The sequence below is a fragment of the Cryobacterium sp. TMT3-29-2 genome (assembly GCF_004564305.1).
GTDB lineage: Bacteria > Actinomycetota > Actinomycetes > Actinomycetales > Microbacteriaceae > Cryobacterium > Cryobacterium sinapicolor.
In genome coordinates, this window is record NZ_SOGK01000072.1 from 1 (window position 1) to 53,769 (window position 53,769).

Annotated in this window: 66 protein-coding genes (1 of these 66 only partly in view); 10 read left to right on the plus strand and 56 right to left on the minus strand. The window is 67.0% G+C overall.

The features are described from left to right. Positions 1 to 140: 140 nt before the first annotated feature. A complete protein-coding gene (locus tag E3O67_RS08320) occupies positions 141 to 1,157 on the minus strand; it encodes a glycerophosphodiester phosphodiesterase family protein (protein ID WP_134428180.1) in 1,017 nt (338 codons plus the stop codon). 38 nt (positions 1,158 to 1,195) lie between these two features. Between E3O67_RS08320 and E3O67_RS08325 the strand changes: the two genes are divergently transcribed. Together E3O67_RS08325 and E3O67_RS08330 are read left to right on the plus strand one after the other, a co-directional pair. Continuing rightward, entirely contained in the window at positions 1,196 to 1,735 is a 540-nt protein-coding gene (locus E3O67_RS08325; RefSeq protein ID WP_134428178.1) for a hypothetical protein, read from the plus strand. A 73-nt stretch (positions 1,736 to 1,808) separates the two neighbouring features. Further along, positions 1,809 to 2,615, plus strand: a complete 807-nt coding sequence (locus E3O67_RS08330) for a Bax inhibitor-1/YccA family protein (RefSeq protein ID WP_135102451.1) — start codon at positions 1,809 to 1,811, stop codon at positions 2,613 to 2,615. A 155-nt stretch (positions 2,616 to 2,770) separates the two neighbouring features. Here E3O67_RS08330 and guaA read toward each other — a convergent pair whose 3' ends face one another. From guaA to E3O67_RS08365, 7 genes are all read right to left on the minus strand, one after another. Then, positions 2,771 to 4,363 carry a glutamine-hydrolyzing GMP synthase gene (gene guaA / locus E3O67_RS08335; RefSeq protein WP_370260383.1) on the minus strand — a complete coding sequence of 531 codons (1,593 nt, stop codon included), beginning with the start codon at positions 4,361 to 4,363 and terminating at the stop codon, positions 2,771 to 2,773. After that, on the minus strand, positions 4,360 to 4,806 hold the full coding sequence (locus E3O67_RS08340) for a DUF3817 domain-containing protein (protein WP_134428174.1): 447 nt from the start codon (positions 4,804 to 4,806) through the stop codon (positions 4,360 to 4,362). Before E3O67_RS08340 ends, guaA begins: the two co-directional genes overlap by 4 nt. Positions 4,807 to 4,815: 9 nt before the next feature. Continuing rightward, on the minus strand, positions 4,816 to 5,601 hold the full coding sequence (locus tag E3O67_RS08345) for an SURF1 family protein (protein ID WP_134428172.1): 786 nt from the start codon (positions 5,599 to 5,601) through the stop codon (positions 4,816 to 4,818). Next, positions 5,598 to 7,130, minus strand: a complete 1,533-nt coding sequence (locus tag E3O67_RS08350; protein WP_134428170.1) for a cation:proton antiporter — start codon at positions 7,128 to 7,130, stop codon at positions 5,598 to 5,600. The genes E3O67_RS08345 and E3O67_RS08350 overlap by 4 nt, the downstream gene beginning before the upstream one ends. Before the next feature lie 3 nt (positions 7,131 to 7,133). Beyond that, the gene (locus E3O67_RS08355) at positions 7,134 to 7,661 is read right to left on the minus strand and encodes a cation:proton antiporter regulatory subunit (protein WP_134428168.1); all 528 of its coding nucleotides are present in this window, start codon (positions 7,659 to 7,661) and stop codon (positions 7,134 to 7,136) included. 269 nt (positions 7,662 to 7,930) lie between these two features. Continuing rightward, positions 7,931 to 9,661, minus strand: a complete 1,731-nt coding sequence (locus tag E3O67_RS08360; protein WP_134428166.1) for a glycerol-3-phosphate dehydrogenase/oxidase — start codon at positions 9,659 to 9,661, stop codon at positions 7,931 to 7,933. 72 nt (positions 9,662 to 9,733) lie between these two features. Beyond that, positions 9,734 to 10,852 (minus strand): GuaB3 family IMP dehydrogenase-related protein, encoded by a 1,119-nt coding sequence (locus E3O67_RS08365; protein WP_134428164.1) that lies wholly within the window; start codon positions 10,850 to 10,852, stop codon positions 9,734 to 9,736. Positions 10,853 to 10,915: 63 nt separating this feature from the next. Here E3O67_RS08365 and E3O67_RS08370 point away from each other — a divergent pair, with 63 nt between their 5' ends. Beyond that, the gene (locus tag E3O67_RS08370) at positions 10,916 to 12,058 is read left to right on the plus strand and encodes a MalY/PatB family protein (protein ID WP_135102452.1); all 1,143 of its coding nucleotides are present in this window, start codon (positions 10,916 to 10,918) and stop codon (positions 12,056 to 12,058) included. On the opposite strand, the gene guaB is transcribed toward E3O67_RS08370, so the two are convergent. Beyond that, positions 12,055 to 13,557, minus strand: coding sequence for an IMP dehydrogenase (guaB, locus tag E3O67_RS08375; RefSeq protein WP_135102453.1), 1,503 nt, complete (start codon positions 13,555 to 13,557; stop codon positions 12,055 to 12,057). The genes E3O67_RS08370 and guaB overlap by 4 nt on opposite strands. A 278-nt stretch (positions 13,558 to 13,835) precedes the next feature. Here guaB and E3O67_RS08380 point away from each other — a divergent pair, with 278 nt between their 5' ends. From E3O67_RS08380 to E3O67_RS08395, 4 genes are read left to right on the plus strand one after another with little or no spacing between them, the layout of a single operon-like run. Continuing rightward, entirely contained in the window at positions 13,836 to 15,113 is a 1,278-nt protein-coding gene (locus E3O67_RS08380; RefSeq protein WP_134428158.1) for a branched-chain amino acid ABC transporter permease, read from the plus strand. A gap of 14 nt (positions 15,114 to 15,127) precedes the next feature. Beyond that, positions 15,128 to 16,108, plus strand: coding sequence for a branched-chain amino acid ABC transporter permease (locus E3O67_RS08385; protein ID WP_134428370.1), 981 nt, complete (start codon positions 15,128 to 15,130; stop codon positions 16,106 to 16,108). After that, positions 16,098 to 17,012 (plus strand): ABC transporter ATP-binding protein, encoded by a 915-nt coding sequence (locus tag E3O67_RS08390; protein WP_134428156.1) that lies wholly within the window; start codon positions 16,098 to 16,100, stop codon positions 17,010 to 17,012. Before E3O67_RS08385 ends, E3O67_RS08390 begins: the two co-directional genes overlap by 11 nt. Further along, the gene (locus tag E3O67_RS08395) at positions 17,009 to 17,779 is read left to right on the plus strand and encodes an ABC transporter ATP-binding protein (RefSeq protein ID WP_134428154.1); all 771 of its coding nucleotides are present in this window, start codon (positions 17,009 to 17,011) and stop codon (positions 17,777 to 17,779) included. Before E3O67_RS08390 ends, E3O67_RS08395 begins: the two co-directional genes overlap by 4 nt. Before the next feature lie 389 nt (positions 17,780 to 18,168). Here E3O67_RS08395 and E3O67_RS08400 read toward each other — a convergent pair whose 3' ends face one another. The 4 genes from E3O67_RS08400 to groES all read right to left on the minus strand — a co-directional run bounded on the left by E3O67_RS08400 (position 18,169) and on the right by groES (position 21,701). Continuing rightward, positions 18,169 to 19,464 carry an ABC transporter substrate-binding protein gene (locus E3O67_RS08400; protein WP_134427505.1) on the minus strand — a complete coding sequence of 432 codons (1,296 nt, stop codon included), beginning with the start codon at positions 19,462 to 19,464 and terminating at the stop codon, positions 18,169 to 18,171. A gap of 125 nt (positions 19,465 to 19,589) precedes the next feature. Continuing rightward, on the minus strand, positions 19,590 to 20,318 hold the full coding sequence (locus E3O67_RS08405; protein WP_135102454.1) for an ABC transporter substrate-binding protein: 729 nt from the start codon (positions 20,316 to 20,318) through the stop codon (positions 19,590 to 19,592). A 46-nt stretch (positions 20,319 to 20,364) separates the two neighbouring features. Further along, positions 20,365 to 21,333, minus strand: a complete 969-nt coding sequence (gene rarD / locus E3O67_RS08410) for an EamA family transporter RarD (protein WP_135102455.1) — start codon at positions 21,331 to 21,333, stop codon at positions 20,365 to 20,367. A gap of 71 nt (positions 21,334 to 21,404) precedes the next feature. Then, entirely contained in the window at positions 21,405 to 21,701 is a 297-nt protein-coding gene (gene groES / locus E3O67_RS08415; RefSeq protein ID WP_066597535.1) for a co-chaperone GroES, read from the minus strand. A 127-nt stretch (positions 21,702 to 21,828) separates the two neighbouring features. Here groES and E3O67_RS08420 point away from each other — a divergent pair, with 127 nt between their 5' ends. Beyond that, the gene (locus E3O67_RS08420) at positions 21,829 to 23,028 is read left to right on the plus strand and encodes a class I SAM-dependent methyltransferase (RefSeq protein WP_134427496.1); all 1,200 of its coding nucleotides are present in this window, start codon (positions 21,829 to 21,831) and stop codon (positions 23,026 to 23,028) included. A gap of 50 nt (positions 23,029 to 23,078) precedes the next feature. Here E3O67_RS08420 and E3O67_RS08425 read toward each other — a convergent pair whose 3' ends face one another. The 10 genes from E3O67_RS08425 to glmS all read right to left on the minus strand — a co-directional run bounded on the left by E3O67_RS08425 (position 23,079) and on the right by glmS (position 31,301). After that, positions 23,079 to 23,489: a hypothetical protein gene (locus E3O67_RS08425; protein WP_134427493.1), complete on the minus strand. Its 411-nt coding sequence runs from the start codon at positions 23,487 to 23,489 to the stop codon at positions 23,079 to 23,081. A 19-nt stretch (positions 23,490 to 23,508) separates the two neighbouring features. Further along, a complete protein-coding gene (locus E3O67_RS08430) occupies positions 23,509 to 23,754 on the minus strand; it encodes a hypothetical protein (protein ID WP_135102456.1) in 246 nt (81 codons plus the stop codon). A 544-nt stretch (positions 23,755 to 24,298) separates the two neighbouring features. Further along, a complete protein-coding gene (locus E3O67_RS08435) occupies positions 24,299 to 24,685 on the minus strand; it encodes a DUF4190 domain-containing protein (protein ID WP_134427487.1) in 387 nt (128 codons plus the stop codon). Positions 24,686 to 24,860: 175 nt separating this feature from the next. Further along, the gene (gene tsaD, locus E3O67_RS08440) at positions 24,861 to 25,973 is read right to left on the minus strand and encodes a tRNA (adenosine(37)-N6)-threonylcarbamoyltransferase complex transferase subunit TsaD (protein WP_134427484.1); all 1,113 of its coding nucleotides are present in this window, start codon (positions 25,971 to 25,973) and stop codon (positions 24,861 to 24,863) included. After that, positions 25,970 to 26,482, minus strand: a complete 513-nt coding sequence (gene rimI / locus E3O67_RS08445) for a ribosomal protein S18-alanine N-acetyltransferase (protein WP_135102457.1) — start codon at positions 26,480 to 26,482, stop codon at positions 25,970 to 25,972. Before rimI ends, tsaD begins: the two co-directional genes overlap by 4 nt. Beyond that, positions 26,482 to 27,114, minus strand: a complete 633-nt coding sequence (gene tsaB / locus E3O67_RS08450) for a tRNA (adenosine(37)-N6)-threonylcarbamoyltransferase complex dimerization subunit type 1 TsaB (protein ID WP_134427478.1) — start codon at positions 27,112 to 27,114, stop codon at positions 26,482 to 26,484. The genes rimI and tsaB overlap by 1 nt, the downstream gene beginning before the upstream one ends. A gap of 133 nt (positions 27,115 to 27,247) precedes the next feature. Then, complete coding sequence (gene tsaE, locus E3O67_RS08455) at positions 27,248 to 27,769, minus strand: tRNA (adenosine(37)-N6)-threonylcarbamoyltransferase complex ATPase subunit type 1 TsaE (protein ID WP_134427475.1); 522 nt, start codon at positions 27,767 to 27,769, stop codon at positions 27,248 to 27,250. Continuing rightward, entirely contained in the window at positions 27,769 to 29,049 is a 1,281-nt protein-coding gene (gene alr / locus E3O67_RS08460; protein WP_134427472.1) for an alanine racemase, read from the minus strand. Before alr ends, tsaE begins: the two co-directional genes overlap by 1 nt. Beyond that, complete coding sequence (locus E3O67_RS08465; RefSeq protein ID WP_134427469.1) at positions 29,046 to 29,402, minus strand: holo-ACP synthase; 357 nt, start codon at positions 29,400 to 29,402, stop codon at positions 29,046 to 29,048. Before E3O67_RS08465 ends, alr begins: the two co-directional genes overlap by 4 nt. Positions 29,403 to 29,450: 48 nt before the next feature. Next, positions 29,451 to 31,301, minus strand: coding sequence for a glutamine--fructose-6-phosphate transaminase (isomerizing) (gene glmS, locus E3O67_RS08470; protein ID WP_135102458.1), 1,851 nt, complete (start codon positions 31,299 to 31,301; stop codon positions 29,451 to 29,453). 33 nt (positions 31,302 to 31,334) lie between these two features. Between glmS and coaA the strand changes: the two genes are divergently transcribed. Further along, positions 31,335 to 32,291, plus strand: coding sequence for a type I pantothenate kinase (gene coaA / locus E3O67_RS08475; RefSeq protein ID WP_134427463.1), 957 nt, complete (start codon positions 31,335 to 31,337; stop codon positions 32,289 to 32,291). A gap of 101 nt (positions 32,292 to 32,392) precedes the next feature. Here coaA and glmM read toward each other — a convergent pair whose 3' ends face one another. The 4 genes from glmM to E3O67_RS08495 all read right to left on the minus strand — a co-directional run bounded on the left by glmM (position 32,393) and on the right by E3O67_RS08495 (position 35,762). Then, entirely contained in the window at positions 32,393 to 33,754 is a 1,362-nt protein-coding gene (glmM, locus tag E3O67_RS08480; RefSeq protein ID WP_134427460.1) for a phosphoglucosamine mutase, read from the minus strand. 22 nt (positions 33,755 to 33,776) lie between these two features. Next, positions 33,777 to 34,262: a 30S ribosomal protein S9 gene (rpsI, locus tag E3O67_RS08485; RefSeq protein ID WP_134427457.1), complete on the minus strand. Its 486-nt coding sequence runs from the start codon at positions 34,260 to 34,262 to the stop codon at positions 33,777 to 33,779. Positions 34,263 to 34,311: 49 nt separating this feature from the next. Continuing rightward, positions 34,312 to 34,758 carry a 50S ribosomal protein L13 gene (gene rplM / locus E3O67_RS08490; protein ID WP_134363342.1) on the minus strand — a complete coding sequence of 149 codons (447 nt, stop codon included), beginning with the start codon at positions 34,756 to 34,758 and terminating at the stop codon, positions 34,312 to 34,314. A gap of 170 nt (positions 34,759 to 34,928) precedes the next feature. After that, the gene (locus tag E3O67_RS08495) at positions 34,929 to 35,762 is read right to left on the minus strand and encodes a tRNA pseudouridine(38-40) synthase TruA (protein ID WP_135102470.1); all 834 of its coding nucleotides are present in this window, start codon (positions 35,760 to 35,762) and stop codon (positions 34,929 to 34,931) included. A 189-nt stretch (positions 35,763 to 35,951) separates the two neighbouring features. On the opposite strand from E3O67_RS08495, the gene E3O67_RS08500 reads away from it, so the two are divergent. Then, positions 35,952 to 37,856: an acyltransferase family protein gene (locus E3O67_RS08500; protein ID WP_135102459.1), complete on the plus strand. Its 1,905-nt coding sequence runs from the start codon at positions 35,952 to 35,954 to the stop codon at positions 37,854 to 37,856. Positions 37,857 to 37,866: 10 nt separating this feature from the next. Here E3O67_RS08500 and E3O67_RS08505 read toward each other — a convergent pair whose 3' ends face one another. From E3O67_RS08505 to rplW, 29 genes are all read right to left on the minus strand, one after another. Then, the gene (locus E3O67_RS08505) at positions 37,867 to 38,877 is read right to left on the minus strand and encodes a GNAT family N-acetyltransferase (RefSeq protein WP_167726542.1); all 1,011 of its coding nucleotides are present in this window, start codon (positions 38,875 to 38,877) and stop codon (positions 37,867 to 37,869) included. Positions 38,878 to 39,053: 176 nt separating this feature from the next. Continuing rightward, a complete protein-coding gene (rplQ, locus tag E3O67_RS08510; RefSeq protein WP_134427448.1) occupies positions 39,054 to 39,572 on the minus strand; it encodes a 50S ribosomal protein L17 in 519 nt (172 codons plus the stop codon). A gap of 46 nt (positions 39,573 to 39,618) precedes the next feature. Then, on the minus strand, positions 39,619 to 40,608 hold the full coding sequence (locus tag E3O67_RS08515; protein ID WP_134365630.1) for a DNA-directed RNA polymerase subunit alpha: 990 nt from the start codon (positions 40,606 to 40,608) through the stop codon (positions 39,619 to 39,621). Positions 40,609 to 40,792: 184 nt separating this feature from the next. Continuing rightward, on the minus strand, positions 40,793 to 41,191 hold the full coding sequence (gene rpsK / locus E3O67_RS08520; RefSeq protein ID WP_055821293.1) for a 30S ribosomal protein S11: 399 nt from the start codon (positions 41,189 to 41,191) through the stop codon (positions 40,793 to 40,795). Positions 41,192 to 41,236: 45 nt separating this feature from the next. Further along, on the minus strand, positions 41,237 to 41,611 hold the full coding sequence (rpsM, locus tag E3O67_RS08525) for a 30S ribosomal protein S13 (protein ID WP_104100946.1): 375 nt from the start codon (positions 41,609 to 41,611) through the stop codon (positions 41,237 to 41,239). A gap of 151 nt (positions 41,612 to 41,762) precedes the next feature. Beyond that, entirely contained in the window at positions 41,763 to 41,876 is a 114-nt protein-coding gene (gene rpmJ, locus E3O67_RS08530) for a 50S ribosomal protein L36 (RefSeq protein ID WP_035834639.1), read from the minus strand. A gap of 66 nt (positions 41,877 to 41,942) precedes the next feature. Further along, the gene (infA, locus tag E3O67_RS08535) at positions 41,943 to 42,164 is read right to left on the minus strand and encodes a translation initiation factor IF-1 (RefSeq protein ID WP_022883252.1); all 222 of its coding nucleotides are present in this window, start codon (positions 42,162 to 42,164) and stop codon (positions 41,943 to 41,945) included. 95 nt (positions 42,165 to 42,259) lie between these two features. After that, positions 42,260 to 42,748 (minus strand): PTS sugar transporter subunit IIA, encoded by a 489-nt coding sequence (locus E3O67_RS08540; RefSeq protein ID WP_134427446.1) that lies wholly within the window; start codon positions 42,746 to 42,748, stop codon positions 42,260 to 42,262. Between the two features lie 4 nt (positions 42,749 to 42,752). Beyond that, on the minus strand, positions 42,753 to 43,082 hold the full coding sequence (locus tag E3O67_RS08545) for a PTS sugar transporter subunit IIB (protein ID WP_134427443.1): 330 nt from the start codon (positions 43,080 to 43,082) through the stop codon (positions 42,753 to 42,755). A 119-nt stretch (positions 43,083 to 43,201) separates the two neighbouring features. Continuing rightward, positions 43,202 to 44,032 (minus strand): type I methionyl aminopeptidase, encoded by an 831-nt coding sequence (gene map, locus E3O67_RS08550; protein ID WP_135102461.1) that lies wholly within the window; start codon positions 44,030 to 44,032, stop codon positions 43,202 to 43,204. A gap of 55 nt (positions 44,033 to 44,087) precedes the next feature. Next, positions 44,088 to 44,702, minus strand: coding sequence for an adenylate kinase (locus E3O67_RS08555; protein ID WP_174776812.1), 615 nt, complete (start codon positions 44,700 to 44,702; stop codon positions 44,088 to 44,090). Continuing rightward, entirely contained in the window at positions 44,699 to 46,021 is a 1,323-nt protein-coding gene (gene secY / locus E3O67_RS08560; RefSeq protein WP_135102471.1) for a preprotein translocase subunit SecY, read from the minus strand. The genes E3O67_RS08555 and secY overlap by 4 nt, the downstream gene beginning before the upstream one ends. A 98-nt stretch (positions 46,022 to 46,119) precedes the next feature. After that, positions 46,120 to 46,677, minus strand: coding sequence for a 50S ribosomal protein L15 (gene rplO, locus E3O67_RS08565; RefSeq protein ID WP_135102462.1), 558 nt, complete (start codon positions 46,675 to 46,677; stop codon positions 46,120 to 46,122). Continuing rightward, positions 46,677 to 46,859, minus strand: coding sequence for a 50S ribosomal protein L30 (gene rpmD / locus E3O67_RS08570; protein ID WP_174235710.1), 183 nt, complete (start codon positions 46,857 to 46,859; stop codon positions 46,677 to 46,679). Before rpmD ends, rplO begins: the two co-directional genes overlap by 1 nt. Next, a complete protein-coding gene (gene rpsE, locus E3O67_RS08575; protein WP_104101028.1) occupies positions 46,859 to 47,530 on the minus strand; it encodes a 30S ribosomal protein S5 in 672 nt (223 codons plus the stop codon). Before rpsE ends, rpmD begins: the two co-directional genes overlap by 1 nt. Before the next feature lie 35 nt (positions 47,531 to 47,565). Beyond that, entirely contained in the window at positions 47,566 to 47,937 is a 372-nt protein-coding gene (rplR, locus tag E3O67_RS08580; protein ID WP_134363329.1) for a 50S ribosomal protein L18, read from the minus strand. Between the two features lie 2 nt (positions 47,938 to 47,939). Beyond that, positions 47,940 to 48,476 carry a 50S ribosomal protein L6 gene (rplF, locus tag E3O67_RS08585; protein WP_104100956.1) on the minus strand — a complete coding sequence of 179 codons (537 nt, stop codon included), beginning with the start codon at positions 48,474 to 48,476 and terminating at the stop codon, positions 47,940 to 47,942. A gap of 6 nt (positions 48,477 to 48,482) precedes the next feature. Beyond that, positions 48,483 to 48,881, minus strand: a complete 399-nt coding sequence (gene rpsH, locus E3O67_RS08590; protein WP_104100957.1) for a 30S ribosomal protein S8 — start codon at positions 48,879 to 48,881, stop codon at positions 48,483 to 48,485. Positions 48,882 to 49,000: 119 nt separating this feature from the next. Then, positions 49,001 to 49,609 (minus strand): 50S ribosomal protein L5, encoded by a 609-nt coding sequence (gene rplE / locus E3O67_RS08595; protein ID WP_134427431.1) that lies wholly within the window; start codon positions 49,607 to 49,609, stop codon positions 49,001 to 49,003. Then, a complete protein-coding gene (gene rplX, locus E3O67_RS08600) occupies positions 49,609 to 49,968 on the minus strand; it encodes a 50S ribosomal protein L24 (protein ID WP_134369268.1) in 360 nt (119 codons plus the stop codon). Before rplX ends, rplE begins: the two co-directional genes overlap by 1 nt. Before the next feature lie 3 nt (positions 49,969 to 49,971). Further along, positions 49,972 to 50,340, minus strand: a complete 369-nt coding sequence (gene rplN / locus E3O67_RS08605; protein ID WP_134365618.1) for a 50S ribosomal protein L14 — start codon at positions 50,338 to 50,340, stop codon at positions 49,972 to 49,974. A 33-nt stretch (positions 50,341 to 50,373) separates the two neighbouring features. Continuing rightward, the gene (gene rpsQ, locus E3O67_RS08610; RefSeq protein ID WP_134427429.1) at positions 50,374 to 50,673 is read right to left on the minus strand and encodes a 30S ribosomal protein S17; all 300 of its coding nucleotides are present in this window, start codon (positions 50,671 to 50,673) and stop codon (positions 50,374 to 50,376) included. Positions 50,674 to 50,675: 2 nt separating this feature from the next. Further along, positions 50,676 to 51,011, minus strand: a complete 336-nt coding sequence (gene rpmC, locus E3O67_RS17665; RefSeq protein WP_134427426.1) for a 50S ribosomal protein L29 — start codon at positions 51,009 to 51,011, stop codon at positions 50,676 to 50,678. Beyond that, on the minus strand, positions 51,011 to 51,430 hold the full coding sequence (rplP, locus tag E3O67_RS08620) for a 50S ribosomal protein L16 (protein WP_104100963.1): 420 nt from the start codon (positions 51,428 to 51,430) through the stop codon (positions 51,011 to 51,013). The genes rpmC and rplP overlap by 1 nt, the downstream gene beginning before the upstream one ends. Before the next feature lie 2 nt (positions 51,431 to 51,432). Further along, the gene (rpsC, locus tag E3O67_RS08625) at positions 51,433 to 52,194 is read right to left on the minus strand and encodes a 30S ribosomal protein S3 (protein ID WP_134363322.1); all 762 of its coding nucleotides are present in this window, start codon (positions 52,192 to 52,194) and stop codon (positions 51,433 to 51,435) included. Continuing rightward, positions 52,194 to 52,559, minus strand: a complete 366-nt coding sequence (gene rplV, locus E3O67_RS08630) for a 50S ribosomal protein L22 (RefSeq protein ID WP_104100965.1) — start codon at positions 52,557 to 52,559, stop codon at positions 52,194 to 52,196. The genes rpsC and rplV overlap by 1 nt, the downstream gene beginning before the upstream one ends. Before the next feature lie 26 nt (positions 52,560 to 52,585). Further along, positions 52,586 to 52,867 carry a 30S ribosomal protein S19 gene (gene rpsS / locus E3O67_RS08635; protein WP_104100966.1) on the minus strand — a complete coding sequence of 94 codons (282 nt, stop codon included), beginning with the start codon at positions 52,865 to 52,867 and terminating at the stop codon, positions 52,586 to 52,588. A 9-nt stretch (positions 52,868 to 52,876) separates the two neighbouring features. Continuing rightward, on the minus strand, positions 52,877 to 53,716 hold the full coding sequence (gene rplB, locus E3O67_RS08640) for a 50S ribosomal protein L2 (protein ID WP_104100967.1): 840 nt from the start codon (positions 53,714 to 53,716) through the stop codon (positions 52,877 to 52,879). 25 nt (positions 53,717 to 53,741) lie between these two features. Continuing rightward, positions 53,742 to 53,769, minus strand: the end of a protein-coding gene (gene rplW / locus E3O67_RS08645; RefSeq protein ID WP_104100968.1) for a 50S ribosomal protein L23. Its footprint extends 275 nt past the window's final position; the window shows 28 of its 303 coding nt (coding positions 276–303); its start codon lies off the right edge, out of view; the stop codon is at positions 53,742 to 53,744.

Below are 53,769 nucleotides of genomic sequence, written 5' to 3' on the forward strand. Positions count from 1 at the left end.
CCTACCCGGCACGGCGCGGCACGGCCCTACCCGGCCCTACCCGGCACGGCGCGGCACGGCCCTACCGGGCACGACCTAGCACGGCGCGGCACGGCGCGGCACGGCCCTACCCGGCCCGGCGTGCCGGCCGAGGGCCCAGGTCAGTCCTCGGCGGCCAGCTCGTCCCGCACGAGCACCGCCAGGTCGGGGTGGTCGGCGAAGACCCCGTCGATCCCGGTTCCGAGGATGGTGCGGAACTCGGCCTGCCAGTCGCCGAAGTCGGCCCGCAGCCGCCCGCGGCGGAACGTCTTCGCGAGATACCGGTTCTCAGGGCGCAGGGTCCAGCAGTAGATCTCCAGGTCCGCGGCGTGGGCGGCGTCGACCAGGTCGGAGGCGCCGGACACGTGACCGTCGGCATCCGTGGCCAGGATCAACGATTTGGGCACGCTGATCCCGTCGACCTTGCCGCTGAGCCCGTAGAGCCCGGTGTCGGAGAGGTAGTCGGCGTAGTGGGGCGCTTTCGGCCCGAGGAGCGCGACCTCGTCGTAGGGTTTCCCGCGCGCCTCGAGCAGGAAGATGCGCTTGCCGTAGATGCCGCGCGCGTAGACCTTGTCAAGCAGGCTGCGCTCGAAGCTCTCGATGGTGAGGCGGCCGTCGCCGGCGTTCCAGCCGGCGTCGTTGACCTCGGCAGTGAACAGCTCGTCGAGCGGCAGTCCGATCGACTCGAAGTAGGTGGCGTGTTTGAGCTCGGCGACGACGCCGATGGGCCGGCGCGCCCGCCCGGAGAGCCGGTCCATCAGCTTGAACACGTCCCGCAGACGCAGCAGGGGGAACCGGTCATCGAAGGTCGCGCTCGCCTTGCGCACCTCGGGCAGGCGTTCCCGGGCCCGCAGGGTGCGCAGCTCGGCCCACGTGAAGTCCTCGGTGAACCAGCCGGTCAGACGGATGCCGTCGATCACCTTGCTGGTCCGGCGGCCGGCGAACTCGGGGTGCGCCGCGACATCCGTGGTCGCCCCGATCTCGTTCTCGTGGCGCACCACCAGAACGCCGTCGCGGGTGGCGACGATGTCGGGCTCGACGGCATCCGCCCCGAGGGCGACGGCCAGCTCGTAGGCGGAACGGGTGTGCTCTGGACGGTAACCGCTCGCCCCGCGGTGACCGATCACGATCGGCTGCATTTCCCAACCCTACGCGTGCAACTGCCAGAATCGAGGCGATGACACCCTGGACCGTTCCCCCGACCCGCCTGCACCGGTGGGGCAGCTACCGCGCCCGCTACGTCGCCGGGCTGACCCTGGTCGTGCTCGGCGTGCTCGCCACGAACTTCACCAGCACCTACAGCCTCTTCTTCCTGGCCATCGGACCGCCCCTGCACGTGCTGGGCTGGCTGATCCTGCCCGGGGTGCTGTGGCGGCGGCTCACGGTTCTGGTACCGGCCCTACTCTGCAGCATCCTGCTGCTGGGCGGCGCCGATTTCAACGGGGTCTTCGCGGCCCTGCTGGCCTGCTGGCTGCTTGTGCGGCACCGCCCGCTTCTGAGCTACCTGGCCCTGATCCCGCCGATCGCGATGAGTTTCCTGCTCAAGGACGCACTGAACAATTACGACCAGAACTGGGTCGGCTACCTGGTCGGCTTCCTCACCACGGTGGCCGCGTCCTGGCTCGCCTGGTGGCTGGCCGGCTGGTCCGCGGGGCACCGTCCTCGGTCACCGCGGGTCGCAACCGGAATACGGCGGATCCCCAGCAGATCTGAATAGAATCTAGGAACTGTCCAGCACTTACCGGTGCTGGCTCCGCTACCTACCCACGTGATTGTGAGCTACGGCACCCATGGCATCCTCCAACCCCGCATTCTCCCGAAACGCCGCGTTCGGCGCTCCCGGCGCCACTGCAGGTGGCAAGGTGCTCTCCGACAGCGACCTGCAGGGCATGTTCAACGCGCCCTCCGCCGGTTCGCAGGACACCGACCGCATGAGCTACGACGACACCATCCGCAAGACGGTGCTCAGCTTCGCCCTGCTGCTGGTCACCGCGGCCATCGGCTGGATCGTCACCCCGGTGACGATCCTGCCGCTGATCGTCGGCGCGATCGCGGGTCTGGTCCTCGGACTGGTCAACGCGTTCAAGAAGGAGCCGTCGCCGCCCCTGATCCTCGCCTACGCCGCGGCCCAGGGTCTCTTCGTCGGTGGCATCTCGATCGTCTTCGAGCAGCAGTACGGCGGTATCGTCACCCAGGCCGTGCTCGCCACGCTCGTCGTCGTCGGCGTCACCCTGGCCCTCTTCGCCAACGGCAAGATCCGCGCGTCCAAGAAGGCCACCAAGGTCTTCATGATCGCGATGATCGGCTACGGCGTCTTCTCGCTGATCAACTTCGGCATGATGGCGTTCGGCGCGACCGACGCTGCGTTCGGCATGCGTAGCGCGACGGTCATGGGCATCCCGCTCGGCCTGATCATCGGCGTCCTCGCCGTGATCATGGCCGCGTACTCGCTGGTGCTCGACTTCGACTTCATCCAGCGCGGCGTCAACAACCGGGCCCCCCGCAAGTACGGCTGGACCGGTGCCTTCGGCATCATGCTGACCGTCGTTTGGCTGTACGTCGAGATGCTCCGCATCTTCGCCATCGCCCGCGAGTAGCACCCCCGCACCACCGCACGACAGAAGGGCCGCCCCATCGGGGCGGCCCTTCTGTCGTCCTCCCCGCCCCGCGCTCGCCCACTCCCCGCGAATGAAAAACACCCCCGACCAAGTCGAGGGTGTTTTCTTTCACAACATGGAGGAGCGCGCAGCGCCTACTCCCATTCGATCGTCCCCGGCGGTTTGGAAGTCACGTCGAGCACGACGCGGTTCACCCCGTCCACCTCGTTCGTGATCCGGTTCGAGATCCGTGCCAGCAGGTCGTAGGGCAGACGGGTCCAGTCGGCCGTCATCGCATCTTCCGACGACACCGGACGCAGCACGATCGGGTGCCCGTAGGTTCGGCCGTCGCCCTGCACTCCCACGGAGCGCACGTCGGCGAGCAGCACCACCGGGCACTGCCAGATCTCACGGTCGAGTCCGGCGGCGGTCAGCTCGGCGCGCACGATCGCATCCGCGTGGCGCAGCAGGTCAAGCCGGTCCTGGGTGATCGAGCCCACGATACGGATGCCGAGGCCGGGTCCGGGGAACGGCTGGCGCTGCACGATCTCGGCCGGCAGCCCCAATTCGGCGCCGATCGCGCGCACCTCGTCCTTGAACAGTGTGCGCAGCGGTTCGATCAGTTCGAACTGCAGATCTTCCGGCAGGCCGCCGACGTTGTGGTGGCTCTTGATGTTGGCCGTGCCGCTGCCGCCGCCGGACTCGACCACGTCCGGGTACAGGGTGCCCTGCACAAGGAAGCGGATCGGGTCGCCATCCGTCGCCGCCGCTTCCCTGATCAGCTCCGCCTGGGCCTGCTCGAAGGTGCGGATGAACTCGCGGCCGATGATCTTGCGCTTGGTCTCCGGGTCGCTGACGCCCTCGAGGGCCGTCAGGAACTGCTCCCGCACGTCGACGGTGACCAACCGCACGCCGGTGGCCTTGACATAGTCTTCCTCCACCTGGCGGCGCTCGTCCTGGCGCAGCAGGCCGTGGTCGACGAACACGCAGACGAGCTGGTCGCCGATGGCCTTGTGCACGAGGGCGGCGGCCACGGCGGAGTCGACTCCGCCGGAGAGCCCGCAGATGACCTTTCCGGTGCCGACCTGGGCCTGGATGCGGGCCACCTGTTCGGCGATGACGTTGCCGCTGTTCCAGTCGGCGGGGATGCCCGCGGCGCGGTGCAGGAAGTTCTCGAGCACGTTCTGGCCGAATTCGGAGTGCTTGACCTCGGGGTGCCATTGCACGCCGTAGAGCCGGCGCTCGTCGTTCGCGAACGCGGCGACGGGCGTGGACTCGGAGGAGGCCAGCACGGTGAAGCCCGCGGGGGCCTTCGACACGGAGTCGCCGTGGCTCATCCACGCGGTCTGCTCGGCCGGCTGGCCGGCCAGGAGCGCGTTGCCGCTGTCGGTGACGCTGACCGGGGTCGCGCCGTACTCACTCAGTCCGGTGCGGGCCACCTCGCCGCCGAGAGTCGTGGCCATCACCTGGAAGCCATAGCAGATGCCCAGGATCGGGATGCCGAGATCGAAGATGGCCGGATCGAAGGTGGGCGCACCCTCGGCGTAGACGCTGGACGGCCCGCCGCTGAGCACGATTCCGAGCGGGTTCTTCTCCGCGACCTCGGCCGCGGTGATCGAGTGGGCCACGATCTCCGAGTAGACGGATGCCTCACGCACCCGGCGCGCGATCAGTTGCGCGTACTGGGCGCCGAAGTCGACCACCAGAACGGGGCGGGCCCCGGTCTGCGCGCTCACCGCGGCGCTCACGGGCGGGCCTCGGCCGACGCGGCAGTCGAGTCTACGGCGGCGTGCGTCGCCAGGAAGGCGTTGACCTCGCGCGCGACGCGCACCTCGAGGAAGAAGGACAGAGTAGGAATGATGCCTCCGAGTGCGATCAGCAGGAACCTGGGGAATGACCAGCGCATCAGGCTCCACAGCTGGAAGTCGCTGAACAGGTAGAGCACGTACAGCCAGCCGTGCACGATCAGGATGCCGGTGCTCAGGTTGAAGGCGGTCACCGAGTCCCGCGCCACGAGGGCGATGATCCCGTTCGGGCCGCCGACTTCGATTTCGAGCTGAAGCACGAACTTCAGGAAGACCTCGACGCAGAGCAGCAGGAGGAAGACACCGGTGATCACCGAGGAGATCTTGTAAAGCCGGAGCGCGCCGGGGATTTTGGGGATGTCGGCAGGCTTGGGGTCAAGTGGCATAGGCCAATTCTAGACGGCCTCCGCCGCGTCGATGGCGGCCTGCTCCTGGTGGCGCTCCCAGTCGTCCCGGACCAGGCGGTACCAGAGGAACACCGCGAACCCGGCGAAGACGGCCCACTCGAGGGCGTAGAAGATGTTCAGCCAGTTGACCGACGCGTCGTTGCCGGGCACCGGCGAGTCGATCACGGTCAGGCCCGCGACGGCATCCGTGTCGACGATGTAGCCGGCGTAGACGGACTGGTCGGTGAAGTCAGTCCACTGGTTGATCAAAGCGGCGGTGGAGACCGTGGCCTGGGTGCGCGGGTCCAGCTCCGAGTCCGGCACGGCCGGGGCCTCGGAGGGTACGAACCGGCCGGTCACGGTCTGCTGCTGCCCGGCGGCCTGGGCCGCGAGCTCGTCGATCGCCGCCTGGACCTCCGCCTCCGTGGCGGACCAGCCGCGAGCCACGGCGATGGTGGAGACGGGCACGGATGCCGTTGCCACCGTCTCGAACCGGCTCACCATCCAGAAACCGCGCTCGCCCCCGTTGAGGCGTTCGCTGATCAGCACGTCGTCCCCCGGCACGAAGGAGCCGTCCACGGTGACCAGCTGACCGGTCGCGGCCTCGCGCGGCGGACCGTCTGGTGAGACGGCGTCACTGAGCGGCAGCACGGTCTCGGTGCTGCGCTCCACGACCTCGCCAGACGCGATGGCGCGTTCCAGCTGCCACCGGCCGAGCAGCGCGAAGGCCGCGGCTATCGCGAGCGCCAGCAACAGCGCGAGCAGCCAGCGCGGGCGGAGCATGGTCTTGATCATGAGTAGTCCCCTGAAGCGGTGTCACGCGCCGGCTTGTCGGCCGGGCCGGTTTCGGCCGTACGCCGGCCGGAGATGAAGTCGAGCATCGAGTCGCTGGCCGCGGACCCCGGCTCGTCGGAGTCGGAGTCGGCGTCGGAGTTCGCGTCCGCGTCGGCACCCGGCACGCCGACCGGCGCTGCCGCAGGCGTCGTGGCAGGCCGAGCGGCAGGCGCGGCGGAGGCCGGGCGTTTGCGGTGGTCGGCGAGGAGGCGGTCGGCGGCCCGCTGGGCATCCGTTCCGGTTCCGGCGGCGGTGGCCGCGTCGACCAGGGCGATTTCCTCGGCCAGCATCACGTCGTGGGCGCGTTTCCGCGCCGGAACGGCATTCTGGTGCCGCCGCAGGGCCGAGCCGATCTTCTCCGAGTTCGCCGCGAAGAGCGGTCCCACGATCGCCATGGTGAGCACGTAGAGCCCGGCGAAGGACTGCAGCCGCTGATCGAGACCCGCGGTCACCGACAGGGTCGCCAGGATCAGGGTGAATTCGCCGCGGTTGACGAAGATGGCCGCGGTGTTGAGTCCCTCCCGCGGGCCCATCCCGTGCAGCCGCGCCATCAGCATGCCGGAGATCAGGCTGAGAACGAAGGTCATCCCCACGGCCGCGACGACGATGGTGATCACCGACCCGAATTCGGCCACGTTCAGCGCGAGTCCGAAGTTGAGGAAGAAGAACGCCCCGAACACGTCGCGGAGCGGCACGGCGACGCGTTCGATCCGGCCGCGGTATGTACTCGCGCCGAGCACCACCCCGATCAGGAAGGCACCGATCGCATCCGTCACGCCGATGATCTCGCCGATCCCGGCGAACAGCACGGCGAGCCCGAAGAAGAGGATGGTGAACAGCTCGTCGTCCTTGGTGCGCATCAGCCGGGACACGACTTTGGCTCCCCAGCGGGCCACGGAGAACATCACGACGAGGAAGAGGAAGGCGATGCTCAGTTGCAGCACGATCGGCCAGACCTCGGTCTTGCCGCTGAGAACGACGGAGACGATCGCCAGATAGACCGCGATGAAGATGTCGCCGACGACGGTCACGCCGAGGATCATCGGGGTTTCCTTGTTGGCCAGCCGGCGCAGTTCGATCAGGAGCTTGGTGATGATGGCGCTCGAGGAGGTGCCGGTCATGCCGGCGATCACGAGGGCCTCCCGGCTGCCCCAGCCGACCATCAGACCGAACGCGAAGCCGGCGCCCATGTTGATCAGAACGTAGGATCCGCCGGAGATCAGGAGTTTTCCGGCGTCGCCGAAGAACGCCTCCTGGTCGAATTCGAGGCCCAGGCTGAACAGAAGCAGGATCAGGCCGAAGATGGCGATCAGTTCGATGTCTGCCGACTGGAAGTCCAGCGGGAACCAGCCGGTGTTCGGGCTGGCGAGGAGCCCGACGATCATGTAAAGCGGGATGGACGGCAGCCCGATCAACTTTCCGGCGCGGCCGAGGAGGTAGGCAACGACGAGCAGGATGCCAAGAGTGATGAGGTCTTCGCCGAGATGCATGGACTACCCCCCAGGCGGCGCGTCGACGGACTTGGCCTTAACCTCGCCGGTGCGGAAGAACGCGAAAGCCTTCGCGACCTTCTCGGGAGAGCCGGCGACGACGAGCGTGTCACCGGGGAAAACGCGGAAGTCGTGGGCGGGTGCCGGGTTGGCGGACTCTCCGCGCACGACGGCCACGACGGTCAGGCCGGCGATGCCGCGGTCGGCGGGGTTGCCCAACGCCTGGCCGGCGATGTGGTCCTCGTAGTCCACGGTGAACCAGTCGATGCTCAGGCCCGGGATCTGGTCGAGCGCCGTGAGCGACTCGGTGATCTGGGTGCCGCCGAGGAGCTCGGCGAGGGTATGCGCCTCGTCCTCGCTCAGGCGTAGGGACACCTTGGCGGCATCGGGGCCACCCTCGTCGTCCGCGAAGGTGATGAGGTCGCTGTGCCCCGAGCGGTGGGCGATGACGCCCACTTTGCCGCCGTCATCCGTGATGAAGGTGTGCAGCACTCCCACCCCGGGAAGTTTGACCCGCCGAACGTCAACCATGGTGCGACTCCTGAGGTTTATGGGCAGTCAGCCCAGTCTACCGGAGCGAGTTCGGGTGCCACCTGCCCGCAGCGCCCGCACCGGGTGGGATGCTTCCGCTGCGGTACTTCCTTCGGGTGTCGTGGCGAACTCAGGAGATCCGACCGCCCGGGCCGGGCATCCGCACGTGCTGCGCACTCGTTCGTGGCGGCCCGGTTACCCCTGCAATGGATGTCCTGAGTTAGCCACGCGCGCGCCGAGCGAATGTGACGGATGCCGGCCGGCGGCTGCTACTTCGTGGCGACGATGTCCGGAGCCTCGAGCCGCACGCGGTCGGCGGACTCGTCGTCGGGCTGCTGCTGCGACGCGAGTTCCGCCGCCACCCGCTTGAGGTAGTGGCCCACCTCACGTTCTTCCCTGGCCTCGTCCCAGCCGAGCACCCCGGCCATCAGCCGGGCGGCCACGGGCGCCGCCGAGACGCCGCGGTCCCAGGCCTCGATCGAGATGCGGGTGCGGCGGGCCAGCACGTCCTCGAGGTGCAGGGCACCCAGATGCGAGGCCGCGTAGACGACCTCCGCCTCGATGTAGTCGTCGGCCCCCGGCAACGGGTCCGCGAGCGACGGGGTCGTGCGGATCAGGTCGAGCAACTCGTCGGTCAGAGTGCCGTACCGGTTGAGCAGGTGCTCGATGCGCACGGTGTGCAGACCGAACGCCCGGGCGATCCGGCCGCGCTTGTTCCAGGCGGCCTGATAGCCCTCGGCGCCGAGCAGTGGGATGTCCGCCGTGGTGGAGGCCGGGACCCGTTCGTCGAAGGCGTCGACGGCCGCATCGATCGCATCCTTCGCCATCACCCGATAGGTGGTCCATTTGCCGCCCGCGATCACCACGAGTCCGGGCACGGAATGACCCACGAGGTGTTCGCGGGACAGCTTCGACGTGCTTTCCGACTCGCCGGCCAGGAGCGGCCGGAGACCCGCGTAGACCCCCTCGACGTCCTCCCTGGTCAGCGGCACCCGCAGCACGGCGTTCACATGCTCGAGCAGGTAGTCGATGTCCGCGGCGGTGGCGGCAGGGTGGGCCTTGTCGAGGTGCCAGTCGGTGTCGGTCGTGCCGATCAGCCAGTGCCGTCCCCAGGGGATCACGAACAGTACGCTCTTCTCGGTGCGCAGCAGCAGCCCCATGGCCGACTGGAACCGGTCCCGCGGCACGACCAGGTGGATGCCCTTCGACGCCCGCACCTTGAACGTGCCGCGTTCACCGACCATGCGCTGCGTGTCGTCTGTCCAGACTCCGGTCGCGTTCACGACCTGCCGGGCCCGCACCTCGAACCGCTCGCCGGTCTGCAGGTCGTGGGCGTGCACACCGACCACCCGCTCGCCGACCTTGATGAATCCCTCGACCCGCACCCGGCTGGCCGCGTGCGCGCCGTAGAACGAGGCCGTGCGCACGAGCGAGGCGACGTAGAGCGCGTCGTCGACCTGGCCGTCGTAGTAGGTGATGCCGCCGACGATCGTGTCGGTGTTCAGGCTCGGCAGGAGCCCCTTCACCTGCCGCTTGGACAGGTGGCGGTGGTGCGGCACACCGGGGCCGCGCCCGCCGGTGTAGGAGAAGAGGTCGTAGAGCAGCATGCCGGCGCCCACGTAGAAACGCTCGGTGACGCGCTTCCGGAGCGGGTAGAGGAACCGCACCGGCTTCACCAGGTGCGGGGCGATGCGCTGCAGGAGCAGGCCACGCTCGGTCAGAGCCTCGCGCACCAGCCGGAAGTCGGCTTGCTCCAGATATCGGATGCCGCCGTGCACCAGCTTGGACGACCGGCTCGACGTTCCCGAGGCCCAGTCCCTGGCCTCGAGGATGCCCACGCTCAGGCCGCGGGTGACCGCGTCCAGGGCGGCCCCGGTGCCGACGATGCCGCCACCGACCACCAGGATGTCGAGCTCCTTGCCCTTCAGCCGTTCGAGGGCCGCGGCCCGTTCTTCCGGACCCAGTTTCGTGGATCGCGACGCAGAGTTGCCAGTTGCCATGTGCTCACTCCCATTTCGGATGGTGTGATGTGTACACAGACGCTAGTTCACTCGGTGCGGCGCGACAACCGCCTAATTCACCCGGTACGGGGCGACGACCACCTCGACGCGCTGGAATTCCTTCAGGTCGGAGTAGCCGGTGGTGGCCATCGAGCGGCGCAGCGCGCCGACGAGGTTCGCGGTGCCGTCTGCGATCGGAGTCGGACCGTAGAGGATGGTCTCGAGCGGCGCCAGGGCGCCCACCTCGACCCGCTTGCCGCGGGGCAGCTTCGAGTGGTGCACCTCGGCACCCCAGTGGAAGCCGCCGCCGGGGGCATCCGTCGCCCGGGCCAGCGCGGTGCCGAGCATGACGGCGTCGGCGCCGCAGGCGATGGCCTTGACGATGTCACCGGAGGTGTTGAGGCCGCCGTCGGCGATGACGTGCACGTAGCGTCCGCCGGACTCGTCCATGTAGTCCCGCCGCGCGCCGGCGACATCGGCCACGGCCGTGGCCATGGGCGCGTGGATGCCGAGGGAGGCGCGCGTGGTCGAGGCCGCGCCGCCGCCGAAGCCTACGAGCACGCCGGCCGCACCGGTGCGCATGAGGTGCAGGGCCGCGGTGTAGGTCGCCGCCCCGCCCACGATCACGGGCACGTCGAGTTCATAGATGAACTTCTTGAGGTTGAGGGGTTCCTGGTTCTGCGAGACGTGCTCGGCCGAAACGGTGGTGCCGCGGATGATGAACAGGTCGACGCCGGCGGCGACGACGGTCTCGTACAGTTCCTGCGTGCGCTGCGGCGACAGGGCGCCGGCCACGGTCACGCCGGCCGCGCGGATCTCCGCGAGGCGCGCCGTGACGAGCTCGGGCTTGATCGGCTCGGAGTACATCTCCTGCATCCGGGCGGTGGCCCGGTCGGCGGGCAACTCGCGGATCTCCGCGAGAAGCGGCTCAGGGTCGTCGTAGCGGGTCCAGAGACCCTCGAGGTCGAGCACACCGACGCCGCCGAGCTGGCCCATCATGATGGCCGTCTTCGGGGACACCACGGAGTCCATCGGAGCCGCGAGGAACGGGATCGAGAACTGGTACGCGTCGATGGTCCAGTTGACCGACACATCCTCCGGGTCGCGGGTGCGCCGGCTGGGCACAATCGCGATGTCGTCGAAGGCATATACGCGGCGGGCGCGCTTGGAGCGGCCGATCTCGATTTCCATGGTTCCAGTTTAGGTGCCGCGAGGCTCCTCGACGACGGATGCCGCGGGGTGCATCCTGAGGTGATGGACGTCACCGCCGACCCACTGTCCCTCCTGCGCGAGCGCACCAGCAGGAAATGGCGCAGTTTCCCCGCCGATGTACTGCCGCTCTTCGTCGCCGAGTCCGATTTCCCGCTCGCCGCACCCGTCCGGGAGGCGCTCGCCGCGGCAGTGCGCCACGGCGACACCGGCTATGTCGCACCCGACACCGAGCTGGGCGCCGCCTTCGCGGGTTTCGCCGGCCGCCGCTGGGACTGGCCGGTCGACCCCGAGCAGGTGACCACCACGACCGATGTCAGCGTGGCGATCGTGGAGACCCTGCGGATGCTGATCAGGCCCGGCGACCGGGTGGTGATCACTCCCCCGGTCTACCCGCCGTTCTTCGACCTCGTACCCGAGGCGGGCGGGGTGGTGCACGCCGTGCCGCTCCTCGACGGCCAGACCGGCTGGACCCTCGACCTGGACGGCCTCGAACGCGCCTTTGCGGCCGGAGTGCGCTGCGTGCTGCTCTGCAACCCGCACAACCCGATCGGTCATCCGCACACCGTCGAGGACCTGGCGGCGCTGGCCGGGCTCGCCGCCCGCTACGGCGTCACCGTCGTCAGCGATGAGGTGCACGCCCCGCTGACCTACTCCGACGCCGCCTTCACGCCCTACCTGACCGTCTCCCCCGAGGCCGCCGACCACGGCGTCTGCGTGACGAGCGCGAGCAAGGCCTGGAACCTGGCCGGCCTCAAATGCGCGCTAATCGTCACCGCCGGCGAGAGGATGCGCGGCGGGCTCGCCGCCCTGCCCCAGGAGGTGTCCTGGCGCACAAGCCAGTTCGGGCTGATCGCCGGCATCGCGGCGTTCCGCGACGGGGAGCCGTGGTTGGACGGGGTGCTCGAATCTCTCGACGGCAACCGCCACCGGCTCACCGCACTGCTGGACGCGCAGCTGCCCGGAGTCGGCTACCGGCCGCCCGAGGCCGGCTATCTGGCCTGGCTCGACCTGCGGAGCCTGGACTGGGGTGACGACCCGGCCCTGGTCGCACTCGAGCGGGCGCGGGTCGCGCTCAGCCCCGGCCCGATGTTCGGCGAACCCGGCCGGGGCTTCGCGCGCCTCAACTTCGGCTGTTCACCCGAGGTACTCGCGGAAGCCGTCTCCCGGCTGGCCGCAGCGCGCTAACGGCGGTAGTTGGGAGCCTCGACCACGATCTGCACGTCGTGCGGGTGCGACTCCTTCAGCCCGGCGGCGGTGATCCGAACGAACTTGCCCTTCTGCTTGAGCTCGTCGATCGTGCGCGCGCCCACATAGAACATGGACTGGCGCAGGCCGCCGATCAATTGGTAAGCCACGGCGGACACCGGTCCGCGATACGGCACCTGGCCCTCGATGCCCTCCGGGATGAGCTTGTCGTCGGAGGGGACATCCGACTGGAAGTAGCGGTCCTTGGAGTAGGAAGTCTTCGTGCCGCGGCTCTGCAACGCGCCGAGCGAACCCATGCCGCGGTAGGTCTTGAACTGCTTGCCGTTGACGAAGACGAGCTCGCCGGGGCTCTCGTCACAACCGGCGAGCAGGGAACCGAGCATGACGGTGTCCGCGCCGGCGACCAGTGCCTTGGCGATGTCGCCCGAGTACTGCAGCCCGCCGTCGGCGATCACCGGGATGCCGGTCTCTCTGGCCGCAAGCGACGCCTGGTAGACGGCGGTGACCTGCGGCACGCCCACGCCGGCGACGATGCGGGTGGTGCAGATCGAGCCGGGGCCGACGCCGACCTTGATCGCGTCCGCGCCCGCGTCGATGAGGGCCTGGGCGCCGGAGCGGGTGGCCACGTTGCCGCCGATCACGTCGACCGCCTCGAACGCGGGGTCGGACTTCAGGCGACGGATGATCTCGAGCACCCCGGCGCTGTCGCCGTTGGCGGTGTCGACCACGAGAACGTCGACGCCCGCGTCCAGCAGTGCGGTGGCGCGCTGCCAGGCGTCGCCGAAGAAGCCGATGGCCGCGCCGACGCGCAGACGTCCGGCGTCGTCCTTGGTGGCGAAGGGGTATTCCTCGCTCTTGTCGAAGTCCTTGACCGTGATCAGGCCGGTGAGGCGGCCGTGGTCGTCGACGAGGGGAAGCTTCTCGATCTTGTGGGTGGCGAAGATGGCGACGGCGTCCATCGGCGCCATGCCGACCTTGCCCGTGATCAGAGGGCCTTTCGTCATCACCTCGCGCACGAGCGTCGTGTGCTTTTTGGTGTTGGAAACGAACCGCATGTCCCGGTTGGTGATGATTCCCACGAGCACGCCGTCGGCGTCGATGACCGGAAGACCGCTGATGCGGTACTGCCCGCAGAGGGCGTCGACCTCCGCAACAGTGGCGTCGGGCGAAGTTGTTACCGGATTGGTAATCATGCCGGATTCGCTGCGTTTGACGAGGTCGACCTGCTCGGCCTGGTCGACTATCGAGAGGTTGCGGTGCAGCACGCCGAGGCCGCCCTCACGGGCCATCGCGATGGCCATCCGGGTCTCTGTGACGGTGTCCATCGCGCTGGACAGCAGCGGCGTGGCCACGCTGATTCGGCGCGTCAACCGAGACAGGGTCTCGGCTTCACTGGGAATGACGTCGGTATGCCCCGGAAGAAGCAGGACGTCGTCGTAGGTGAGCCCGGTGAAACCGAACGGATCTGGCTGATCCATGAAACCCCTTTTACAGATGCAGGAAAGTGGAGAAAATCCGGCAATCCAAGTCGATCACCGGTCTTGTCAATGTTAAGCGACGTCGCGCTCCACGCATTCCTCGGAAGAGAATCTGGGCAGTTCCGACCGCCGTCGTCACATATGGGACATAATCGTCACTTACTGTCAACAAAGATGTTGGTAGGTGAGACCCGGGGCACGCTCGGTGACAGACCCAACGGTGCCCCCATGGAGGTGCAGTGAATTCCCCTGAAGCTGTTCGCAGATTCTCACCCAGAATGCTGGTGATCTTCCTCGGCCTGCTCTTCGCAGCCTTGACGATGTCCACGTTCGCCACAGTCTCCGCCGGTCCGGCTCACGCCGACGAGGTCGGAACCGACGAGTACGAGTTCGTGCTCACTGGCAACGTGCAGTTCGACCAGAAACCGCTCGACAACGTGCTGATCACCGTCGAAGGCGGCGGTTATGAGGCATCCGTGGAAACGGACGCCGAGGGCAAGTGGAAAGTCGGCGTGCCCGAGAAGGCCACGTACACGGTCAGCCTCGATGAGGAGACCCTTCCGAAGGGTGTCGTCGTTGCCAAGGGCGGCAACGTGATTGAGGCGGAGTTCGCGCTCACGAAGGTGAAGTCGGTGAACTTCTTCCTCGGCGAGGGCACGCGCACCACGGTCAGCTTCTTCGACCAGTTCGTCAACCGCTTCGTCAACGGGCTGAACTTCGGCCTGCTCTTGGCCCTCGCGGCGATCGGGTTGTCCCTGATCTTCGGCACCACCGGGCTGAGCAACTTCGCCCATGCCGAGATGATCACCTTCGGCGCGCTGATGGCCCTGCTCTTCTCGGTCACGCTGGGCGTGCCGATCTGGCTGGCGATCATCATCGCCGTCGTGCTGAGCGCAGGTCTCGGCTGGAGCCTCGACGCGGTGATCTGGAAACCGCTGCGCCGCAAGGGCGTGGGTCTGATCCCGCTGATGATCGTGAGCATCGGGCTCTCGCTCGCCCTGCGGTACGTGTTCCAGATCTTCGTCGGCGGCGGAACGAGCCAGCTTCCGGGCTCCGGCCTGGCTGACATGAAGCTGGGACCGATCCGGCTCTCGATGATCGACCTGGCCAGCATGGGCATCAGCATCGTGGTGCTGTTGGCCGTCTCCTACTTCCTGCTGCGCACCCGCATCGGCAAGGCCACCCGCGCGGTCTCCGACAATCCCAGCCTGGCCTCCGCCAGCGGGATCGACGTCGACGGCGTCATCCGGATCGTCTGGGTGGTCGGTGGAGCCCTCGCCGGCCTCAGCGGCATCCTGTGGGCCTACTTCCGGCCGGGTGTCAGCTGGGACATGGGTTTCCAGATCCTGCTGCTCGTCTTCGCGGCCGTGACCCTCGGCGGTCTCGGCACCGCCTTCGGCGCCCTGATCGGTTCGATCATCGTCGGCCTGTTCGTCGAACTGTCGACGCTGTGGCTTCCCTCCGACCTTAAATACGTCGGTGCACTTGTCGTGTTGATCCTGGTGCTGCTGCTTCGGCCGCAAGGCATCCTGGGTCGCAAAGAGAGAATTGGCTAGAAGGGCATCCGATGATCGACTGGGGAGCAATCTTTAGCAACGCAGCCGTCGAGCTGATCAGCCCGACCACCGCCGCCTACGCCCTCGCGGCGCTCGGGCTGGCGATCCACTTCGGATACACCGGCCTCCTGAACTTCGGCCAGGCCGGCTTCATGGCCCTGGGCGCCTACGGCTTCGCCATCTCCACCCTCAGCTTCGGCTTCCCCGTCTGGGGTGCCGTGCTGGTGGGGATCGGCGCATCCGTCATCTTCGCCCTGATCCTGGGTATACCGACCCTGCGCCTCCGGGCGGACTACCTCGCGATCGTGACGATCGCGGCGGCCGAGATCGTGCGCCTCCTGTTCACGACCAACACGTTCCAGTCCTTCACCGGCTCCGCGAACGGGCTGAGCGGGTATAAGGGCGGTTTTGCGGGCCTCAACCCGATCCCGGAGGGGCGCTACGGCTTCGGCCCGTTCGAGTACAACGAGTACGACTGGTGGCTGCGGATCGTGGCCTGGTCGATCGTGGCCCTCGCCTGCCTGTTCACGTGGCAGATCATGCGCAGTCCCTGGGGTCGCGTGATCAAGGGAATCCGTGAAGACGAGGATGCCGTGCGCGCGCTCGGCAAGAACGTCTACTCCTACAAGATGCAGTCTCTGATTCTCGGCGGCGCATTCGGCACGATCGCGGGCATGATCTTCGTGCTCCCCCGTGCCGTGGTTCCGTCGAACTACCAGACGTCACTGACGTTCTTCATCTACGCGATACTCCTCCTCGGCGGCGCGTCCACGATCCTCGGGCCGGTCATCGGCTCGATGGTCTTCTGGGTTCTGCTGTCCTTCTTCTCCGGGTTCATCGCCCGTGCGGTGGAGGCAGGCTGGATTCCGTTCATCACCAGCATCCAGGCGGGCCAGCTGCGCTTCATCCTGGTGGGAGTGGCGATCATGCTTATAGTCATCTTCAGACCGCAAGGCATCTTCGGAAACAAGAAGGAGTTGGCCTTTGTCAAATAACACAGTTCCCAGCAACAAGCCGGTCAAGTCGACCGACCTGCACATCGGCGAGGCCGCACCGGGCTGCAAGAAGCGCGATCCGATCCTGGTCGCGGACGGCGTGAGCCGCACCTTCGGCGGTCTCAAGGCCGTCGACGTCGACCACGTCGAGATCCCGCGCGGCGCCATCACGGCGCTGATCGGGCCCAACGGAGCCGGCAAAACCACCCTGTTCAACCTGCTGACGGGCTTCGATAAGCCCGACACCGGGTCGTGGACCTTCGAGGGCCGCCCTCTGTCGGGGATGCCCGCGTTCAAGGTGGCACGGATGGGCCAGGTGCGCACCTTCCAGCTCACCAAGGCGCTCGGTCTGCTGACCGTCATGGACAACATGCTGCTCGGCGCCAAGGGCCAGGCCGGCGAGAACCTGTTCCGGGCGGTCTTCCCCTTCTTCTGGAGCAAGCAGGAGGAGGCGAACAGGGTGCGGGCCCTCGATATCCTCGAACGGTTCAAGCTCGACTCCAAGAAGGACGACTACGCCGCCAGCCTCTCCGGCGGGCAGCGCAAGCTTCTCGAGATGGCACGGGCGCTGATGAGCGAGCCGAGCCTGGTGATGCTCGACGAGCCGATGGCCGGGGTGAACCCGGCGCTGACGCAGTCGCTGCTGGACCACATCCTGAACCTGAAGGCGGAGGGCATGACGGTTCTCTTCGTGGAACACGACATGCACATGGTGCGCCACATCGCCGACTGGGTCATCGTGATGGCCGAGGGCCGCGTGGTCGCCGAGGGTGACCCGCACGAGGTGATGCGCAACCCCGCCGTGATCGACGCCTACCTGGGCCAGCACCACGACGAGGACCTCGGCGAGGATCCGGCCGCCGAAGAAGAACGTGTCGAAGCCATTAAGGAGCTGCTCGATTGACGAACACTAGCCCTGCCGCCGCGCCGGCCTACACCCCCAGCGGGCAGCCCGTCGTCGAGGTCAAGACGGTGACGGCCGGCTACCTGCCGGGCGTCAACATTCTCAACGCCTGCTCCCTGACCGCCTACGACGGCGAACTGATCGGGATCATCGGCCCGAACGGCGCCGGCAAGTCCACGTTGCTCAAGTCGATCTTCGGCCAGGTCAAGGTGAGGGAAGGTGAGATCCTGCTTCGCGGCGAGAACATCACCAACCTCAAGGCCAACAAGCTCGTGGCCAAGGGCGTCGGTTTCGTGCCTCAGACGAACAACGTCTTCCCCACGCTCACGATCCAGGAGAACCTGGAGATGGGCATGTTCCTGAAACCGAAGGGCCTGGACGAGCGGCTGCAGTTCGTCACGGAGATCTTCCCGGAGCTCGGGAAGCGGCTCCAGCAGCGCGCCGGATCGCTGTCCGGCGGCGAACGCCAGATGGTGGCCATGTCGCGGGCGCTGATGATGGGCCCGCACGTGCTGCTGCTCGACGAGCCGAGTGCCGGCCTCTCCCCCGTGCGCCAGGACGAGGCGTTCCTGCGGGTCAAGGAGATCAACAAGGCCGGTGTGACCACGATCATGGTGGAGCAGAACGCCCGCCGCTGCCTGCAGATCTGCGACCGCGGCTACGTGCTCGACCAGGGCCGCGACGCCTACACGGGCACCGGCCGCGAGCTGCTGAACGACCCCAAGGTGATCGGCCTCTACCTCGGCACCCTCGGCCAGGACGACTAGCCGGAGCCGCCAGCACGACCAGCACGACCAACACACAGAAGCGGCGCCCGAGATCCTCGGGCGCCGCTTCTGTGTGTGCGGTCCGCCGCCTGCGGTCCGCCGTGTGCGGTCCGCCGTGCCCGGTCCGCCGTGCCCGGTCCGCCGTGCCCGGTCCGCCGTGCCCGGTCCGCCGTGCCCGGTCCGCCGTGCCCGGTCCGCCGTGTGCGGTCCGCCGTGCCCGGTCCGCCGAGTTCGGCGCGAGTTCGACGGCTCCGGTCGACGTCGCTGCGCGCGCGGGACGAACTCGACCGAGACTGTCGAACTAGACAAGTTGCCGGGCGCACGAAGAAGGGCCCCGACCGAAGTCGGGGCCCTTCCAGTTCAGCTGCCGATGGGCGACTGATCGGTGACTAGTTGATGCGCTTGTACGTGTTGTCCTCGAGGTACTCGTAGACGCCGATGGTTGCCTCGGTCGGGTCACCGTTCTCGTCGAACGTGACCGGGCCGGAGAAGCCGTCGTAGTCGACCTGGTCGCCGGCTGCGAGGGCTTCGGCCGCCGCGGTGAAGTCGGAGACCGCGGTGCCGTCGCCGGTTCCACCAGAGACCTGGCGGAGGTGCTTGGAGATGGCCTCACCCGAGACGTCATTGGCCGCGAAGGCAGCCAGAGCGACGAGCATGACGGCGTCGTAGGACTCGGCCGCGTAGCTGAAGTCGGTCAGGGTGGGGTCGAGCTCCTTGAGACGCTCGGTGAAGTCGCCGAGGGTTCCCACGTCGAGGCCCGGCAGCGTGCCCTTGGCTCCGGTGATGATGCCGGCGTCGAAGTCCTTGCTGTAGTCGGACAGGTTGCCGTCCACGAAGTAGAGGTTGCCGCCCGGGTAGCCGGAGCCGACCAGCGCGGGGGTGATGACCTTGGCCTGGTCGAACGTGATCAGGGCGATCGCGTCGGGGTTGGCGGCGGTCACTTCGGAGATCTGAGCCGCGAAGTTGGAGTCACCCTCGTTGAACAGCGACGTGGCGACGACCTCGCCGCCGGCAGCCTCAAAGGCCGCCGTGGTGGACTCGGCGAGGCCGGTGCCGTACGAGTCGTTGAGCACGATCAGGCCGAGGGTGGCGTTGCCGTCGTCGGCGATCTGCGTGCCCAGGACTTCACCCTGCAGCAGGTCGGACGGGGCGGTGCGCCAGTAGAGGTCCTTGTCGGCGTACTTCGTGAAGTCTGCCGAGGTGTTGGCCGGCGAGAACTGCACGACACCCGCGCCGGTGATCTGGTCGATCACGGTCTTGGAGACGCCGGAGGATGCTGCACCGATGATGGCCGAGACGTCCTGCGAGAGGAGGTCGGTCACCGAACCGGTCGCGGTGTCCGTCGTGGTGTCGCCGGAGTCACGGAAGATGGCCTCGACGGTGAGTCCAAGATTCGCGTCGTTGATGTCCTTGACGGCCAGTGCGACCCCGGCTTCTTCGGGCGGGCCGAGGAAGGCCAGGGCACCACTCTGGGGAAGGATGGTGCCGATCTTCAGGGTGAGGTCGCGGTCGCCGGCCGTGATGGCTTGGGCGTCTCCGCTCGCGGCGGGGGCTTCCGATTCAGCCGGTTCTGCAGTGTTGCTGCTGCATCCGGTGAGCAGAAGTGCACTGACGCCGACCATGGCGACTCCAGTGACGACTGCCCGGACTGAGCGGGAGGCCGAGGCCTTCGCGAATACGCTCATGTTGCTCCTTGGGACTAGGAATGAGAAATGCCAGCGGTCGAATGACTGCCGTCCTGTCACATTATTGACAGGAATCGCGCGAAACAAGGCAACCGTGTTACATCCGTGTAACGCAGACCAAATCGTTACGATCGGCGGCCGGTGACGCCCGCATAGGCGATCTGTTGCGAATCGGCCAGCGCGGCCGCACATTCTCCCCAGGATGCGCAGGCGACCGCCCCGGTGCTGACCTGGTCGAGGGCCGGCCTGATCGACGCCGCGCCGTCGTCTCCGGCCCGCGCCGCGGCCAGGGCGCTCAGGACGACCCCGTCATAGGCCTCGCCCCCGCCGGCGGTGTCGACCAACCCCGGATCCAGAGTGCGCAGGCGCGCCGCGAAGCCGCCGCTGGCGGCCAGGGGTGTGCCGCCGTTCGCGAAGTCGCCGAGCGCCAGCAGCGCCGCCGGCGCCGCCAGAACGGCAGCGGCCAGGTCGTCCGGCATCGGGACCGTGGCGTCCCAGAGCACGACGTCGACGCCGCGGGCCAGCAGGTCGGTCAGCGCCGTCGCCGCGTCGACGGCGGAGTCGCGGTGGACGATCTCGATGGGAGTACCGAGGATTCGGCCCTGCTCGGTGATCTCCCGGGCGGCCAGTTCCGTGCCGGCCACCTGCGCCGCTCCGCTGGCGGCCGCCGGGCCCGTCATGGGGAACAGGGTGCCGATGCGCACGGTCCCGTCGCCGGACGGTGCGATCACGACGGGTGCGACGGTGGGCGTGGCCACCGGCGGCGCGGCCTCCGCTGTGCAACCGGAGAGCAGAAGAACACAGGCGAGCCCCCCGATCAGGCTGACTGGCAGGGAACTCGACGCAGCGCGCATCCGGTGTCCTTTCAGGTACGAGGTGCGCCCCCGAGCGTAGCCGGGCTCAGGCCGGTTCCAGGGACGCACGCCGGGGCGCGCGCCCGGTGAGGACCATGTCGGTCGTGAGGACGACCAGCGCCACCCAGACCAAGGCGAACCCGAGCCAGCGCTCGGGCGGCATCGGCTCGAGCAGCACGAAGACGCCGACCAGGAACTGCAGGATGGGCGCGAAGTACTGGATCAGGCCCATGTACGTCAAAGGCAGCCGCCGGGCCGCGGCGGCGAAAAACAGGAGCGGGACGGCGGTCACCACGCCCGCTGCCAGCAGCCCCAGGGTATGCCAGGTGGAGACGGTCCCGAAGGTGAGACCGGAAACGGAGCCCACCACGATCAGCTGCACGACGGCGATGGGCGCGAGCCAGACCGTTTCGAGGGTAAGGCCGGCGACGGCGTCGACGTCGCGGCCGACGCGCTTCTTGATCAGGCCGTAGAAGCCGAACGAGAACGCGAGGATGAGCGACACCCACGGCAGCGAGCCGTAGCCGACGGTGAGGACGACGACGGCCCCGAGGCTGATGCCCACGGCCACCCACTGCAGCAGCCGCAGCTTTTCCCGCAGCAGGATGACGCCGAGGAAGACGGTGACGATCGGATTGATGAAATATCCGAGGGCAGCCTCGACCACGTGTCCGCTGAGGGCGGCGAAGACGTAGGTCTGCCAATTGACGAAGATGAGCAGGCCGGCCAGACCCATGGCGAAGACGATGCGAGGTCTCAGCAGCAGGCCGGCGAACGACCGCCACTTGCGGGTGACCGTGATGAGCAGCGCGCAGAACACCAGGGAGAAGAGAACACGCCAGGCCACGATCTCGAACGCCCCGCTCGGGGCGAGGAGCAGGAAGTAGAGCGGCAACGCGCCCCAGAGTGCGTAGGCGAGGACCGCGTAGATCAGTCCCTTGCTCTGTTCGGACCGCGCCGGGCGGGCAGGACGGGCCCGGTTGAGGTTCTCGGGTGAGGGAGGGCCTTTCTCCACGGGCGGGCCTTTCTTAACGAAGAATCCCGGATGGCCAGGCCATCCGGGATTCTACCGATCAGTGGGTGTGACTAGCGAACGACGACTGCGAGCACGTCGCGAGCCGACAGGACGAGGAGATCCTCGCCACCGAACTTGACTTCGGTTCCGCCGTACTTGGAGTAGATCACCTTGTCGCCGACGGCGACGTCGAGCGGAATGCGGTTGCCGTTGTCGTCAATGCGGCCGGGGCCGACTGCGACAACTTCGCCCTCCTGGGGCTTTTCCTTGGCGGTGTCAGGAATGACCAGACCTGAAGCGGTGGTCTGCTCTGCGTCGACCTGCTTGATGACGATGCGATCCTCGAGCGGCTTGATGGAGACCGACACGGTTGACCTCTTTCTTAGCTAAGACATAGTTAGCAGACTCACAGCGAGAGTGCTAGATCGAGTTTAGGGCGCATCTGGCACTCACGCAACGTGAGTGCCAGATGCGAGGGGTTGATAGGTTTGCACGATGGAACGCTCAGAGCTCGTCGAGCTGTTATCGCCGGGCGGTTTGCGTCTGCTGGACTCGCTGCCGCCGTATGACCCGGCCGCCGACGTCGTGCGGGTGGTGAGCGAACTGCGCAAGGCCGGGCACAGCCCCGACCTGGTCACCGCGGTGCTCAGCCAGTCCCGGCTCCGGGCCAAGGCCCTGCCCAAGTTCGGTGAGTTCGCCGGTCGCATGCTGTTCACGGAGGCCGGCCTCGAGCAGGCCACTCGGCTGCGGGTGGCCGCGCTGCACGCCGGCCGTTTCACCGGCGCTACCCTGAACCGGGTCGTCGACCTCGGCTGCGGGATCGGCGGCGACGCCATGGCCCTGGCCGCCATGGACCTCACGGTGACGGCGGTGGACGCCGACGAGGTGACCGCGACCGTCGCCAGCTACAACCTGGCTCCGTTCGAGAATGCAAGCGTTCTGCACTCGGCCGCGGAAGACGTCGACCTCACCGGATTCGACGCCGCCTGGCTCGATCCGGCCCGGCGCACCGCCGGGCACTCCAACACCTCCCGCCTCACCAGGCCGGAGGACTACTCCCCCCACCTCGATTTCGTCTTCGGCCTCAGTGAGCGGATGCCCATCGGCGTCAAGCTCGGTCCGGGACACGACCGCGATCTGATCCCCGCCGAGGCCGAAGCGCAATGGGTCTCGGTGGACGGCAGGCTCGTGGAGATGGGGCTGTGGTTCGGAGCGCTGGCGCGCCCCGGCATCCGTCGCTCCGCCCTGCTGCTCGGCCGGACCGGGACGAACGAACTGACCGCGCCCCGCGACAGCGAGGATGCACCGGTCGGTGTGCTGGGCGACTACCTGTACGAGCCGGACGGCGCGATCATCCGTGCCCGCCTGATCGGCGATCTTGCCCGCTCGCTCGACGCGCTGATGCTCAGCGAGGGGATCGCGTACCTCACCTCCGAGACCCTGCATCGCACGCCGTTCGCCACCGCGTTCCGGGTGCTGGAGGTGCTGCCGGTCGATGAGAAGAAGCTGCGGCTGGCGCTGCAGGAACGTCGGATCGGCACGCTTGAGATCAAGAAACGCGGCGTGGATGTCGACCCGGCCACTCTGCGTACCCGGCTGAAGCTCAAGGGCCCCGAGTCGGCGACGCTCGTACTCACCCGGGCAGCGGGACAGCGAGTGGCCCTGCTCGTGGAGCGGGTTCCGCCGCTCGACTGAGCCGCAGATGGAGCAGGAAGGTCGAGGCCGCAGGTCGAGGCGCGCCCGGCTCAGCCGGGCACGATCGTCAGCACCTGCGTGACGATCAGCACCCACCCGACCGCGAGGACGAGTCCGGCCAGCCCCGTGAGCAGCCCGTAGGCCCACACGGTGCCGGCACGTCGTTCGGTCAGGCGGGCCATCACGGACAGCACGACTGCGGCGAGGGAGAGCGCCGCGCCCCAGACGCCGAACACGGCGATCAGTAACCCGAGCAACCCGAAGACGAGCGAGGCGATGGACAGGCCACGCCGGCCCGCCTGAGCGCGCAGCTCGCTGTCGGTGTAGACGTACGGCACCCACTCCGTGGGGGCGGTGACGGTCGACGCATAGTCCAACTCGCCCGGGGCCGGTGCCGGACGCCGGGTGAGGTCGGCCCGGAAGTCGCCATCGCGGGACGGGTCCCGTTCCTCCCCCATCATCCCCGCTGCTATCTCCGGCTCAGAACGACGAGTTGGGGACGGTGGCGAAGAAGACGGACCAGATCACGATACTGACCAGCGCCATCCCGACGCCGATGAACCCGGTGATGAGTCCGGTCAGCCAGAAGCCCCGGGCCTGCGGTTCCTTCGATTTGCCGAGGAAGCCCAGAACGACGGCAGCGGCGGGAATGAACAGCCCGAGGATGCCGCCCACGATCGGGAGGAATACGATCGGCGAGCCGAGCAGGCCGATGACGCCGGCCACCAGCGCCAGAATGCTGAGGATCGGCTGCTTCGCGATGGGGGCACCATAGGACGCCGAATACGGGGTGCCGTAGGCCGGCGCCTGGGTCGCCGTCGGGGCGCCGTAGACCGGCGGCGGAGTCGGAGTCGAGGCGCCGTAAGCCGGCGGCGGAGTCGGAGTCGAGGCGCCGTAAGCCGGCGGCGGAGTCGGAGTCGAGGCGCCGTAAGCCGGCGGCGGAGTCGNGAGTCGAGGCGCCGTAAGCCGGCGGCGGAGTCGGAGTCGAGGCGCCGTAAGCCGGCGGCGGAGTCGAGGCGCCGTAAGCCGGCGGCGGAGTCGGGGCGGCGGGCGCGCCCTGCTCGTCGCGCGGGATGTCGGGGACCTGTGGCACGTCGGGCACCTGGGGCACGTCAGGCACGTGGGGCACGTCGGGGTTGCTGGGGATATTCGAATCGCTCATGCGAATTCATTCCTTTCCGAAACGACGGAGTGCGTCGCTGTCGCATATCGGGTCACCGGCCATCGGCGCGGGGTCTCTCCCCGTGGCCACGAAACAGCAGGGCCCGGGTCAGTAGGTATTGAGCAGGGTCGGGTCGTTGGCGATCGCGATCAGGAACGGGATCAGCAGGACCACGGCCAGGAGCTGAGCCGCCAGGCCCGCGTAGCCGACGATGAGGCCGGCGATCGCGAGTCCACGACCCTTTTCTCCGGTCTTCCCGATCTGGCTCAGCCCGATGTGGCCGGTGATGATGCCGACCAGGGAGATGCCGAGCACCGACGTCACGAGCGACACGATGGACAGCACGTTGTATTTCTCGGACGGGGCCTGCTGCGGGTAGCCCTGCTGGGTGTAGGCAGGGGCGGCCTGCGCGGGGATGGTGTCCGCGGGGTTCGCGGGCGCTGCCGGCGGCTGGAACATGGGCGGGGTAACCGGCGGCTGGTTGGGGTCGGTCATGTCGATTGCTCCTTCGGGAATGGTGCGTCTGGCGGTAATGGTACGTCTGGCGGGAATGGTGCGTCTGGGCTGCTGACCTGGCACACGGTCGGACAGGATGTCGAGCGCCGAGACAAACGGCACCCGCCGAAGCCAGAATACCCGCCCGAGGGCGAAATACCGGTGGGAGGGGGTTTCAGACCTGGATCTCGGATACCGGGAGGGTGGAATCCGCCCCGAAGTCCAGCGCCGAGGGCGGATGCCCGGCCATGATCAGTTGCGCCCCGAGGGCCGCGATCATGGCGCCGTTGTCGGTGCAGAGCGACAACGGCGGGATGCGCAGGGCGATGCCGGCGGCATCCGTGCGTTCCTGGGCCACCTGGCGTAACCGGGCGTTGGCGATCACGCCGCCGCCGAGCAGGAGTCTCGGCACGCCGAGGTCGACGCAGGCCGCGATGGCCTTGGTCAGCAGGATGTCGACGACCGCCTCCCGGAAACTGGCGGCAACGTCGGCCAACGGCACCGGCTCATCCGCGTCGCGTTTCTGCTCGACCCAGCGGGCCACCGACGTCTTCAGCCCCGAGAACGAGAAGTCATATCGGTGCTTGGCCATGTCCTTGGTCTGGCTCAGACCACGGGGGAAACGGATGGCGGTGGGGTTGCCGGCCAGCGCGGCCCGGTCGATCTGGGGTCCGCCCGGGTAGGGCAGGCCGAGCAGGCGGGCCACCTTGTCGAAGGCCTCGCCGGCGGCATCGTCGATGGTCTCCCCGAGTAGTTCGACGTCGGAGACCAGATCGCGCACCAGCAGCAGGGAGGTGTGGCCGCCGCTGACCAGGAGGGCGATCGTGGGGTACTCAAGCGGCTCCGTCATGTCGTCGGGGCCGAGGCGGAGCACATCGGCGCCCACGTGGCCGACGAGGTGGTTGACCGCGTAGATCGGCTTGCCGAGAGAGATCGCGAGCGCCTTGGCTGCCCCGACCCCGACCATGAGCGCGCCGGCCAAGCCGGGACCACAGGTCACAGCCACCGCATCGATGTCCTCCAGACGGATCCCGGCCTCCAGCGTCGCCGCCCGGATCGCCGGAACGAGCTCCTCGAGGTGCGCGCGCGCGGCCACCTCCGGCACGACTCCGCCGTAGCGGGCGTGTTCGTCCATGGACGACGCGATCGTGTTCGAGAGCAGGGTGGCGCCGCGCACGATCCCGATCCCCGTCTCGTCGCAGGAGGTCTCGATGCCGAGCACGAGCGGGTTGACGCGGTTCAGAGCGGTCAGGGCGGTCAGGGCGGTCGGGTCGGTCAGGGCGGTCATTCGGCGGCCTCCGGTTCGGCATCTGCCGGCGTCGTCTGCATCTTGGGGCCAGGAACGTGCAGGCGCATCACGATCGCGTCGACGTTGTCGGGCTGGTAGTAGCCGCGACGGATGCCCAACTCCTCGAAGCCGAGCCGGCGGTAGAGCTCCTGGGCCGGCGGGTTGTCGGCGCGCACCTCGAGGAAGACCTCCCGCACGCCCCGCTTACGGGCCTCGGTGATCAGGCTGAGCATCAGGGTGCGGCCGAGGCCGCGGCCGCGGGCCTCTTCGGTGACCGCGATGGTCTGGATGTCGCCCTCGCGCGCGCCCTGGGGGGCCTGCAGCCCTGCATAGGCCTCGATTCGATCGGGCTCGTCGGGCGGGAAGGCAACCAAGTAGTAGCAGTTCGGGTTGACCACGTCCTGGGCCATCGCCTGGACGGACCACGCATCGTTGACGAAAATGCGGGTCTCGAGCGCCATGATGGCGTCCACGTCGGCGGCTCGGGCGCGCCGCATTTGCCAGGTCATCAGCTGACCCGTTTCGGACCGTTGGACAGGGTGACATCCGGCGAGCGCAGGTAGAGCGCCTCGTCGGCGGCGAACGGGCGCCGGTGGGCCCACATCAGCTCGGCTACCTGCCCCAGCTCTCCGGCGGACACGGTGACCGCGTCGAACCGGGGAACCCCGGCGTGCGCCCAGTCCGGCTCCAGCAGCACGGCCGGCCGGGTCACGCCCGGTGCGACGACCCGGATCGGGAGCCCCTGGGCATCCGCCCCGCTGTACACGGACCAGTTCACCTCGCGGCGACGGGCGTCGGTGACGACCACGAGAGGGCCGGTGTGCCCGGCCCGGTAGCGGCCGAAGGCGAGCGCGTCGTGGCTGACGACGGGCACGAAGGGCACCCCGGCGCCGAGCGCGAAGACCCGGGCGGCGGCGATGCCCACGCGGAGGCCGGTGAAGGGGCCGGGGCCCATGCCGCCGACCACTGCGGAGAGGTCGCTGATCGGCACGGCCGCGTCGCTGAGGCAGTCGGCGATCAGGCGACCGACCACCTCGGCGTGGCGCATGGTGTCGTCGGTGGCGCGTTCGGCGATGACGCCTCGGGCGAGGTCCACGACCGCGACGCTCGTTCCGGCGGAGGTATCGATGGCGAGAAGCACCTCACCAGCCTATTCGCTGTGCCCGATTCGCTGTGCCGCCGGTTGGCTGTTCGGCCGTTCCGCCGCTTTTGCTCTCGGCCTGCCTCGAACGAATTCGACGGAGATTTTGGGGTGTAGCGCCGAATTCGGCCCGTTATGGGCTCGTGCGAGCAAAATCTCCGTCGAATTCGTCCGGCCAGCGGGGACCGTGCGGGGTGACCGTGACCGTGCGCGGCTCGTCGATGTCGAGCACCTCGGTGTCGTCGGCGACGACGGATGCGGCCGCCTCCGAGGCCCCGACCGGCCGTTCGATCTCGATGTCGAGCCAGGAGTCGGCGATGCCGTCGAGCATCCCGCGGCCCCACTCGACCACGACGATCGACCGGGCGAAATCGATGTCGAGGTCGTCCAGCTCGAGGGCGCTTCCGAGCCGGTAGGCGTCGACGTGCACGAGCGGTGGCCCGCCGATCGTGCTCGGGTGCGTGCGCGCCAGCACGAATGTGGGGCTCGTGACCGAGCCGCGCACCTGCAGACCCTCCCCCAGACCGCGGGTGAAGGTCGTCTTCCCGGCGCCGAGCGGTCCGGTCAGCACGATCAGGTCACCGGCCCGCAGCAGCCCCGCGACCGTGCGGCCGAACTCGTGCATTTCGGCGGCGTCCGGGATGACGGTGCGCATCAGCGGGAACCGGTGCCGGGCCGGGCCTCGGTGCCGGGCCGGGAACCCGTGCCGGGGCGGGAACCCGTGCCGGGGCGGGAACCCGTGCCGGGGCGGGAACCGGTGCCGGGGCGGCCCACGCCATCGACCGCAGCGGGCCGGTCCGAGCCGCCGGCCGCATTGCCGATCTCGCCCCGGTAGCTGCGGGGAACCCGGCGGCCGATCCGGGTGACGATCTCGTAGTTGATGGTGCCGGCGGCGTCGGCCCAGTCGGTGGCGCTCGGCACACCCGTCTCCGGGTTGCCGAACAGCACCACCTCGTCGCCGACCGCCACACTCGTCTGGCCGACGTCCACGACGAACTGGTCCATCGCGATGCGCCCGACCAGCGGATGAGGGTGGCCATTGATGTCGACCTGCGCGGTTTCGGAGGCCTGACGCGGCACGCCGTCCGCGTAGCCGAGCGGCACGAGGGCGAGGTGGCCGTCGACCGGCGCCCGCCAGAGGTAGTCGTAGGACACCCCGGCACCCGCGGACACGGGCCGCACCGCGGCGACGCGACCCCGCAGCGTCATCGCCGGGGTGAGGCCGAGCTCCCGGGAGGTCTGGTCCGGGAACGGCGACAGCCCGTAGATGCCGATGCCCACCCGCACCATCGAGAAACGGGCGGCCGGCACCCGCAGCGCCGCCGCCGTGGAGGCCAGGTGGATCAGCGGCGGCGTCAACCCGGCGTCGACGGCGAGGGCGACGCCGCGTTCGAAGCGTTCGACGGCCTCGGCGTCATCGGCCGGGGACGCGTTCGACAGGTGGCTGAAGATCCCGGTCACGGTCAGGCGGGAGGCCTGCTCAAGCTCGGCCGCCAGGGCGAACGTCTCGGCCCAGTCCGGTTCGTGCACGCCGTTGCGGTTGAGTCCGGTGTCCAGTTTGAGGTGCACATCGGCCACGCGGCCGAGAGCGGTGGCGGCGCCTGCGACCTGGCGCAGCTGCCGCGCCGAGGACAGCCCGAGGCTGATGTTCCGGGCGATGGCGGCGGTGAAATCGGCATCCGGATCGTGCAGCCAGGCCAGAAGGGGCGCGTCGATGCCGGCGGCCCGCAGTTCGAGCGCCTCGTCGATGTCGGCCACCCCGAGCCAGTCGGCGCCGGCCGCGAGCGCGGTGCGGGCGACCGGAACGGCCCCGTGGCCGTAGGCGTTGGCCTTGACCACGGCCATCAGGTGCGGGGTGCCGGCCATCTGCTTGAGGTGCACGACGTTCGCGTAGACCGCGCGCAGGTCGACGACGGCTTCGCGGTACCCGGTCATGCCGCACCCTCCGTGACCACGAAGGCGCAGGCCACGCCGGCGTCGTGGGTCATGGTCAGGTGGACCGTGTCGATGCCGCGGGCCGTCAACGCGGCCGCGGCGGCTCCGTGCAGGACGAAGCCCGGGTTGCCGTGGGCATCGGTCACGACTGCCATCTCCTGCCAACTGGCGCCGGCACTCTCGCCGAGCGCCTTGATGAGCGCCTCCTTGGCCGCGAAGCGCGCGGCCAAGGAGTGCAGCGGCAACTCGCGCTCGGCTTCCGTGAAGAGCCGACGAATCAGCCCGGGCGTGCGCAGGACCTGCCGTTCGAAGCGGGCGAGGTCGACGATGTCGACCCCGATGCCCCGGATCATGCCGTCATCCTCTGCACCCTGTTTTGCCCTCCGACTACTCGACTCGCACTATTCGACGGTGACGGACTTGGCCAGGTTACGGGGCTGGTCCACGTCGAGTCCCTTCGCCGTGGCGAGTTCCATGGCGAAGATCTGCAGCGGCACGACGGCCAGAAGCGGTTCGAACAGCGGCGCTGCCAGCGGGATGCGGATCACGGTGTCCGCGAACGGCAGCACCGCGACATCGCCCTCTTCGGCGATCGCGATGATGCGCGCACCTCGGGCCCGGATCTCCTGGATGTTCGAGACCACCTTGGGGTGCAGGTGCGCGGAGCCCCGCGGGCTCGGCACGACGACGAAGACCGGCTGGCCGGGCTCGATCAGAGCGATCGGCCCGTGCTTGAGCTCTCCGGCGGCGAAACCCTCCGCGTGGATGTAGGCGAGCTCCTTGAGCTTGAGCGCCCCCTCGAGAGCGATCGGGAAGCCCACGTGCCGGCCGAGGAACAGCACGGCCCGGGTGTCACTCATCCAGTTGGCCAGTTCGTGGACGGTCGATTCCTGCAGCAGGGTGGTCGCGATCTTCGCCGGGATGCCCTGCAGCTCGACGACCTGCTCCACCTGCTCGGCCTCGGTCAGGCTCCCCCGCACTCGCGCCAGGTGAAGCGCGAACAGATAGAGGGCGGCGATCTGGGCGACGAACGCCTTCGTCGAGGCGACGGCCACTTCGGGACCGGCATGCGTGTAGATGACCGCGTCGGACTCACGCGGGATGGTGGCACCCTGGGTGTTGCAGATCGAGATGGCCTTCGCGCCCGCCTCCCGGGCGTACTTGACGGCCATCAGCGTGTCCATGGTCTCGCCGGACTGGCTGATCGAGATGACCAGGGTCTCGGGGTCAAGAATCGGGTCGCGGTAGCGGAATTCGTGGCTGAGCTCGACGTCGACCGGCACGCGGGCCCACTTTTCGATGGCGTACTTCGCCGTCTGACCGGCGTAAGCGGCCGTTCCGCAGGCGATGATCACGATGCGACGGATGCCCGCGAGCACGTCGTCTCCGAATTCGGTCAGCTCGGGAACGACGGCCTGGCCCTCGTGGATGCGGCCCCGCAGGGTATTGCGCACGGCATCCGGCTGCTCGGAGACTTCCTTCGCCATGAAGCTGGACCAGCCGCCCTTCTCGGACGCGGAGGCATCCCAGGCGATGTCGAATTCTTCCACCTCGACGGCGTTGCCGTCGAAGTCGGTGACGGTGACGAGGTCGGGCGTGATGGTGACGATCTGGTCCTGGCCGATGGCCACCGCGCGGCGGGTGTATTCGACGAAGGCCGCGACGTCGGAGCCGAGGAAGTTCTCGCCGTCGCCCAGGCCGATCACGAGCGGGGAGTTGCGGCGGGCGCCGACGACGATGCCGGGCTGGTCCTGGTGCACGGCGAGGAGGGTGAAGGCGCCGTCCAGGCGGGAGACGACCGCGCGGAACGCCGCGCCCAGGTCTCCGACGCGCTGGTATTCCCGGCCGAGCAGGATGGCCGCGACCTCGGTGTCGGTCTCGCTCTCGAAGGTGAAGCCCTCGGCGAGGAGTTCGTCCTTGAGTACGGAGAAGTTTTCGATGATGCCATTGTGGATCAGGGCGAGCTTGCCGTTGTCGCCCAGGTGCGGGTGCGCGTTCGAGTCGGTCGGCGCACCGTGGGTGGCCCACCGGGTGTGTCCGATCCCGGTGTTGCCGTTGTTGATCGGGTTCGCCGCGAGTTCGGCGGCCAGCACGGCCAGTTTTCCCGCGCGTTTGGACGTATTGAGGGTGCCCTCAGAATCGATGACGGCGATGCCCGCGGAGTCGTACCCGCGATATTCGAGCCGCCGCAGACCTCCCATCAGGACCTGAACGCTCTTGTTGTCTCCTACGTATCCGACGATTCCACACATGGGTCCGATTTTAGTCCGAGTAAGCTCGGTGGAATGTCCGATCCGGTTGCGAGTCCCTGGAACAACGGCCACAGCACTCCCTTCGTCGAACTGGACCGGGCAGACTGGGCCGCCCTCGCGCCAACCACCCGGCTTCCACTACGGGAGACGGAGATCGTGCAGCTGCGCGGGCTGGGTGAGCCGCTCGACCTGCAAGAGGTCACGGATGTCTACCTGCCGCTCAGCCGCCTGCTGAACCTCTACGCCGCCGGAGCCCGGCAGCTGCACCGCGCCACGAGCGACTTTCTCGGGGAGCGTGCCCAGCGCACGCCGTTCGTGATCGGCGTCGCCGGGTCGGTCGCGGTGGGCAAGTCCACCATCGCCCGCCTGCTGCGCGAGCTGCTCGCCCGCTGGGAGGACACGCCGCGGGTCGAGCTGGTGACCACCGACGGCTTTCTGCTGCCCAACGCGGAACTCACAAGGCGGGGCCTGATGGACCGCAAGGGGTTCCCCGAGTCCTACGACCGACGCGCCCTGCTGCGCTTCGTCGCCGCGGTCAAGAGCGGCGCCGCCGAGGTGCGGTCGCCGTTCTATTCACATCTCAGCTACGACATCGTTCCCGACGCCCAGATCGTGGTGCGGCAGCCTGACATCCTGATCGTCGAGGGACTCAACGTGTTGCAGCCGCCCGGGCCGGGTCACGGGCTCGCTGTCAGTGACCTGTTCGACTTCACGGTATACGTGGACGCGCGCACGCAGGACATCGAGCGCTGGTACGAGGAGCGCTTCCTCAAGCTGCAGCGCGGCGCGTTCAGCAACCCGAAGTCGTATTTCCACCGGTACGCGAGCATGACCGAGGCCGAGGCGCGGAGCCGGGCCCGGGAGATCTGGACCGAGATCAACGAACCCAACCTGTTGCGGAACATCCGGCCGACCCGCTCTCGGGCGACCCTCGTGCTGCGCAAGGACCCGAACCACTCCGTCTCCAAGGTGCTGCTGCGCAAGGTGTGACCCGCCCAGGGCCCGACCCGCACAGGGCCGACCCGCCCAGGGCCCGACCCGCACAGGGAGAGCCCGCTCGGCCGCTTGCACGGCGGGGAGGGTCCTCGCGACTAGAGGGCGAGCTGCAGGCGCACGATGTCGGCCAGCTCGTGCGCGAGCCGGTCAGCGGTGACCTGGTCGGCCGCTTCGACCATGACGCGCACCATGGGCTCGGTCCCCGACGGGCGCAGCAGCACCCGGCCGGTGTCGCCGAGCTCCGCCTCGGCGGCGCGGACGGCCTCCGCGATGACCTCGTTGGTGTTCAACCCGTGGTGGTTGACGTCGCGCACGTTGACCAGGATCTGCGGGAAGACCGTCATCACCGAGGCGAGCTCGGCGAGGGTCTTGCCGGTGCGGGCCATTTCGGCGACCAGGTGCAGCCCGGTCAGAATGCCGTCACCGGTCGTGGCGAACTTAGTCATGATCACATGGCCGGATTGCTCGCCGCCGAGGGACAGCCCGTCGATGTTGAGCTCTTCGAGCACGTAGCGGTCGCCGACCTTGGTCTCGACCATGCGGATGTCATTGGCCGCCATGGCCTTGCGCAGGCCAAGGTTGCTCATCACCGTGGCCACGAGGGTGCGGTCCTTCAGCACCCCGCGCTCGGCCATGGACACCGCGAGGATCGCCATGATCTGGTCGCCGTCGACGATGTTGCCGTCGCGGTCGACGGCCAGGCAGCGATCCGCGTCGCCGTCGTGGGCGATTCCGACGTCGGCGCCTGCTTCGAGCACGGCGCGCGCGAGGTTGTCGAGGTGGGTGGAGCCCACTCCGTCGTTGATGTTGTTGCCGTCGGGGTCGGCGCCGATGACCGTGAGGGTGGCACCGGCATCCGTGAAGACCTGCGGCGACACGCCGGCGGCGGCGCCGTGTGCGCAGTCGAGCACGACGTGGATACCGTCCAGACGGTGCGGCAGGGTGCCGAGCAGATGCACGACGTAGCGGTCTTCCGCATCGGCGAAGCGGCTGATGCGACCGACGTCGCCGCCGATCGGTGTGAGCATGTCCAGCGACAGGTGCTCTTCGATCCGGTCCTCGACATCGTCGGGAAGCTTCGTTCCCCCGAAGGCGAAGAACTTGATGCCGTTGTCGGGGGCGGGGTTGTGCGAGGCCGAGATCATCACGCCGAAGTCAGCGCCGATATCGGCGATCAGGAAAGCGGCGGCGGGGGTCGGGATGACGCCCGCGTCGAGCACATCGACGCCGGAACTCGCCAGCCCGGCAGCGACCGCGGCCGAAATGAATTCGCCGGAGATCCGGGGATCCCGAGCGAGCACCGCGACGGGCCGACGGCCCGCTGCGCGGCGCAACTCCGCGCGGCGGCCCTGAGTGAGGACCGCCGCGCTGGCCTGGGCGAGGCCCAGGGCGAGGCCAGCCGTGAGTTCACGGTTGGCCAGACCCCGGACGCCGTCCGTGCCGAATAGCCGAGGCATCTTTACAGTGCCGACTCTCGACTTAGCGCTTCGAGAACTGAGGCGCCTTGCGGGCCTTCTTGAGTCCGGCCTTCTTGCGCTCCTTGACGCGAGCGTCACGGTTGAGGAAGCCGGCCTTCTTCAGGATGGCGCGGTTGTTCTCTTCGTCGATCTGGTTGAGCGAACGCGCAATGCCGAGACGCAGGGCGCCGGCCTGGCCGGACGGTCCACCACCGGTGATGCGGGCGATGACGTCGTAGCTGCCGATGAGGTCGAGAACCTTGAACGGGTCGTTGATGAGCTGCTGGTGCAGCTTGTTCGGGAAGTAGTCTTCGAACTCGCGGCCGTTGACCGTGATGGTGCCGGAGCCGGGGACGATGCGCACGCGGGCGATGGCCTGCTTGCGACGGCCGACGGCTGCGCCGGGAACGTTGAGGATGGCGCGGGGCGCCTTGGTTACAGTCTCGGTCGGAGTCTCGGTCGAGTAGCTCTCCGGAGCCTGGTCAATCTGATCTGCGATTTTCGCCACGATGGTGTGAATCCTTTTTTCTTAGAATCGAAAAGTCTGGAGGCCGGCGCTACTGAGCGACCTGGGCGAGGGTGTACGGCTTGGGCTGCTGCGCGGCGTGCGGGTGCTCCGGGCCGGCGTAGACCTTGAGCTTGGCCAGCTGTGCGCGGCCGAGGGTGTTCTTCGGCAGCATGCCACGGATGGCCTTTTCGACCGCACGGGTCGGGTGCTTTTCGAGCATCTCCGAGTAGTTGGTGGCCGTCAGGCCGCCCGGGTAACCGGAGTGGCGGTACGCCATCTTCAGGTCGAGCTTCTTGCCGGTGAGGGCGATCTTCTCGGCATTGACGATGATGACGAAGTCGCCCATGTCCATGTGGGGAGAGAACGTGGCCTTGTGCTTCCCGCGAAGGAGAATGGCGGCGTGGCTGGCAAGACGACCGAGCACGATGTCGGTGGCGTCGATGACGACCCAGTCGTGCTGGACTTCGCTTGCCTTGGGGGTATAAGTGCGCGTCACTATTGAACTGCTTTCTGGTTTCGAACGGAGGTGTTCGTGAATCCCGCTCCGGGTGTGTTCCCAGAGGGGGAACACGATCGATGGAGGGCTCACGTTCGTGTGTCTGGCTGCAACGCACAGACACCAAGGAATAACACTAACGCGGTGGGCCCGGCAGCGCAATTCCCGGGCTACTCGGTGTCGTCGATGAGTTCCCGGCGAGCGCGGGTCTCCCGGGCCCGCAGGGCGAGCAGCTCGTCGGCCGGATAGCCGACCTCCAGCAGCGCGAGACCCTGGGCCGGCATCACCTTGAACTCGCTGGTGCGGGCCCGCTCGATCCGGAGGTCTACCAGGCGGTCCCCGGCCAGGCGGCCCTCCCCCACGGCGACGCAGGCGCCGACCAGCGCACGCACCATGCTGTGGCAGAAGGCGTCGGCCTGAACGGATGCGACGAGTACGCCATCCGGATCGCGGCGCCAGCGGAACTCCTGCAGGGTGCGGATCGTCGTGGCGCCCGGACGCGGCTTGCAATAGGTGGCGAAGTCGTGCAGGCCGATCAGCGTCGCGGCTGCCGCGTCCATGGCGTCCACGTCGAGGGCGAAGCCGTGCCAGGTGGTGCGGAACCGCTGCAGCGGGTCGTGCCCGACGACGGAGTCGGCGATCCGGTATTCGTAGCGCCGGTAGAGCGCGGAGAACCGGGCGTCGAACCCGGGCGGTGCGAGAACGGAGGACTTGATCACGATTTCGGGCTGGGTGACGAGGATGCCGCTGAGCCGCCGCTGCACCATGACCGCCAGCGGCGTCGGAGGCCGGCCCTTGCCGCGGGAGATGCGCACCAGACCGTCGGCCTGGTCGGGGTTCAGATCGAAGTGGGCGACCTGTCCGGTGGCGTGCACGCCGGCATCCGTTCTCCCGGCCACGGTCAGAATCGGGGTCGGCGGGTGGCTGTGCAGGATGCCCGCCAGCCCGGCCTCGATCTGGCCCTGCACCGTGCGGAGGCCCGGCTGCGTCGCCCAGCCGCTCATGCCGGTGCCATCGTAGGCGATGTCGAGTCTGATCCGAGTGGTGCCCGCTGCTTGGATCTCGTCGGGCGCCGGGGGAAGAATCACGGAGGTAAGTGTACGGTCCGGTCCGGGTTATCGTTGAACCCGGACTTCGGTCCTCCCCCCCATGAAACCCTGCAGCCCCCGCCCTCTGACGCTCATCCGCACTCCGTGAGCGTCCACCCGAAACGCCTGGCCGGTCTCGACGGCCTGCGTGGCATCGCCGTGGCTCTGGTCGTCGTGTTCCACTTCTTCCCGGCGGTCCTGCCCGGCGGGTTCATCGGGGTCGACGTCTTCTTCGTGATCAGCGGCTTCCTGATCACGGGTCTGCTTATCGGCGAACGGGACGAAACCGGACGGATCGCGCTCGGCCGCTTCTGGAAACGACGGGCCCTGCGCCTGGTGCCGCCGCTGATCCCACTGGTGCTGATTCTGTGCACGGCCGCCTGGCTGATCGGCGGGGACGTGCTGGTGGGCCTCGGCTGGCAGCTGGTCGGCGCGATCACCTTCGGCTACAACTGGGTGTCGATCGCCGGCTCGGCGAGCTACTTCAGCGCCACGGCGCCGGAACTGTTCCGCAACCTGTGGTCGCTGGCGGTCGAGGAGCAGTTCTACCTGGTCTGGCCGTTCGCCCTCCTCGGACTCCTGTTGGTGCGGAACGGCTGGCTGCGCCTGGCACTGGTCGCCGCCCTGGCTCTGGCCTCCGCCGCCTGGATGGGGCTGCTGTACGAGGCCGTCGACCCCACCCGGGTGTACTACGGCTCGGACACGCATAGCTTCGGGCTCTTCACCGGCGCGGCGCTCGCCCTGCTGCTGCGCCGTTCCGGCTTCCCGAGCGGTCCGGCTCCCCGCCTCGCCGCCCTGCTCGGCCGCTGGCGCTCGCGGCTGGGCGTGGCCGCCCTCGCCGGGCTGCTGGTCGCGGCGCTCACCCTGCCCGACACCGGGATGGTGACCTATCGCGGCGGACTGCTGCTGGTGAGCCTGTTGACCGCGGTCGTGATCTGGGCGGCCGTGCGCGGGCCCGGCTTCGGCCCGGCGCTGGACACCGGGCCGCTCCGCTACCTGGGCGAACGCTCCTACGGCATCTACCTGTGGCACTGGCCGGTGCTCGTGCTCGTTCAGGCGGCGTGGCCGGCGGCCGGCGTGTCACAGCCCGTGCTGACGGGCATTGGAGTCGGGATGCTGGCAGGCGCGCTGACACTGCTGGCGGCCGGTGCGTCGTACCGCTGGCTCGAACTTCCGGTGCGCACGACGGGGGTGCGCGGCAGCATCCGTCGTCTCAATTCCCGCATGACGGGGGTGCGCGGCCGGTTCGTCCTCCTCGGCCTGGTCGGCGCCACCGCCCTGTTCCTGACGACCGGCACGACCGCGGCCCTGGTCACCGCTCCCACCCAGACGAGCGCCCAGAACGAGATCGAACGCGGCGAGAAGGCGGTGGATGCTGCGGAACGGCAGGCCGAGCAGGCCGCCCGGCGCACGTCCCGGCCGGCCGCCAGCGCCCTTGACCGTCCGGCGCCCGGGGACCTGATCACGGCGGTGGGCGACTCGGTCATGCTCGCGTCGGCAGCCGAGTTGCAGGCGGACTTTCCGGGGATCGCGATCGACGCCACTGTGTCCCGTGGCATGGGGGCCGCTCCCGACATCCTGGCCGCCCAGGCCGAGGCGAGCACCCTTCGGCCGGTCGTCGTCGTCGGTCTCGGCACCAACGGCCCGATCCGGGCGAGTCAGCTGGCGGCGATCCGCACCGTGATCGGCCCTGACCGGGAGCTGATCCTGGTCACTGCCTTCGCGGAGCGTGACTGGACGGCCGGGGTGAACGAAGACCTGGCCCGGTTCTCGGCGCGTCACCGCCAGGTCGAGCTGGCCGACTGGCACGCCGCGATCGCGCCGCACACCGAGGTGCTCGCCGAGGACAACATCCATCCCGGTCCGGCCGGCGGCCGGATCTACGCCGACGCCATTCGAGCCGCACTGAAACGGCTCGCCGAGCCCCCGCCGGAGCCGGGCCTCGAGGTGTATCGCCTGCCGGACCCTGCCGGGTCAGCGGTTCCCCGGCCGCCGCTGCTGCTGCCGTGACCGGGGAGCGCTAGAGTTCGACGGTGAAGGCCAGCCTGCGGGTGGTGGGCGTGAACCCCATCCCCAGATATAGGTTGAGCGCGCCGGTCGGACTCTCGGAGTCCACGATCAGGGTCGCCCGAGCCAGACCCTCGGTGCGTGCGGCGCGCAGGTGCGCGGACAGCAGGGCCCGCGCGATGCGCTTGCCGCGCCATCCGTCGATCACGCCGACGAGGTCGACGTGGCTGCCGGTGTAACCCTGGTTGACCCAGTCGTCCTGGTTGACCGTGGCGAGGGCAAACCCCACGACCTGCTGGGATCCGTCGCGACCGGCCGCGAGGGCCAGAAACGAGAGGTCGGGGCGGAATATGCGACTCGTCACGAAGGAGTCCCAGGCTTCGTCACTCATCGGCTGGCTCGCCCAATGGTCCCGGAACGACGAGTTCCGCGCCGCGTGAGCGGCCCGGGAAAGTTGCGGGGTGTACCCGATGACGCGGACGTCGCCGGGAAGGTCGATCTCCGGGATCGGCTGGTCGAGGCGCCGCTCGAGTGATTGGAAGTACCGCGCACATTCCATGCCCAGGCGCCGGAACAACCGGACGCTGCGGTAGGCGGCCTCGTCGGTGTAGGCCAGGATCCATCGCGGAACTGCGGGGGCCGCGATGGCCAGCTGCTGCTCGGCCCGGCCCAGTTGCCACGTGAGCAGTTCCTGGCCGATACCGCGCCCGCGGTAGTCCGGGTGCACCCCGCCGACCAGGATCGATCGGGCCAGGGTCTCGCGCCGAGTCGGCGCCATCACCATCCCCGTCGCCGCGAGGGTGCCGTCGCGAGCGACCCCGATCAGGGAGTCCTGCTCCGGGTCGAAGTACGACAGGCCGAAGTCCCGCACGATTCCCTCCCGCGTCGTCAGGTGGTGGGGATGGTCTGCCTTCCCCACGATCCGGGTGAACCGCCACAGGTCATCGACGTCCGCCACCGTTGCCGGACGCCACCTTACGATCTCCGGATGGGACGCCCCAAGCGCGTCGATCGGCAGTGCCACGCTCCTGCTCGGGGTCGCAGTCCGGGTTCGAGTCGGGCGTTCCATGGCGCATACCGTAGCCGGGGTGCCGCAGGGACGATAGGCCGTTGCCCGGGCACGGAAAAGGGGCCCGACCGAAGTCGGGCCCCTTTCGATTCAACGCAGCGATTCAGCTGGGCCGAGTCAGCACAGTGTGCTTACTTGGATTCCTCAGCGTCGGCGGCGACGTCACCCTCGACGACGTCAGCGCCCTGCGCTGCGTCCTCGGCGACGACCTCGGCCGGAGCCTCGACAACGGGCGCTGCCGCGGCAGGCTTGGAAGCAGCCTTGACGGAGGAGCGCTTGACCTTCGGGGTGACGGGCTCGAGAACGAGCTCCATCTGCACCATCGAAGCGTTGTCACCCTTGCGGAAGCCGAGCTTCGTGATGCGGGTGTAGCCGCCCTCACGAAGAGCGACCTGAGGTGCGATCTCGGTGAAGAGCTCATGCACGACGGTCTTGTCGCCGATGGTGGCGAGCACGCGACGGCGGGCGTGAAGGTCGCCCTTCTTTGCGAAGGTGATCAGTCGCTCGGCGACCGGACGCAGGCGCTTGGCGCGCGTCTCGGTCGTCTTGATGGACTTGTGGGTGAACAGGGATGCGGCCAGGTTGGCGAGCATGAGGCGCTCGTGGGCCGGTCCGCCTCCGAGGCGGGCTCCCTTAGTGGGCGTAGGCATTGGTTATCTCCAGTATCAAAGTCGAAAGTCAGTCTGAACGACTGCTTTAGATGGTTTCTTCGTCGTAGCCGCTGTAGAAGTGGGCACCGTCGAATCCGGGCACCGAGTCCTTCAGGGACAGGCCAAGCTCAACGAGCTTGTCCTTGACCTCATCCACCGACTTCTGTCCGAAGTTGCGGATGTTCATCAGCTGGGTCTCCGAGAGGGCGACCAATTCGCTGACGTTGTTGATGCCCTCGCGCTTGAGGCAGTTGTACGAGCGAACCGACAGATCGAGGTCTTCGATCGGAATCGACAGTTCGGTCGACAGGACGGCGTCGACCGGCGCGGGGCCGATCTCGATGCCCTCTGCGGCGGTGTTCAGCTCGCGGGCCAGCCCGAACAGCTCGGTCAGGGTGCGACCGGCGGATGCGATGGCGTCGCGAGGCGAAATCGCCGACTTGGTCTCCACGTCAACGACGAGGCGGTCGAAGTCGGTGCGCTCACCGGCACGAGTCGCCTCGACGCGGTAGGTCACCTTGAGCACGGGCGAGTAGATCGAGTCGACGGGAATCTGGCCGGCCTCGGAGTACTCGTTGCGGTTCTGGGTGGCCGACACGTAGCCGCGGCCGCGCTCGATGGTCAGCTCGAGTTCGAACTTGGCCTTGTCGTTCAGCGTTGCGATGACCAGTTCGGGGTTGTGGACCTCGACCCCGGCCGGAGCCGAGATGTCGGCGGCCGTGACCTGGCCGGCACCCTGCTTGCGCAGGTACGCGGTGATGGGCTCGTCGTGCTCACTGGAGATGACGAGGCCCTTGATGTTCAGGATGATCTCGGTGACGTCTTCCTTGACACCGGGAACGGTGCTGAACTCGTGCAGCACACCGTCGATCCGGATGCTGGTGACAGCGGCTCCGGGGATCGAGGACAGGAGGGTGCGGCGCATGGAGTTGCCGAGGGTGTAACCGAAACCAGGCTCAAGAGGTTCGATGACGAACCTGGATCGGAACTCCGAGATGTTCTCTTCGGTGAGCGTGGGGCGCTGTGCAATAAGCACTGTTGATTCCTTTCGGCTAAGTGTCCGCTATATGACACTTGCGTGGCGAGGTTTTGAGTTGTGTGTCTCTCGACAAGCCCGACAATCGAGCACATCGTCGAACGAGGGAGGGGTGATGCCCCACGACCCGCCACAGCCGGGCCCGTCTGCTGACGGGCCCGGCCGATGGCGAGATGCCGGTTGGTTAGACGCGACGACGCTTGGGCGGACGGCATCCGTTGTGCGCCTGGGGGGTGACATCGTTGATGGAACCGACCTCGAGGCCGGCGGCCTGGAGCGAACGGATCGCGGTCTCGCGGCCCGATCCGGGTCCCTTGACGAAGACGTCAACCTTCTTCATTCCGTGCTCCTGCGCCTGGCGGGCGGCCGACTCGGCAGCCAGCTGTGCGGCGAACGGGGTCGACTTGCGCGACCCCTTGAAGCCAACTCCACCTGAGGACGCCCAGCTGATGACCGCACCGGTGGTGTCAGTGATCGAGACGATGGTGTTGTTGAAGGTGCTCTTGATGTGGGCCTGGCCCACAGCGATGTTCTTCTTTTCTTTCTTGCGCGGCTTCCGAACGGCCGACTTTGGTGCTGCCATGAATTTCTCCTGAATCCTAAAGGCTTTGGCGGGCCAGGCCGAGGCCTAGCGCGCCTTCTTCTTGCCGGCTACGGTGCGCTTCGGGCCCTTGCGGGTGCGAGCGTTGGTCTTGGTGCGCTGGCCGCGAACGGGCAGGCCCTTGCGGTGGCGGATGCCCTCGTAGCTGCCGATCTCGACCTTGCGGCGGATGTCAGCGGCAACCTCACGGCGGAGGTCACCCTCAACCTTGAAGGTTCCTTCGATGTAGTCACGGAGGGCGACGAGCTGCTCGTCACTCAGGTCCTTGACTCGGATGTTTCCATCGATTTCAGTGTCGGCGAGGGTCTTGAGTGCCCTCGTGCGGCCAACACCAAAGATGTAAGTCAGTGCAACTTCCACGCGCTTATCGCGAGGAATATCAACGCCGGCTAGACGTGCCATTGTGGCTTCTCCTGTATATGAGTGGAGGTCTGTAACAGTGCCTGTTCATCGGCCTCCAACCGATGGTGTCCCCCCGCAGGGTTCCCGGCACTGCTATTTTCTGTATTCAGTTGCATCGCGACGGGTTCGACCGAGATCGAACGGGCCGCGATCAGCCCTGACGCTGCTTGTGACGAGGGTTCTCGCAAATGACCATCACGTTGCCGTTACGGCGGATGACCTTGCACTTGTCGCAGATCTTCTTGACGCTGGGCTTGACCTTCATGGTGTGTCCTTGTATTCGCTGTCTTCGTACCCCAGGAACGCCTCGGGCCGTTACTTACAGCACTCTCTACTTGTAGCGGTAAACGATCCGGCCGCGAGTCAGGTCGTACGGGCTCAGCTCGACGATCACGCGGTCCTCCGGGAGGATACGGATGTAGTGCTGACGCATCTTGCCTGAAATGTGGGCAAGAACTTTGTGGCCGTTGGTCAGCTCAACGCGGAACATCGCGTTGGGAAGAGCTTCGACTACTGCGCCCTCGATTTCGATGACACCGTCTTTTTTGGCCATAACTCACTATCGCTAGGGTATTGATTGCTGGTCGTGCGTGGATTGTGATGAAATGACACGCCGCCTACGCGGGCATCAGACACCAAGGATTTACTCTATGGTACTGAGTTGCCTTTTGGCAATTCTTCCCTATAATCCGGAACGGGATTCCCGGCATTCGCCGTGAGGAGCATGAGGATGTCCTCCGCCGTGCCGGCGTCGATCAGTTTCTGAACCTCGTCCGCGTCCGAGAAGACGATCGCGATTTTCTGCAGGATGTCGAGGTGTTCGTTGCCACGCCCCGCGATCCCGACCACAAAACGCACCTGCTGGCCGTTCCAATCGATCGGTTCGGCGTACCGCACGAGTGACAGGGCCGATCGGACGATGGATTCCCTGGCATCGTTGGTCCCGTGCGGGATGGCAAGGAAATTTCCCATGTAGGTCGACACGCTGGCTTCACGGTCGCACATCGCGTCGATGTAGTCATCGCTCACCGCACCTGCCTCGACGAGCAGCCCGCCGGCCTCCCGGATGGCGTCGAACCTTCCCGTGGCCGATCCGGCGGCCATCACGTTGCCCAGTTCGAGAATTTCGCCCGTCATCGCGCTACTTCGCCGTTTCGGCCCAGTCGCGCGTCTTGTAGGCATAGATGGCGGCGTCGAGTGCCTCGTCGCCGTTCTGCGACGCGAAGACAGTGGCCTCGAGCAGTGCGACGCCGACCCCGGCGCGCACGGCCTGCGCGCGGATCTTCTCGAACCGGGGTGCCAGGTGGGGACCCACCAGGAGCACGTCGACCGGGCCGAGGGAGGACGGCAGATCCGATTCGCTGCCCGCGGAGACGTGCACATCCAGACCACGGCCCGCCGCGGTGTGGCGAACCCGGTGTGCAACGAAGGCGCTGGAGGCTCCGGCACCGCAGACGACGAGAATCTTCATGGAATCGCTTTCCCCTGAATCGAGAGGACGCTGTGCCCTCTCCTCCATCCTCCCGCGTCCGGGCAACCGTGGAGACCAAGTTCCCGCCCCCGAGTGTGGCTGATTCAGGGAGCGTGCGATTACGCGAGCGGAACGGGGGTGATACCGAACGGGGCCAGCGCCGCTGCGCCGCCGTCGGCAGCGGTCAGCACCCAGATGCCGTCCGTGTGCACGGCCACACTGTGCTCCCAGTGCGCGGCAGCCAGGCCATCGCTGGTAGCGACGGTCCAGTCGTCGTCGCGCACGTAGGTCTCGATGGCTCCTAGGACGACCATGGGCTCGATCGCGATCACGAGACCGGGCTTCACGTCCGGCCCCTTCTGACGCACCCGGTAGTTGAACACCGGCGGAGCCTCGTGCATGGACCGGCCGATGCCGTGACCGACGTAATCGGTGAGGATTCCGTAGTCACCCTGGGACTCGACGTAGTCCTCGATGGCGTCGCCGACCTCATTCAGGTGCCGCGCCTCCGAAAGCCGGGCGATCCCGTGCCATAACGACTGCTCCGTGACGTGCGACAGCTTCTCACGCTCGGCCACGACCTCAGGCCGGTCCGGGTCCGGAATCACGAAGGAGAAGGCCGCATCACCGTTCCAGCCATCGATGATGGCCCCACTGTCGATCGACACGATGTCGCCGGCGGCCAACACGCGCGCCCCCGGGATTCCGTGAACGACATCGTCGTTGACGGAAGCGCAGACCGTGTGGTGGTAGCCCTGCTCCAGCTTGAAGTTGGGCAGGCCGCCCCGAGCGACGATGGCGGCTTCGGCCGCGGCGTCGAGGTCGAGCGTTGTCGCGCCGACCCGGATGGCCGCACGGGCCGCATCCAGGGATGCGGCCGTGGCCAGTCCGGGCGCGATCATCAACCGCATCTGCGCCGGCGACTTGTAGATGGATCGTCGAAGGCTCATTGTGAAAATCTCTGCAAACTGCTGAGGTCGTGCCCGCTGAACGTGCACGACCGGGTTAGGAGGCGCTGGCTGCGTCTCCGCTGGTCACGGGCACGGCGACTCCGCGCTGGGCCAGGGCCTCGAGGATGCGACCGGTCACCTCATCGACGGCTCCGAGGCCGTCGACCGTGACCACGAGGCCGCGGGAGGAATAGATGTCGATCAGTGGAGCGGTCTGCTCCTCGTAAACGGCGAGCCGGTGCCGGATGACGTCGGCGGTGTCATCCGCACGACCCTGTTCGGCGGCACGCTTGAGAAGCCGGGCGACGACCTCCTCGGTGTCGGCGACGATCAGCACGACGGCATCGAGTGCGGTACCGTCGGCCTCGAGCAGCCGGTCCAGTTCCAGGACCTGTTCCTGCGTACGCGGGTAGCCGTCGAGGAGGAACCCCTGCACGGCGTCGGGCTTCTGCAGCCGGTCGGACACGATCTCGTTGGTGAGGGAATCGGGAACGTACGCACCGGCATCCATGAATGCCTTGACCTGGAGCCCGAGCGCGGTGTCGTTCTTCACGTTGAAGCGAAAAATGTCACCCGTCGAGATGGCCGGAACATCGAACGCCTCGGACAGGCGCTCCGCCTGGGTTCCCTTGCCCGCGCCAGGCGGGCCGATCAGCAGCAAACGGGTCATCGGAGGAGCCCTTCGTAGTGACGCTGTTGGAGTTGCGCATCGATCTGCTTGACCGTCTCGAGTCCGACACCGACGACGATCAGGATGCTGGCTCCACCGAACGGGAAGTTCTGGTCGGCTCCGATCGCGGAGAACGCGATCAGCGGCAACAGGGCGATCAGGCCAAGGTACAGGGCACCGGGCAGCGTCACCCGGGTGAGAACGAAGTCCAGGTATTCGGCGGTCGGACGACCGGCACGGATGCCCGGAATGAATCCGCCGTACTTCTTCATGTTGTCGGCGACCTCTTCGGGGTTGAAGGTGATCGCAACATAGAAGTAGGTGAATCCGACGATGAGGAGGAAGTACAGCGCCATGTAGAGCGGGTCGTTGCCCTGCGTGAGGTTGTTGGTGACCCAGTTGACCCATGCTGCCGGCGCCTGTCCGGCGGCGGGCTGGTTGAACTGTGCGATCAGGGCGGGCAGGTACAGCAGCGACGACGCGAAGATGACGGGCACGACGCCGGCCATGTTCACCTTGATCGGGATGTACGTGTTGTTGCCGCCGTAGGTGCGGCGTCCGACCATCCGCTTGGCGTACTGCACCGGGATGCGACGCTGGGACTGCTCGACGAAGACCACGGCCGCTACCACGACCAGACCGACCGCGATCACGATCAACAGGATGTCAAGGCCCTTCTGCTGGCCGATGGAGGCCAGCGAACCGGGGAACAGGGCAGCGATGGAGGTGAAGATCAACAGCGACATGCCGTTGCCGATGCCGCGCTCGGTGATGAGCTCGCCCATCCACATGATCAGGCCGGTGCCGGCGGTCATGGTGATGACCATCAGCATGATGGCGTACCAGGCGTCGTTGGTGAGCAACTGGGAGCACTCGGCGCTGGCGGACGTGCCGTAGAGCGCACCGCTGCGGGCCACGGTGATCAGCGTCGTCGACTGGAGGATCGCGAGGGCGATGGTGAGGTACCGGGTGTACTGGGTGAGCGTGCCCTGTCCGGACGCGCCCTCCTTGTGCAGGGTCTCGAAGTGTGGAATGACCACGCGCAGCAGCTGCACGATGATCGAGGCCGTGATGTACGGCATGATGCCGAGCGCGAAGACCGACAGCTGCAGCAGAGCGCCGCCGCTGAAGAGGTTCACGAGCTCGTAGAGGCCGCTGGCGTCCTGGTTCGCCGCCAGACACGATTGAACGTTTCCGAAGTCGACGAAGGGGGCAGGAATGAACGAACCCAGTCGGAACAGGGCGACGATACCCAGGCTGAACCCGATTTTCCTGCGCAGGTCGGGTGTGCGGAAGATCCGCGCGATGGCGCTGAACACAATGCCTCCAGTTAATAACGTGAAAAACGAGCTTGTCGAGTCCAGCATCGAAAGATTTCGATTGGTGGCCTCGACAAGCTCGCTCAGCGTCTACGGACTTACTTGATTGAGCCACCCGCAGCGACGATCTTCTGCTCTGCTGAGCCGGAGACCTTATCCACTGCAATGTTCAGCTTAACCGCAATGTCACCATTGCCGAGAACCTTGACCTTCTCGTTGTCGCGAACGGCACCCTTGGCGACCAGGTCGGCGATGGTTACATCGCCGCCGTTCGGGTACAGCTCGGCGAGCTTCTCGAGGTTGACGACCTGGTACTCGACGCGGAACGGGTTCTTGAACCCGCGCAGCTTCGGAGTACGCATGTGCAGCGGCATCTGGCCACCCTCGAACCCGATGCGCACGTTGTAGCGCGCCTTCGTGCCCTTGGTACCACGGCCGGCGGTCTTACCCTTGGAACCTTCACCACGACCGACGCGCATGCGCGACTTCTTGGCTCCGGGGGCGGGGCGAAGGTGGTGAACCTTCAGGACCTGCTCGCGCTTCTCGGGCGGAGCAGACTTCACTGCGACCTTGGCGGTGGTTGCCTTCTTGGGGGCTGCCTTCTTTGCAGTGGCGGGCTTGGCGGCTGCGGTGGCAGCTTCCTTCTCGTCAGCCATTAGTCAATCTCCTCGACCTTTACGAGGTGAGCAACGGTGTTGACGTAGCCGCGGTTCTGCGAGTTGTCCTCGCGAATCGTGACCGCGCCAATGCGCTTGAGACCCAGGCTGCGAAGCGTGTCGCGCTGGTTCTGCTTCTCACTAATTTTGGACTTGATCTGTGTCACTTTGAGGCGAGCCATCAGGCACCTGCCTTTGCTGCCGCTGCAGCTGCTGCTGCGGCGGCGTCGGCACGCAGGAAGCGCGCCGGAGCGACGTCTTCGTACGCGAGGCCACGACGAGCGGCAACCGCACGCGGCTCTTCGAGCTGGTGCAGGGCCTCGACGGTGGCGTGAACGATGTTGATGGTGTTCGACGAACCGAGCGACTTGCTCAGGACATCGTGGATGCCTGCGCACTCGAGAACGGCGCGCACCGGGCCACCGGCGATGACGCCGGTACCGGCAGCGGCGGGACGCAGCAGGACGACGCCGGCTGCGGCTTCACCCTGCACGGGGTGCGGGATGGTCAGGCCGACGCGGGGCACGCGGAAGAAGTTCTTCTTCGCTTCCTCGACACCCTTGGAAATGGCGGTCGGCACCTCGCGGGCCTTGCCGTATCCAACGCCGACGAGGCCGTTTCCGTCACCGACGACGACGAGGGCGGTGAAGCTGAAGCGACGACCACCCTTCACCACCTTGGAAACGCGGTTGATGGTGACGACGCGCTCCAGGAACTGGCTCTTGTCGGCATCGCGGCTTCCGCGGTCCTTGTTCGGGTTGCGCTCACGGCCGCCACGACGAGCCTCACGAGGCTCGTTCTGGGCAGGTGCCGTTGAGGCAGCGGTTTCGACGGGTGCCTCTGCAGCCACCACGGTCTCCTTGGTTGCTGTGCTAGCGGTTTCAGTGCTCACAGGTTCAATCCACCCTCTCGAGCTCCATCGGCGATCGCAGCGACGCGTCCTGCGTACTTGCTTCCGCCACGGTCAAATACGACGGCTTCGATGCCGGCGGCCTTCGCACGTTCGGCGACGAGTTCGCCGACCTTACGGGCCTTGGCGGTCTTGTCACCATCGAAGGTGCGCAGACCGTCTTCGAGCGTGGACGCCGAGGCAAGGGTGAAGCCCTTGCTGTCATCGACGACCTGCACGAACACGTGGCGAGCCGAACGGGTCACGACGAGACGCGGACGAAGCGCGGTCCCCTCGATCTTCTTGCGAAGACGTGTGTGCCTGCGTCCGCGGGCAGCAGCCTTGCTCTTACCTCTAGTTCCGAGACCCATGGTTACTTACCACTCTTTCCGGCCTTGCGGCGAACAATCTCGCCGGCGTAACGCACACCCTTGCCCTTGTAGGGCTCCGGCTTGCGAATCTTACGGATGTTGGCGGCGACCTCGCCGACAGCCTGCTTGTCGATGCCACCGACCGTGAGGCGGTTGACGCTCTCCACGGTGAGGGTGATACCGGCAGGTGCCTCGACGAGGACCGGGTGCGAGAAGCCGAGGGCGAACTCGATCGAGCTGCCCTTCTGGGCGACGCGGTAACCGGTACCGACGATCTCGAGGGACTTGGTGTAACCCACCGTCACCCCGATGATCTGGTTTGCGATCAGCGTGCGAGTCAATCCGTGCAGCGAACGCGAGTTGCGCTCGTCGTTCGGGCGGGTGACGACGACGTGGCCGTCCTCGATCTTGACCTCGATGGGGTTCGCGACGGTGAGCGCGAGCTCACCCTTCGGACCCTTGACGTTGACGCGCTGGCCTTCAGTGGCGACCGTGACATCCGCGGGAATCGGGATGGGGAGTCTTCCAATACGTGACATTGTCAGCTACCACACGTAGGCGAGTACTTCTCCGCCTACGCCCTTCTTCTCGGCCTGACGGTCGGTGAGCAGACCGCTGGAGGTGGACAGGATGGCAACGCCGAGGCCACCGAGAACGGTGGGGATTTCGGTCGACTTGGCGTACACGCGCAGGCCGGGCTTGGAAACCCGCTTGATGCCGACGATGGAACGCTCGCGGTTCGGACCAAACTTGAGGTTGAGCGTGAGGGTCTTGCCGACCACTGCATCCTTGACGTCCCATGCCGAGATGTAACCCTGGGCCTTGAGGATGTCCGCGATGTTCGCTTTGAGCTTGCTGTGCGGCATGGACACGGTGTCGTGGAACGCCGAGTTAGCGTTGCGCAGTCTGGTCAGCATGTCTGCGACCGGATCTGTCATTGTCATTTGTGGTGCCTTTCTCGCCTGGTTTCGTTCATCCGTTACACGGGTGACGACCTTGGTCGTGGTGGGGCTGGACGGTTGTCCAGCCCCGGGTTTTTTACTACAAGAGCCAAAGAGCTACTTTACTTGGTGTTTTCGGCCGTCTTGAACGGGAAGCCCAGCGCCTTGAGCAGCGCGCGACCTTCTTCGTTGTTCTTGGCCGTCGTCACAACCGTGATATCCATACCGCGGATACGGTCGATCCGGTCCTGGTCGATTTCGTGGAACATGACCTGCTCGGTCAAACCGAAGGTGTAGTTACCGCTGCCATCGAACTGCTTGTCGCTCAGACCGCGGAAGTCGCGGATGCGCGGAAGCGCCAGGCTCAGGAGCCGGTCGAGGAACTCCCACATGCGGTCGCCACGAAGTGTGACGTGCGTGCCGATGGGCTGTCCTTCGCGCAGTTTGAACTGCGCGATCGACTTGCGGGCCTTGGTGACCTGCGGCTTCTGACCGGTGATCTTGGTGAGGTCGGAGACGGCGCCATCCATGATCTTGCCGTCGCGTGCTGCCTCGCCGACACCCATGTTCACAACGATCTTGACCAGATTCGGAATCTGGTGAACGTTGGTGAAACCGAGGTCCTTGCTGAGCTGAGCCATGATCTCGTCGCGGTACTTCTGCTTGAGACGCGGCAGGACTGCCTCGACGGTCGCTTCTGCTTCTGTTGCTGCAACTGAAGTGTCGGTCATCAGAGGTCCTTCCCTGACTTCTTGGCGTAACGGATGCGGACCGTCTTGGTGACGCCGTCCTTCGTTACTTCTTCGAGGCGGAAGCCGACGCGAGTCGGCTTCTTGGTCTCCGGGTCGACGAGGGCCACGTTGGACACGTGAATCGGTGCCTCCATGGTCTCGATGCCGCCGGTCTTGGTGCCGCGCTGGGTCTGGCCCACGCGGACGTGCTTGGTGACGAAGTTGATGCCCTCGACGAGGACCCTGTTCTTCTCCACCAGGACGGCGATGACCTTACCCTGCTTGCCACGGTCTCCGCCGCGGGCCTGGGTGCGGCCGGTGATGACCTCTACGAGGTCACCCTTTTTGAGTCTGGCCATGATTTAGATAACCTCCGGTGCCAGCGAGATGATCTTCATGAACTTCTTGTCGCGAAGCTCGCGACCGACCGGTCCGAAGATTCGGGTGCCGCGGGGGTCACCTTCGTTCTTCAAAATCACTGCGGCGTTCTCATCGAACTTGATGTACGAACCGTCTGGACGACGGGTCTGCTTTTTGACGCGAACGACGACGGCCTTGACGACGTCGCCCTTCTTGACGTTGCCGCCCGGGATCGCGTCCTTGACCGTGGCGACGATCGTGTCGCCCAGTCCGGCGTAGCGACGGCCGGAGCCGCCGAGCACGCGAATGGTCAACAGCTCCTTGGCACCCGTGTTGTCGGCAACCTTGAGTCGTGATTCTTGCTGAAGCACTTTTTAACTCCTTCTATCAAGTAAGCGCGAGGCTTACTTGGCCTTCTCGAGGATCTCGACCAGGCGGAAGCGCTTGGTGGCGCTCAGCGGACGGGTCTCACTGATCAGGACCAGGTCGCCGACGCCGGCGATGTTCGCCTCGTCGTGGACCTTCAGCTTGGACGTACGGCGGATGACCTTGCCGTACAACGGGTGCTTCACGCGGTCTTCGACCTCGACAACGATGGTCTTGTCCATCTTGTCGCTGGTCACGTAACCACGCAGCGTCTTGCGGTAGCCGCGAACGAGAGCCTCAGCCTCGACAGCGACGACCTTATCGTCAGTCTTCGCCATGACTAGGCCTCCTTCGTCTGGGCGGCGTCGGCCTCAGCGGAGTCGTCAGACTTCACAGCAGGCTTGGCCTTCTTGGTCTTCTTCTCAGCCTTGGCCGGAGCCTCGACTGGTGCGGGAGTCGGGCGAATACCCAACTCGCGCTCACGGAGAACCGTGTAGATGCGAGCGATGTCGCGCTTGACCGCGCGGAGGCGGCCGTGGCTCTCGAGCTGGCCGGTGGCCGACTGGAAGCGAAGGTTGAAGAGTTCTTCCTTCGCCTTCTTCAGCTCATCGAACAACCGCTCGTTTTCAAAAGTGTCGAGCTCGACTGAGGCGAGCTCCTTGGATCCGATCGCCATTATGCGTCGCCCTCCTCGCGCTTGATGATGCGTGCCTTCAAGGGCAGTTTGTGAATAGCGCGGGTCAGCGCTTCCTTGGCAACGATGTCGGTGACACCGCTGAGTTCGAAAAGCACGCGACCGGGCTTGACGTTGGCAACCCACCACTCGACGGAACCCTTACCGGAACCCATGCGGGTTTCGGCCGGCTTCTTGGTGAGCGGACGGTCCGGGTAGATGTTGATCCAGACCTTGCCGCCGCGCTTCATGTGACGAGTGATCGCGATACGAGCGGACTCGATCTGACGGTTGGTCACATACGCGGGGGTGAGGGCCTGGATGCCGTACTCACCGAACGACAGCTCGGTACCACCGGTTGCGTGGCCGGTACGGCCCGGGTGGTGCTGCTTGCGGTGCTTGACTCTGCGTGGAATCAACATGGTTATGCCTCAACTCCTGCTGCAACCGGTGCCGCTGCCTCTGCGCGGGGCGCACGACGCGGTCGGTCGTCACGACGCTCGGGGCGGGACGACTTAGCGTTGGCCTGCTCGCGAGCGAGTTCCTTGTTGGTGATGTCGCCCTTGTAGATCCAGACCTTCACGCCGATGCGGCCGAAGGTGGTCTTGGCTTCGTAGAAGCCGTAGTCGATGTTCGCGCGCAGGGTGTGCAGGGGCACACGGCCTTCGCGGTAGAACTCCGAACGGCTCATCTCGGCGCCACCCAAACGACCGGACACCTGGATGCGAACACCCTTGGCGCCGGCGCGCTGGGCACCCTGCAGGCCCTTACGCATCGCGCGGCGGAATGCCACACGAGCGGAAAGCTGCTCGGCGATGCCCTGGGCGACGAGCTGAGCGTCCACCTCGGGGTTCTTCACCTCGAGGATGTTCAGCTGGATCTGCTTGGCGGTGAGCTTCTCGAGGTCGGAGCGGATGCGCTCGGCCTCCGCGCCGCGGCGACCGATCACAATGCCCGGACGGGCGGTGTGGATGTCGACGCGAACGCGGTCACGAGTGCGCTCGATCTCGATGCGGGACACGCCGGCGCGGTCGAGGCTGGTGCTCAACAGGCGGCGGATCTTGACGTCCTCAGCGACGAAGTCGCTGTAACGCTGGCCCGGCTTCGTGCTGTCAGAGAACCAACGCGACACGTGGTCGGTCGTGATTCCCAGACGGAAGCCATAGGGGTTTACTTTCTGACCCATTACTTCGTACCCTCCTCAGGAGTGGCGAGCACAACCGTGATGTGGCTCGTGCGCTTCTTGATCTGGAATGCGCGACCCTGTGCACGGGCCTGGAAACGCTTGAGGGTCGTACCCTCATCAACGAACGCCTGGCTGACGAACAGGTCCTGCTCGTCGAGGAAGGTGTTGGCTGCATCAGCCTTGACTCGGGCGTTGGCGATTGCCGAGGCAACCAGCTTGTACACCGGGTCGCTCGCGCCCTGCGGCGCGAACTTCAGAATTCCCAGAGCCTCGAAGGCCTGCTTGCCGCGGATCAGGTTGACGACGCGACGAGCCTTCTGGGGGGTAACGCGGATGTGACGCACGCGTGCGATCGACTCCACCATTTCTTATCCTCCTTCACGTCCCCGCGTTAGCGGCGACGGCCCTTCTTGTCGTCCTTCACGTGTCCACGGAAGGTGCGGGTGGGCGCAAACTCGCCGAGCTTGTGCCCGACCATGCTCTCGGTGACGAACACCGGGATGTGCTTGCGTCCGTCGTGCACGGCGATGGTGTGCCCGAGCATGCCGGGGATGATCATCGAACGGCGCGACCAGGTCTTGATTACGTTCTTGCTGCTGGCTTCGTTCGCCTTGACAACCTTGCGAAGCAGGTGGTCGTCAACGAACGGGCCTTTCTTGAGACTGCGTGGCATCGTCTACTCCTACTTACGCTTCTTGCCGACGGTACGGCGACGAACGATGAGCTTGTCGCTTTCCTTGTTCGGGTGGCGGGTACGCCCTTCTTTCTGGCCCCAAGGGCTGACGGGGTGACGTCCACCGGACGTCTTACCCTCACCACCACCGTGCGGGTGGTCGACCGGGTTCATGGCAACACCACGAACGGTCGGGCGAACGCCTTTCCAGCGCATACGGCCGGCCTTGCCCCAGTTGATGTTCGACTGCTCGGCGTTGCCGACCTCGCCGATCGTGGCGCGGCAGCGGGCGTCGACGTTGCGGATTTCTCCGGACGGCAGGCGCAGCTGGGCGTAGATGCCATCCTTCGCAACGAGGCGAACGGACGATCCGGCGGAGCGGGCCATCTTGGCGCCACCGCCCGGACGCAGTTCGACCGCGTGGATGATGGTACCGGTGGGGATGTTCTTCAGCGGCAGGTTGTTGCCGGGCTTGATGTCAGCACCGGCGCCCGACTCTACGATGTCGCCCTGGTTCAGCTTGTTCGGGGCGATGATGTAGCGCTTGGAGCCGTCCATGAAGTGCAGGAGCGCGATGCGCGCCGTGCGGTTCGGGTCGTACTCGATGTGAGCGACCTTGGCGTTGACGCCGTCCTTGTCGTTACGACGGAAGTCGATCAGACGGTACTGGCGCTTGTGTCCACCACCGATGTGACGGGTGGTGATGCGACCCTGGTTGTTACGGCCACCGGTCTTGGACAGGGGGCGAAGCAGGGACTTCTCCGGCGTGGAGCGGGTGATCTCTGCGAAGTCTGCAACAGATGAACCGCGACGACCGGGAGTCGTGGGCTTGAACTTACGAATAGCCATTTCTTATTCCTCTAGTCCGCGCCGCTTAGCCGACGGCCGTGAAGATGTCAATG

Bases quoted from the DNA above. Each gene is read 5' to 3' on its own strand.
- rpmD (WP_174235710.1), bottom strand. From the start codon at position 46,859: ATGGCTCGCCTCAAAGTGACACAGATCAAGTCCAAAATTAGTGAGAAG.
- E3O67_RS08405 (WP_135102454.1), bottom strand. From the start codon at position 20,318: ATGCGCGCTGCGTCGAGTTCCCTGCCAGTCAGCCTGATCGGGGGGCTC.
- rplB (WP_104100967.1), bottom strand. From the start codon at position 53,716: ATGGCTATTCGTAAGTTCAAGCCCACGACTCCCGGTCGTCGCGGTTCA.
- rpsH (WP_104100957.1), bottom strand. From the start codon at position 48,881: ATGACAATGACAGATCCGGTCGCAGACATGCTGACCAGACTGCGCAAC.
- E3O67_RS08400 (WP_134427505.1), bottom strand. From the start codon at position 19,464: ATGAGCGTATTCGCGAAGGCCTCGGCCTCCCGCTCAGTCCGGGCAGTC.
- rimI (WP_135102457.1), bottom strand. From the start codon at position 26,482: ATGACCTGGCAAATGCGGCGCGCCCGAGCCGCCGACGTGGACGCCATC.
- infA (WP_022883252.1), bottom strand. From the start codon at position 42,164: ATGGCCAAAAAAGACGGTGTCATCGAAATCGAGGGCGCAGTAGTCGAA.
- rpmC (WP_134427426.1), bottom strand. From the start codon at position 51,011: ATGGCGATCGGATCCAAGGAGCTCGCCTCAGTCGAGCTCGACACTTTT.
- E3O67_RS08370 (WP_135102452.1), top strand. From the start codon at position 10,916: ATGGACGTCACCGCCGACCCACTGTCCCTCCTGCGCGAGCGCACCAGC.
- E3O67_RS08350 (WP_134428170.1), bottom strand. From the start codon at position 7,130: ATGCATCTCGGCGAAGACCTCATCACTCTTGGCATCCTGCTCGTCGTT.
- rplF (WP_104100956.1), bottom strand. From the start codon at position 48,476: ATGTCACGTATTGGAAGACTCCCCATCCCGATTCCCGCGGATGTCACG.
- rplO (WP_135102462.1), bottom strand. From the start codon at position 46,677: ATGGCTGACGAGAAGGAAGCTGCCACCGCAGCCGCCAAGCCCGCCACT.
- glmS (WP_135102458.1), bottom strand. From the start codon at position 31,301: ATGTGTGGAATCGTCGGATACGTAGGAGACAACAAGAGCGTTCAGGTC.
- E3O67_RS08325 (WP_134428178.1), top strand. From the start codon at position 1,196: ATGACACCCTGGACCGTTCCCCCGACCCGCCTGCACCGGTGGGGCAGC.
- E3O67_RS08420 (WP_134427496.1), top strand. From the start codon at position 21,829: ATGGAACGCTCAGAGCTCGTCGAGCTGTTATCGCCGGGCGGTTTGCGT.
- E3O67_RS08365 (WP_134428164.1), bottom strand. From the start codon at position 10,852: ATGGAAATCGAGATCGGCCGCTCCAAGCGCGCCCGCCGCGTATATGCC.
- E3O67_RS08345 (WP_134428172.1), bottom strand. From the start codon at position 5,601: ATGATCAAGACCATGCTCCGCCCGCGCTGGCTGCTCGCGCTGTTGCTG.
- E3O67_RS08495 (WP_135102470.1), bottom strand. From the start codon at position 35,762: ATGAGCGGCTGGGCGACGCAGCCGGGCCTCCGCACGGTGCAGGGCCAG.
- E3O67_RS08355 (WP_134428168.1), bottom strand. From the start codon at position 7,661: ATGGTTGACGTTCGGCGGGTCAAACTTCCCGGGGTGGGAGTGCTGCAC.
- E3O67_RS08320 (WP_134428180.1), bottom strand. From the start codon at position 1,157: ATGCAGCCGATCGTGATCGGTCACCGCGGGGCGAGCGGTTACCGTCCA.
- rpsS (WP_104100966.1), bottom strand. From the start codon at position 52,867: ATGCCACGCAGTCTCAAGAAAGGCCCGTTCGTTGACGACCACCTGCTT.
- E3O67_RS08380 (WP_134428158.1), top strand. From the start codon at position 13,836: ATGCTGGTGATCTTCCTCGGCCTGCTCTTCGCAGCCTTGACGATGTCC.
- rplE (WP_134427431.1), bottom strand. From the start codon at position 49,609: ATGACCGACACTTCAGTTGCAGCAACAGAAGCAGAAGCGACCGTCGAG.
- E3O67_RS08360 (WP_134428166.1), bottom strand. From the start codon at position 9,661: ATGGCAACTGGCAACTCTGCGTCGCGATCCACGAAACTGGGTCCGGAA.
- rpsC (WP_134363322.1), bottom strand. From the start codon at position 52,194: ATGGGTCAGAAAGTAAACCCCTATGGCTTCCGTCTGGGAATCACGACC.
- rpmJ (WP_035834639.1), bottom strand. From the start codon at position 41,876: ATGAAGGTCAAGCCCAGCGTCAAGAAGATCTGCGACAAGTGCAAGGTC.
- rpsM (WP_104100946.1), bottom strand. From the start codon at position 41,611: ATGGCACGTCTAGCCGGCGTTGATATTCCTCGCGATAAGCGCGTGGAA.
- rpsK (WP_055821293.1), bottom strand. From the start codon at position 41,191: ATGGCAGCACCAAAGTCGGCCGTTCGGAAGCCGCGCAAGAAAGAAAAG.
- map (WP_135102461.1), bottom strand. From the start codon at position 44,032: ATGAGCCTTCGACGATCCATCTACAAGTCGCCGGCGCAGATGCGGTTG.
- glmM (WP_134427460.1), bottom strand. From the start codon at position 33,754: ATGCCTCGGCTATTCGGCACGGACGGCGTCCGGGGTCTGGCCAACCGT.
- E3O67_RS08545 (WP_134427443.1), bottom strand. From the start codon at position 43,082: ATGAAGATTCTCGTCGTCTGCGGTGCCGGAGCCTCCAGCGCCTTCGTT.
- rplR (WP_134363329.1), bottom strand. From the start codon at position 47,937: ATGGGTCTCGGAACTAGAGGTAAGAGCAAGGCTGCTGCCCGCGGACGC.
- E3O67_RS08540 (WP_134427446.1), bottom strand. From the start codon at position 42,748: ATGACGGGCGAAATTCTCGAACTGGGCAACGTGATGGCCGCCGGATCG.
- rpsQ (WP_134427429.1), bottom strand. From the start codon at position 50,673: ATGGCGAAGACTGACGATAAGGTCGTCGCTGTCGAGGCTGAGGCTCTC.
- E3O67_RS08435 (WP_134427487.1), bottom strand. From the start codon at position 24,685: ATGACCGACCCCAACCAGCCGCCGGTTACCCCGCCCATGTTCCAGCCG.
- guaB (WP_135102453.1), bottom strand. From the start codon at position 13,557: ATGGATCAGCCAGATCCGTTCGGTTTCACCGGGCTCACCTACGACGAC.
- rplP (WP_104100963.1), bottom strand. From the start codon at position 51,430: ATGTTGATTCCACGCAGAGTCAAGCACCGCAAGCAGCACCACCCGGGC.
- E3O67_RS08330 (WP_135102451.1), top strand. From the start codon at position 1,809: ATGGCATCCTCCAACCCCGCATTCTCCCGAAACGCCGCGTTCGGCGCT.
- coaA (WP_134427463.1), top strand. From the start codon at position 31,335: ATGTCCGATCCGGTTGCGAGTCCCTGGAACAACGGCCACAGCACTCCC.
- rplQ (WP_134427448.1), bottom strand. From the start codon at position 39,572: ATGCCTACGCCCACTAAGGGAGCCCGCCTCGGAGGCGGACCGGCCCAC.
- alr (WP_134427472.1), bottom strand. From the start codon at position 29,049: ATGACCGGGTACCGCGAAGCCGTCGTCGACCTGCGCGCGGTCTACGCG.
- E3O67_RS08555 (WP_174776812.1), bottom strand. From the start codon at position 44,702: ATGACCCGTTTGCTGCTGATCGGCCCGCCTGGCGCGGGCAAGGGAACC.
- tsaD (WP_134427484.1), bottom strand. From the start codon at position 25,973: ATGACCGCCCTGACCGACCCGACCGCCCTGACCGCCCTGACCGCTCTG.
- E3O67_RS08425 (WP_134427493.1), bottom strand. From the start codon at position 23,489: ATGATGGGGGAGGAACGGGACCCGTCCCGCGATGGCGACTTCCGGGCC.
- E3O67_RS08340 (WP_134428174.1), bottom strand. From the start codon at position 4,806: ATGCCACTTGACCCCAAGCCTGCCGACATCCCCAAAATCCCCGGCGCG.
- E3O67_RS08465 (WP_134427469.1), bottom strand. From the start codon at position 29,402: ATGATCCGGGGCATCGGGGTCGACATCGTCGACCTCGCCCGCTTCGAA.
- tsaE (WP_134427475.1), bottom strand. From the start codon at position 27,769: ATGCGCACCGTCATCCCGGACGCCGCCGAAATGCACGAGTTCGGCCGC.
- rplX (WP_134369268.1), bottom strand. From the start codon at position 49,968: ATGGCCAGACTCAAAAAGGGTGACCTCGTAGAGGTCATCACCGGCCGC.
- rplV (WP_104100965.1), bottom strand. From the start codon at position 52,559: ATGGTGGAGTCGATCGCACGCGTGCGTCACATCCGCGTTACCCCCCAG.